Source organism: Novosphingobium mississippiense (genome assembly GCF_044029535.1).
In the GTDB taxonomy this organism is placed as follows: domain Bacteria; phylum Pseudomonadota; class Alphaproteobacteria; order Sphingomonadales; family Sphingomonadaceae; genus Novosphingobium.
Map to the genome: position 1 here is coordinate 1,365,942 of NZ_CP147001.1, position 56,189 is coordinate 1,422,130.

Annotated in this window: 55 protein-coding genes (2 of these 55 cut by a window edge); 32 read left to right on the plus strand and 23 right to left on the minus strand. The window is 64.1% G+C overall.

Annotated elements, in window-relative coordinates:
- The 11 genes in view from nuoH to WBP06_RS06460 are tightly spaced (at most 12 nt apart) and all read left to right on the plus strand, a layout consistent with a single transcriptional unit that may run on beyond the window.
- Nucleotides 1-402, plus strand: the 3' end of a protein-coding gene (gene nuoH, locus WBP06_RS06410; RefSeq protein ID WP_395332965.1) for an NADH-quinone oxidoreductase subunit NuoH. The gene continues 642 nt to the left of window position 1, outside the view; only the last 402 of its 1,044 coding nucleotides appear in the window; its start codon lies beyond the left edge, outside the window; its stop codon occupies nt 400-402.
- On the plus strand, nt 399-884 hold the full coding sequence (nuoI, locus tag WBP06_RS06415; protein ID WP_132262574.1) for an NADH-quinone oxidoreductase subunit NuoI: 486 nt from the start codon (nt 399-401) through the stop codon (nt 882-884). The genes nuoH and nuoI overlap by 4 nt, the downstream gene beginning before the upstream one ends.
- 12 nt (nt 885-896) lie before the next feature.
- Nucleotides 897-1,514: an NADH-quinone oxidoreductase subunit J gene (locus WBP06_RS06420; protein ID WP_395332968.1), complete on the plus strand. Its 618-nt coding sequence runs from the start codon at nt 897-899 to the stop codon at nt 1,512-1,514.
- Nucleotides 1,511-1,816 (plus strand): NADH-quinone oxidoreductase subunit NuoK, encoded by a 306-nt coding sequence (nuoK, locus tag WBP06_RS06425; protein WP_142633990.1) that lies wholly within the window; start codon nt 1,511-1,513, stop codon nt 1,814-1,816. Before WBP06_RS06420 ends, nuoK begins: the two co-directional genes overlap by 4 nt.
- A gap of 4 nt (nt 1,817-1,820) precedes the next feature.
- On the plus strand, nt 1,821-3,920 hold the full coding sequence (gene nuoL / locus WBP06_RS06430) for an NADH-quinone oxidoreductase subunit L (RefSeq protein ID WP_395332970.1): 2,100 nt from the start codon (nt 1,821-1,823) through the stop codon (nt 3,918-3,920).
- A gap of 4 nt (nt 3,921-3,924) precedes the next feature.
- Nucleotides 3,925-5,460, plus strand: coding sequence for an NADH-quinone oxidoreductase subunit M (locus WBP06_RS06435; RefSeq protein ID WP_395332972.1), 1,536 nt, complete (start codon nt 3,925-3,927; stop codon nt 5,458-5,460).
- Nucleotides 5,460-6,923 carry an NADH-quinone oxidoreductase subunit NuoN gene (nuoN, locus tag WBP06_RS06440; RefSeq protein ID WP_395332974.1) on the plus strand — a complete coding sequence of 488 codons (1,464 nt, stop codon included), beginning with the start codon at nt 5,460-5,462 and terminating at the stop codon, nt 6,921-6,923. Before WBP06_RS06435 ends, nuoN begins: the two co-directional genes overlap by 1 nt.
- On the plus strand, nt 6,920-7,633 hold the full coding sequence (locus tag WBP06_RS06445) for a biotin--[acetyl-CoA-carboxylase] ligase (protein WP_395332976.1): 714 nt from the start codon (nt 6,920-6,922) through the stop codon (nt 7,631-7,633). Before nuoN ends, WBP06_RS06445 begins: the two co-directional genes overlap by 4 nt.
- Before the next feature lie 10 nt (nt 7,634-7,643).
- A complete protein-coding gene (locus tag WBP06_RS06450; RefSeq protein WP_395332978.1) occupies nt 7,644-8,423 on the plus strand; it encodes a type III pantothenate kinase in 780 nt (259 codons plus the stop codon).
- Nucleotides 8,420-10,045, plus strand: a complete 1,626-nt coding sequence (locus WBP06_RS06455; RefSeq protein WP_395332980.1) for a ribonuclease J — start codon at nt 8,420-8,422, stop codon at nt 10,043-10,045. Before WBP06_RS06450 ends, WBP06_RS06455 begins: the two co-directional genes overlap by 4 nt.
- 9 nt (nt 10,046-10,054) lie before the next feature.
- A complete protein-coding gene (locus WBP06_RS06460) occupies nt 10,055-10,345 on the plus strand; it encodes a DUF1467 family protein (protein WP_395334059.1) in 291 nt (96 codons plus the stop codon).
- A gap of 64 nt (nt 10,346-10,409) precedes the next feature.
- On the opposite strand, the gene WBP06_RS06465 is transcribed toward WBP06_RS06460, so the two are convergent.
- Nucleotides 10,410-13,040 (minus strand): ATPase, encoded by a 2,631-nt coding sequence (locus WBP06_RS06465; RefSeq protein ID WP_395332982.1) that lies wholly within the window; start codon nt 13,038-13,040, stop codon nt 10,410-10,412.
- A 69-nt stretch (nt 13,041-13,109) separates the two neighbouring features.
- On the opposite strand from WBP06_RS06465, the gene WBP06_RS06470 reads away from it, so the two are divergent.
- The 4 genes from WBP06_RS06470 to WBP06_RS06485 all read left to right on the plus strand — a co-directional run bounded on the left by WBP06_RS06470 (nt 13,110) and on the right by WBP06_RS06485 (nt 17,066).
- A complete protein-coding gene (locus WBP06_RS06470) occupies nt 13,110-13,412 on the plus strand; it encodes an Hpt domain-containing protein (protein ID WP_395332984.1) in 303 nt (100 codons plus the stop codon).
- A 92-nt stretch (nt 13,413-13,504) separates the two neighbouring features.
- Nucleotides 13,505-14,686, plus strand: a complete 1,182-nt coding sequence (locus WBP06_RS06475; protein ID WP_395332986.1) for a hypothetical protein — start codon at nt 13,505-13,507, stop codon at nt 14,684-14,686.
- Between the two features lie 35 nt (nt 14,687-14,721).
- Complete coding sequence (locus WBP06_RS06480; protein ID WP_395332988.1) at nt 14,722-15,672, plus strand: hypothetical protein; 951 nt, start codon at nt 14,722-14,724, stop codon at nt 15,670-15,672.
- Nucleotides 15,672-17,066, plus strand: coding sequence for a sensor histidine kinase (locus WBP06_RS06485; protein ID WP_395332990.1), 1,395 nt, complete (start codon nt 15,672-15,674; stop codon nt 17,064-17,066). The genes WBP06_RS06480 and WBP06_RS06485 overlap by 1 nt, the downstream gene beginning before the upstream one ends.
- 60 nt (nt 17,067-17,126) lie before the next feature.
- On the opposite strand, the gene WBP06_RS06490 is transcribed toward WBP06_RS06485, so the two are convergent.
- The 3 genes from WBP06_RS06490 to gltX all read right to left on the minus strand — a co-directional run bounded on the left by WBP06_RS06490 (nt 17,127) and on the right by gltX (nt 20,273).
- A complete protein-coding gene (locus WBP06_RS06490; RefSeq protein WP_395332992.1) occupies nt 17,127-17,351 on the minus strand; it encodes a hypothetical protein in 225 nt (74 codons plus the stop codon).
- A gap of 170 nt (nt 17,352-17,521) precedes the next feature.
- Entirely contained in the window at nt 17,522-18,805 is a 1,284-nt protein-coding gene (locus WBP06_RS06495) for a citrate synthase (RefSeq protein WP_395332994.1), read from the minus strand.
- A gap of 13 nt (nt 18,806-18,818) precedes the next feature.
- Nucleotides 18,819-20,273 (minus strand): glutamate--tRNA ligase, encoded by a 1,455-nt coding sequence (gltX, locus tag WBP06_RS06500; protein ID WP_395332998.1) that lies wholly within the window; start codon nt 20,271-20,273, stop codon nt 18,819-18,821.
- 29 nt (nt 20,274-20,302) lie between these two features.
- Here gltX and WBP06_RS06505 point away from each other — a divergent pair, with 29 nt between their 5' ends.
- Entirely contained in the window at nt 20,303-22,486 is a 2,184-nt protein-coding gene (locus WBP06_RS06505; protein ID WP_395333001.1) for a ComEC/Rec2 family competence protein, read from the plus strand.
- Nucleotides 22,487-22,555: 69 nt separating this feature from the next.
- On the opposite strand, the gene lexA is transcribed toward WBP06_RS06505, so the two are convergent.
- The 3 genes from lexA to moaC all read right to left on the minus strand — a co-directional run bounded on the left by lexA (nt 22,556) and on the right by moaC (nt 25,057).
- Nucleotides 22,556-23,242 (minus strand): transcriptional repressor LexA, encoded by a 687-nt coding sequence (gene lexA / locus WBP06_RS06510; RefSeq protein WP_395333003.1) that lies wholly within the window; start codon nt 23,240-23,242, stop codon nt 22,556-22,558.
- A 112-nt stretch (nt 23,243-23,354) separates the two neighbouring features.
- Nucleotides 23,355-24,560, minus strand: coding sequence for a molybdopterin molybdotransferase MoeA (locus WBP06_RS06515; RefSeq protein ID WP_395333005.1), 1,206 nt, complete (start codon nt 24,558-24,560; stop codon nt 23,355-23,357).
- A gap of 14 nt (nt 24,561-24,574) precedes the next feature.
- Nucleotides 24,575-25,057: a cyclic pyranopterin monophosphate synthase MoaC gene (moaC, locus tag WBP06_RS06520; protein WP_395333007.1), complete on the minus strand. Its 483-nt coding sequence runs from the start codon at nt 25,055-25,057 to the stop codon at nt 24,575-24,577.
- 32 nt (nt 25,058-25,089) lie between these two features.
- Here moaC and WBP06_RS06525 point away from each other — a divergent pair, with 32 nt between their 5' ends.
- Both WBP06_RS06525 and WBP06_RS06530 read left to right on the plus strand, forming a co-directional pair.
- Complete coding sequence (locus WBP06_RS06525; RefSeq protein WP_395333009.1) at nt 25,090-25,311, plus strand: hypothetical protein; 222 nt, start codon at nt 25,090-25,092, stop codon at nt 25,309-25,311.
- Nucleotides 25,286-26,182 carry a GyrI-like domain-containing protein gene (locus tag WBP06_RS06530; RefSeq protein WP_395333011.1) on the plus strand — a complete coding sequence of 299 codons (897 nt, stop codon included), beginning with the start codon at nt 25,286-25,288 and terminating at the stop codon, nt 26,180-26,182. Before WBP06_RS06525 ends, WBP06_RS06530 begins: the two co-directional genes overlap by 26 nt.
- Nucleotides 26,183-26,185: 3 nt before the next feature.
- Here WBP06_RS06530 and trpC read toward each other — a convergent pair whose 3' ends face one another.
- From trpC to WBP06_RS06560, 6 genes are read right to left on the minus strand one after another with little or no spacing between them, the layout of a single operon-like run.
- Nucleotides 26,186-26,977, minus strand: coding sequence for an indole-3-glycerol phosphate synthase TrpC (gene trpC, locus WBP06_RS06535; protein ID WP_395333013.1), 792 nt, complete (start codon nt 26,975-26,977; stop codon nt 26,186-26,188).
- Between the two features lie 19 nt (nt 26,978-26,996).
- Entirely contained in the window at nt 26,997-27,989 is a 993-nt protein-coding gene (gene trpD / locus WBP06_RS06540) for an anthranilate phosphoribosyltransferase (protein ID WP_395334061.1), read from the minus strand.
- Nucleotides 27,990-27,994: 5 nt separating this feature from the next.
- Nucleotides 27,995-28,606, minus strand: a complete 612-nt coding sequence (locus WBP06_RS06545) for an anthranilate synthase component II (RefSeq protein WP_395333015.1) — start codon at nt 28,604-28,606, stop codon at nt 27,995-27,997.
- Nucleotides 28,603-29,403, minus strand: a complete 801-nt coding sequence (locus tag WBP06_RS06550; RefSeq protein ID WP_395333017.1) for a phosphodiester glycosidase family protein — start codon at nt 29,401-29,403, stop codon at nt 28,603-28,605. The genes WBP06_RS06545 and WBP06_RS06550 overlap by 4 nt, the downstream gene beginning before the upstream one ends.
- A gap of 25 nt (nt 29,404-29,428) precedes the next feature.
- Nucleotides 29,429-30,940 (minus strand): anthranilate synthase component I family protein, encoded by a 1,512-nt coding sequence (locus WBP06_RS06555; RefSeq protein ID WP_395333019.1) that lies wholly within the window; start codon nt 30,938-30,940, stop codon nt 29,429-29,431.
- Between the two features lie 31 nt (nt 30,941-30,971).
- On the minus strand, nt 30,972-32,948 hold the full coding sequence (locus WBP06_RS06560; RefSeq protein ID WP_395333021.1) for a SurA N-terminal domain-containing protein: 1,977 nt from the start codon (nt 32,946-32,948) through the stop codon (nt 30,972-30,974).
- A 383-nt stretch (nt 32,949-33,331) separates the two neighbouring features.
- Here WBP06_RS06560 and tpiA point away from each other — a divergent pair, with 383 nt between their 5' ends.
- From tpiA to WBP06_RS06575, 3 genes are all read left to right on the plus strand, one after another.
- Complete coding sequence (gene tpiA, locus WBP06_RS06565) at nt 33,332-34,090, plus strand: triose-phosphate isomerase (protein ID WP_395333023.1); 759 nt, start codon at nt 33,332-33,334, stop codon at nt 34,088-34,090.
- 152 nt (nt 34,091-34,242) lie between these two features.
- Entirely contained in the window at nt 34,243-34,674 is a 432-nt protein-coding gene (secG, locus tag WBP06_RS06570; RefSeq protein ID WP_395334063.1) for a preprotein translocase subunit SecG, read from the plus strand.
- Between the two features lie 142 nt (nt 34,675-34,816).
- Nucleotides 34,817-36,445: a CTP synthase gene (locus WBP06_RS06575; RefSeq protein WP_395333025.1), complete on the plus strand. Its 1,629-nt coding sequence runs from the start codon at nt 34,817-34,819 to the stop codon at nt 36,443-36,445.
- A gap of 60 nt (nt 36,446-36,505) precedes the next feature.
- Here the strand turns inward: WBP06_RS06575 and WBP06_RS06580 are convergent, their stop codons facing one another.
- Together WBP06_RS06580 and WBP06_RS06585 are read right to left on the minus strand one after the other, a co-directional pair.
- Nucleotides 36,506-37,441 (minus strand): AEC family transporter, encoded by a 936-nt coding sequence (locus tag WBP06_RS06580; RefSeq protein ID WP_395333027.1) that lies wholly within the window; start codon nt 37,439-37,441, stop codon nt 36,506-36,508.
- Nucleotides 37,442-37,597: 156 nt separating this feature from the next.
- Nucleotides 37,598-38,065, minus strand: a complete 468-nt coding sequence (locus WBP06_RS06585; protein WP_395333029.1) for an Hsp20 family protein — start codon at nt 38,063-38,065, stop codon at nt 37,598-37,600.
- Between the two features lie 160 nt (nt 38,066-38,225).
- Here WBP06_RS06585 and grxC point away from each other — a divergent pair, with 160 nt between their 5' ends.
- Genes grxC through WBP06_RS06600 form a run of 3 tightly spaced genes read left to right on the plus strand, consistent with a single transcriptional unit; the run spans nt 38,226 to nt 39,860 of the window.
- Nucleotides 38,226-38,489, plus strand: coding sequence for a glutaredoxin 3 (grxC, locus tag WBP06_RS06590; RefSeq protein WP_395333031.1), 264 nt, complete (start codon nt 38,226-38,228; stop codon nt 38,487-38,489).
- Between the two features lie 4 nt (nt 38,490-38,493).
- Entirely contained in the window at nt 38,494-39,315 is an 822-nt protein-coding gene (locus WBP06_RS06595; protein ID WP_395333033.1) for a carbon-nitrogen hydrolase family protein, read from the plus strand.
- 35 nt (nt 39,316-39,350) lie between these two features.
- Nucleotides 39,351-39,860: a DUF1178 family protein gene (locus WBP06_RS06600; protein ID WP_395333035.1), complete on the plus strand. Its 510-nt coding sequence runs from the start codon at nt 39,351-39,353 to the stop codon at nt 39,858-39,860.
- A gap of 72 nt (nt 39,861-39,932) precedes the next feature.
- On the opposite strand, the gene WBP06_RS06605 is transcribed toward WBP06_RS06600, so the two are convergent.
- From WBP06_RS06605 to WBP06_RS06615, 3 genes are all read right to left on the minus strand, one after another.
- Complete coding sequence (locus WBP06_RS06605; RefSeq protein ID WP_395333037.1) at nt 39,933-40,940, minus strand: aldo/keto reductase; 1,008 nt, start codon at nt 40,938-40,940, stop codon at nt 39,933-39,935.
- Nucleotides 40,941-40,956: 16 nt separating this feature from the next.
- On the minus strand, nt 40,957-41,250 hold the full coding sequence (locus WBP06_RS06610) for a putative quinol monooxygenase (protein ID WP_395333039.1): 294 nt from the start codon (nt 41,248-41,250) through the stop codon (nt 40,957-40,959).
- Between the two features lie 93 nt (nt 41,251-41,343).
- Entirely contained in the window at nt 41,344-42,135 is a 792-nt protein-coding gene (locus WBP06_RS06615) for a type 1 glutamine amidotransferase domain-containing protein (protein ID WP_395333041.1), read from the minus strand.
- A gap of 101 nt (nt 42,136-42,236) precedes the next feature.
- On the opposite strand from WBP06_RS06615, the gene WBP06_RS06620 reads away from it, so the two are divergent.
- Entirely contained in the window at nt 42,237-43,175 is a 939-nt protein-coding gene (locus WBP06_RS06620; protein ID WP_395333043.1) for a LysR family transcriptional regulator, read from the plus strand.
- A 7-nt stretch (nt 43,176-43,182) separates the two neighbouring features.
- Here WBP06_RS06620 and WBP06_RS06625 read toward each other — a convergent pair whose 3' ends face one another.
- From WBP06_RS06625 to hpnI, 5 genes are read right to left on the minus strand one after another with little or no spacing between them, the layout of a single operon-like run.
- Nucleotides 43,183-44,154, minus strand: a complete 972-nt coding sequence (locus tag WBP06_RS06625; RefSeq protein WP_395333045.1) for a lysylphosphatidylglycerol synthase domain-containing protein — start codon at nt 44,152-44,154, stop codon at nt 43,183-43,185.
- A 23-nt stretch (nt 44,155-44,177) separates the two neighbouring features.
- Nucleotides 44,178-45,086: a ferritin-like domain-containing protein gene (locus WBP06_RS06630; protein WP_395333047.1), complete on the minus strand. Its 909-nt coding sequence runs from the start codon at nt 45,084-45,086 to the stop codon at nt 44,178-44,180.
- Nucleotides 45,083-45,928 carry a hopanoid biosynthesis-associated protein HpnK gene (gene hpnK, locus WBP06_RS06635; protein ID WP_395333049.1) on the minus strand — a complete coding sequence of 282 codons (846 nt, stop codon included), beginning with the start codon at nt 45,926-45,928 and terminating at the stop codon, nt 45,083-45,085. Before hpnK ends, WBP06_RS06630 begins: the two co-directional genes overlap by 4 nt.
- A 37-nt stretch (nt 45,929-45,965) precedes the next feature.
- Complete coding sequence (gene hpnJ / locus WBP06_RS06640) at nt 45,966-47,411, minus strand: hopanoid biosynthesis associated radical SAM protein HpnJ (protein ID WP_395333051.1); 1,446 nt, start codon at nt 47,409-47,411, stop codon at nt 45,966-45,968.
- Nucleotides 47,408-48,568, minus strand: coding sequence for a bacteriohopanetetrol glucosamine biosynthesis glycosyltransferase HpnI (hpnI, locus tag WBP06_RS06645; protein ID WP_395333053.1), 1,161 nt, complete (start codon nt 48,566-48,568; stop codon nt 47,408-47,410). Before hpnI ends, hpnJ begins: the two co-directional genes overlap by 4 nt.
- A 128-nt stretch (nt 48,569-48,696) precedes the next feature.
- Between hpnI and hpnA the strand changes: the two genes are divergently transcribed.
- The 7 genes in view from hpnA to WBP06_RS06680 are tightly spaced (at most 14 nt apart) and all read left to right on the plus strand, a layout consistent with a single transcriptional unit that may run on beyond the window.
- Complete coding sequence (gene hpnA / locus WBP06_RS06650) at nt 48,697-49,701, plus strand: hopanoid-associated sugar epimerase (RefSeq protein WP_395333055.1); 1,005 nt, start codon at nt 48,697-48,699, stop codon at nt 49,699-49,701.
- Nucleotides 49,698-50,828, plus strand: a complete 1,131-nt coding sequence (locus WBP06_RS06655) for a glycosyltransferase (protein ID WP_395333057.1) — start codon at nt 49,698-49,700, stop codon at nt 50,826-50,828. The genes hpnA and WBP06_RS06655 overlap by 4 nt, the downstream gene beginning before the upstream one ends.
- Before the next feature lie 14 nt (nt 50,829-50,842).
- Entirely contained in the window at nt 50,843-51,664 is an 822-nt protein-coding gene (gene hpnC, locus WBP06_RS06660; RefSeq protein WP_395333059.1) for a squalene synthase HpnC, read from the plus strand.
- Entirely contained in the window at nt 51,661-52,488 is an 828-nt protein-coding gene (gene hpnD, locus WBP06_RS06665) for a presqualene diphosphate synthase HpnD (protein WP_395333061.1), read from the plus strand. Before hpnC ends, hpnD begins: the two co-directional genes overlap by 4 nt.
- Nucleotides 52,485-53,738 (plus strand): hydroxysqualene dehydroxylase HpnE, encoded by a 1,254-nt coding sequence (gene hpnE, locus WBP06_RS06670; protein WP_395333063.1) that lies wholly within the window; start codon nt 52,485-52,487, stop codon nt 53,736-53,738. Before hpnD ends, hpnE begins: the two co-directional genes overlap by 4 nt.
- A 9-nt stretch (nt 53,739-53,747) precedes the next feature.
- Nucleotides 53,748-55,685, plus strand: a complete 1,938-nt coding sequence (shc, locus tag WBP06_RS06675; protein WP_395333066.1) for a squalene--hopene cyclase — start codon at nt 53,748-53,750, stop codon at nt 55,683-55,685.
- Nucleotides 55,682-56,189, plus strand: the 5' portion of a protein-coding gene (locus WBP06_RS06680; RefSeq protein WP_395333068.1) for a phosphorylase. It continues 152 nt past the right edge of the window; the window shows 508 of its 660 coding nt (coding positions 1-508); it begins with the start codon at nt 55,682-55,684; the stop codon falls past the right edge of the window. The genes shc and WBP06_RS06680 overlap by 4 nt, the downstream gene beginning before the upstream one ends.

Consider the following 56,189-nt stretch of genomic DNA (forward strand, 5'->3'; position numbering starts at 1 on the left):
TCGAGCCTTGCGGAAACGCAGCGTGCTCCCTTCGATCTTGCCGAAGCGGAATCGGAACTCGTCGCCGGTTATCAGACCGAATATTCGTCGATGGCCTTCGCCGCCTATTGGCTGGGCGAATATGCCAACGTGCTCCTGATGTGCGCGCTCAACGCGACGCTGTTCTGGGGCGGATGGCTGCCGCCGCTCGACATTCCCATTCTGTACCTCGTGCCGGGCTTCATCTGGTTCCTGCTCAAGGTCTTCTTCTTCTTCTTCGTGTTCAGCTGGATCAAGGCCACCGTTCCCCGGTACCGCTATGACCAGTTGATGCGCCTGGGCTGGAAGGTCTTCCTGCCCGTATCGCTGCTGTTCGTTGTTCTCGTCAGCGGTTATCTCATGGCTATCGGACACTTCAAATGACCGTCGGACAACTCATAAAGAGCTTCACGCTCTGGGAGTTCGTGAAGGCGCACTGGCTGACCTTGAAGTATTTCTTCAAGCCCAAGGCGACGATCAACTACCCCTTCGAGAAGAACCCGCTTTCGCCGCGCTTCCGTGGTGAGCACGCCCTGCGCCGTTATCCCAACGGCGAGGAACGCTGCATCGCCTGCAAGCTGTGCGAGGCGATCTGCCCGGCGCAGGCGATCACCATCGAAGCCGCACCGCGTGTCGACGGTTCGCGTCGCACCACGCGCTACGACATCGACATGACGAAGTGCATCTACTGCGGCTTCTGCCAGGAAGCCTGCCCGGTGGACGCCATCGTCGAGGGGCCGAACTTCGAATACGCGACCGAAACGCGCGAAGAACTGCTCTATGACAAGGCCAAGCTATTGGCGAACGGGGACAAGTGGGAGCGTGCGATCGCCGCGAACCTTGAAGCCGATGCGCCGTATCGATAGGGGCCCGCGGACATGATCCAGACCATCGCCTTCTATCTGTTCGCCGTGCTGACGATCGCGTCGGCCGCTGCGACCATCCTCTCGCGCAACCCGGTCCACTCGGTGCTGTTCCTGATCCTGGCGTTCTTCAACGCTGCCGGGCTCATGGTGCTCACCGGTGCCGAGTTCATCGCCATGCTGCTCGTCATCGTCTACGTCGGTGCCGTCGCGGTCCTCTTCCTCTTCGTCGTCATGATGCTGGACATCGATTTCGCCGAACTGCGCGCCGGGTTCGTCAAGAACTTTCCGGTCGGGCTGCTGGTAGCGCTGATCCTGATTTCGGAACTGCTGTTCGGCATCGGAACGCTCAAGGCCGGCGGCCTTACGCTCGGCACGGCGGACGGCACCAACGCGGCGCCTGCCGGAACCTCGAACATCGAGGCGATCGGCGCGCTGATGTACAGCCGTTACCTGTTCCTGTTCGAAGCTGCGGGCCTGATCCTGCTCGTCGCGATGATCGGCGCCATCGTGCTGACCCATCGCCAGCGTACCGACACGCGCGGCCAGAAGATCAGCAAGCAGATCGCCCGTCGTCCCGACGAAGCGACCGTCAACGTCAAGCCGGAAGTCGGCAAGGGGGTCCAGCTGTGATCGGCGTCGAACATTACGTGGTCGTGAGCTCGATCCTCTTCGTGCTCGGCGTCCTCGGCATCTTCCTCAACCGCAAGAACGTCATCGTTCTGCTCATGGCGATCGAACTGATCCTGCTTGCGGTCAACCTTAACCTCGTCGCGTTCAGCGCGGCCCTGCACGATCTCACGGGTCAGATCTTCGCGATGTTCGTGCTTACGGTCGCCGCCGGCGAGGCTGCAGTGGGGCTTGCAATCCTCGTGATCTACTTCCGTGGCCGCGGCACCATTGCCGTCGACGACGTCAACCGGATGAAGGGATAAGGCCTTGCAGTCGATCCTGATCATCGTCTTCCTGCCGTTATTGGCAGCGATCATTGCCGGGCTGGGTAACAAGCAGCTCGGCAACTTCCCGGCCAAGATCCTCACGACCGGCGCGCTCTTCGCGTCGTGCGCTCTGTCGTGGCCGATCTTCCTTCAGTTCCTCGGCGGTCACGCCGAAGCCAGCGTCGTTCCGGTCCTCAAGTGGGTCCAGTCAGGCGCGATGACCTTCGACTGGGCGCTGCGTGTCGACACGCTGACCGCGGTCATGCTGGTGGTCATCACGTCGGTTTCCGCGCTCGTGCACCTCTATTCGTGGGGCTACATGAGCGAGGAACCGGATCAGCCGCGCTTCTTCGCGTACCTGTCGCTGTTCACCTTCGCCATGCTCATGCTGGTGACCGCGGACAACCTGGTGCAGATGTTCTTCGGTTGGGAAGGCGTGGGCCTTGCCTCGTACCTTCTGATCGGCTTCTGGTTCCGCAAGCCTTCGGCCGGCGCAGCCGCCATCAAGGCCTTCGTGGTCAACCGTGTTGGCGACCTTGGCTTCATGCTCGGCATCTTTGCCACCTACCTGGTGTTCGGCACGGTCTCGATCCCCGAGATCCTGCATGCGGCGCCCGGCATGGCCGGTGCGACGATCGGCTTCCTTGGCTATCGTTTCGACACCATGACGGTGATCTGCATCCTGCTGTTCATCGGCGCGATGGGTAAGTCGGCGCAGCTTGGTCTGCACACCTGGCTTCCCGACGCGATGGAAGGCCCGACCCCGGTGTCGGCACTGATCCACGCGGCCACCATGGTCACCGCCGGCGTTTTCATGGTCTGCCGTCTCTCGCCGATGTTCGAGACCAGCGAGACTGCGATGCACGTCGTGGCCTTCGTCGGCGCCTGCACCTGCTTCTTCGCCGCCACCGTCGGCTGCACGCAGTGGGATATCAAGCGCGTGATCGCGTATTCGACCTGCTCGCAGCTCGGCTACATGTTCTTCGCCGCTGGCGTCGGCGCCTATGGCGCGGCCATGTTCCACCTGTTCACGCACGCGTTCTTCAAGGCGCTGCTGTTCCTCGGTGCCGGCTCGGTCATCCATGCGATGCACCACGAGCAGGACATGCGTTACTATGGCGACCTCTGGAAGAAGATTCCGTTTACTTTCGCGGCCATGACGGCGGGTACGCTGGCTATCACCGGCGTTGGCATGTTCGGCGTAGGCTTTGCCGGCTTCCACTCGAAGGACGCGATCATCGAAGCTGCTTTCGCTAGCGGCACTTCGGTTGGCAGCTTCGCCTTCTGGATGGGTATCTTCGCAGCGCTCATGACGAGCTTCTATTCGTGGCGCCTGGTCTTCCTGACCTTCTTCGGCAAGCCGCGCTGGATCCAGTCTGAGCACATTCAGCACGCCGTTCACGATGCGCACGGCCACGGTCACGACGACCATGCTCACGATGCGCATGCTCATGACGATCACGCCGAAGACGAAGACTCGCACGCCAGCGAAGAACTCGGTTCGCGCGGACCCAACTACACGCTGCATGGCGATGGCACGGGTGGCTACCACCCGCACGAAAGCCCGCTGGTCATGCTGTTGCCGCTGATCATCCTTTCGATGGGTGCGATTTTCGCTGGCTTCATCTTCCAGCACTTCTTCATCTCCGAAGGTGAGGGTGAGTTCTGGAAGGGCGCTCTGGTCTTCCACGAACACCTGATCCACGCGATGCATGGCGTGCCGACCTGGGTGAAGTGGGCGCCGTTCACGGTGATGGCGCTGGGCCTGCTGACCGCATGGTACGGCTACATCAAGAACCTCTCGTTCCCCAAGGCAGTCGCCGAACAGCTCGGGCCGGTCTACACCTTCGTGTTCCGCAAGTGGATGTTCGACGAACTCTACCACACGATCTTTGTCCGTCCCGCTTTCTGGCTCGGCAATGTATTCTGGAAGGTCCTGGATATCGGCGTGATCGACAAGTTCGGTCCCGACGGTGCGGCCTGGGTCGTCGCCAGGGGTTCGACTTACGCGCAGAAGGTCCAGTCGGGCTATCTGTACAGCTACGCTCTTGTCATGCTGATCGGCGTCGTTGCCGCCATCAGCTGGGTGATCGCGGGATAAGATGATGAGTGGTTTTCCGATCCTCAGCCTGATGTTGCTGGTGCCGCTCGCGGCGGCGCTGGCTTGTCTCTACCTTGATGCCAAATCGGCCCGAGTGGTGGCGCTTGTCGCCACCCTCGTGGACCTTGCCCTTGGCATCGTCCTCTGGATGAACTTTGACGTCGGCGGCGCGCAGTGGCAGTTCACGGAACGGCATGAGCTGTTCTCGGGCTTCTCCTATGCCCTCGGCATCGATGGTATCGCACTTCTTCTGATCATGCTTTCCGTGTTCCTCATGCCGATCTGCATCGGTGCGAGCTGGAACTCGATCGAGAAGCGCGTCGGCGAATACATGGCCGCCTTCCTGCTCGTTGAAACGCTGATGATCGGCGTGTTCGTGGCTCAGGACATCTTCCTGTTCTACATGTTCTTCGAAGCAGGCCTGATCCCGATGTACCTGATCATCGGTATCTGGGGCGGCGCTGACCGTATCTACGCCTCGTATAAGTTCTTCCTCTATACGCTGCTCGGCTCGGTGCTGATGCTCGTGGCTATGCTGTGGATGGTCCACACCGCCGGCACGACCTCTGTCCCCGAACTGATGAACTACGACTTCGATCCGAAGGTCCAGACCTGGCTCTGGCTCGCCTTCTTCGCCAGCTTCGCGGTGAAGATGCCGATGTGGCCGGTCCACACCTGGCTTCCGGCAGCACACGTTCAGGCGCCGACCGCTGGTTCGGTTATCCTGGCAGGCGTGCTGCTGAAGATGGGTGGCTACGGCTTCATCCGCTTCTCGCTGCCGATGTTCCCCGAAGCCTCGGCCCACTTCGCGCCGCTGGTGTGGGGCCTGTCGATGGCTGCCGTCGTCATCACCTCGCTCATCGCGCTGGTGCAGGACGATATGAAGAAGCTGATCGCCTATTCGTCGGTCGCCCACATGGCGATCGTGACCATCGGCCTCTTCGCCTTCAATCCGCAGGGCCTCGAAGGCTCGATGCTGGTCATGCTCAGCCACGGCCTCGTCTCGGGCGCGCTGTTCCTTTGCGTCGGCATCATCTATGATCGCCTGCACACCCGTGAGATCGCCCGTTACGGCGGCCTTGCCATCAACATGCCGCGTTACGCGCTGTTCTTCCTGCTCTTCACGATGGCCTCGATCGGCCTTCCGGGCACCAGCGGTTTCGTCGGCGAATTCCTGAGCCTTGGCGGCATCTACCAGGCATCGAGCTGGACGGCGCTGATCTGCACCACCGGCATCATCCTGGGCGCTGCCTACATGCTCTACCTCTATCGCCGGGTTGCCTTTGGCGACCAGAAGAATGCCGATGCCGCCGCCATGGTCGACCTCGACGCTCGCGAACTGATCATGGTCGGTGCGCTGGGTCTCGCGGTGCTGTGGATGGGCGTCTACCCTGAGAGCTTCATCGCTCCGATGCGCGCAGACATTGCCGCGCTCGACGCCCGGCTCGCTCGCGCAAAGCCGGAAGGAGACGCCAAGTTGGCTATGGGCAAGGAAAAGCCTGCGCACGAAGAAGCCACTGCGCATGAGGGGGCACACTGATGGACTGGTCACAGTCGCTGCGCCTGATCGCGCCGGAAGAAACGCTTAGCATCGCAAGCCTGGTCTTGCTTCTTGTCGCCGCCTGGGGTGGCGACAAGGCTTCCAAGCTGATTTCCGTTCTCGCCGTGGCGGCGCTCATCGCCGCCGGCTTCCTGGTTGCCCCCGCGCTGTGCGGCGGTGCCATGGGGGCTGATACTTACGCCTTCTTCGGTCAGTTCAAGGCAGACGCCTTCGCATCGTTTGCCAAGGTGCTGATCTATATTTCGGCTGCCGTCGCCTTGGTGGTGGCGCCGAAGTTCTTCGATCGCTTCAACGCGATGCGCGCGGAATATCCGGTGCTCATCCTGCTGGCGACGATCGGCATGAGCATGATGGTTTCGGCGACGAACCTCATCACGCTCTATATCGGTCTCGAAATGAACTCGCTGGCCGCATATGTGCTGGCTGCGTTCCTGCGCACCGACGGCCGCTCGGCCGAAGCGGGCCTGAAGTACTTCGTACTGGGCGCGCTGGCTTCGGGCATCCTGCTCTTCGGCATGAGCCTGACCTACGGTTTCGCCGGTACCACCTCGTTCGACGGCATCAGCGCTTCGATGGCATCGGGCCTTTCGCGCGGTGCGCTGTTCGGTCTGGTGTTCGTCTTCGCCGGTCTTGCCTTCAAGATCAGCGCCGTGCCGTTCCACATGTGGACGCCCGACGTTTATGAAGGCGCGCCGACGCCGGTGACCACGCTGTTCGCCACGGCTCCCAAGGTTGCCGCGATGGCGCTGACCATGCGTGTCGCGATCGAGGCATTCGGCAACCAGGCCCACGCCTGGCAGCAGATCATCGTTTTCGCGGCACTCGCCTCGATCGTGATCGGTGCTCTTGGTGCGATCCGCCAGTCGAACATCAAGCGACTGATGGCCTATTCGTCGATCAACAACGTCGGCTTCATGCTGGTCGGTCTGGCCGTTGCCACGCCGCAGGGCATCTCGGCCATGCTGTTCTACCTCGCGGTTTATGTCGCGATGTCGATCGGTGGCTTCGCGATGATCCTCATGCTCACGGACGAGAACGGCAATCAGGTCGAGGACCTGAACAAGATGGCCGGCCTTTCGCGCACCCGTCCGGGGCTGGCGCTGGGCCTTGCCATGATCATGTTCAGCCTTGCCGGTATCCCGCCGATGTTCGGTTTCTGGGGCAAGTTCCTGGTCTTCAAGGCAGCCGTTTATGGTGGCATGGTCCCGCTCGCGGCGCTGGGCTTCGCAGCCTCGGTGATCGGCGCGTTCTACTACCTCAAGGTCGTCAAGATCATGTACTTCGACGAACCGGCCGACGTGGTGAAGGGTGAAAGCGACATCTGGCACAAGCTGATCCTGTTCGGCTCGTGCGTCGTGATCTCGCCGCTCGGTTTCCTGCTGACCAAGTGGCTGGGCCACCTGGCTGACACGGCCGCTGCGGCCCTCTTTGCCGGCCTTTGATAGAGGTCGTTGAAGAGACTGCTTCGACCAATGCAGATCTCGTCCGGCGCCTGGGCGCCGGCGAGAGCATTGGTGAAGGCTTCTGGCTGCGCGCGGTGCGACAGAGCGCCGGGCGTGGCCGCCGGGGCAAGGCGTGGTCCTCGCCCGCGGGCAATCTCTATGCCAGCACCGCTGTTGCGCTGCGTGCCAGCGATCCAGCCGTACACACGCTGGCCTTCGTGGCGGCGCTGGCCGTTCGTGATCTGGTCGTATCGCTACTACCTGCCGGAACGACGATCCAGCTCAAGTGGCCGAACGACGTTCTGGTTGAAGGCGCCAAGATCAGCGGCATCCTGCTTGAACGCTGTGGCGATCATGTGATCGTCGGGATCGGCGTCAACGTCGTATCCGCACCTGAACTGTCCGATCGGGCGACAACCTCCATGCTGGCTTCCGGCGCAGCCGATATCGATGCGCAGGGCGTGATCGAGGTGCTGGACGCCCGGTTTGCCGAGCGCCTTGCGCAATGGCGACGCGAAGGGCTGGCCAGTACGCTGGCCGCCTGGCAGCAGGGGGCTTATCCCTTGGGCACCGCATTGAACGTGATGCTGGACGGGGAAGGGCAGGTCACCGGAACCTTCGCCGGGCTTGACCCTGATGGCGCTCTGCGCTTGCGTCTTGCCGACGGTGGCCTACGTGTCATCCATGCGGGCGACGTCTCGCTGGTCTGAAGGAATTTCCATGCTGCTCGCGATCGATGCCGGCAATACCAATGTCGTTTTCGCGCTTTTCGAAGGTCGCACGCTGCGCGGACGCTGGCGCATCGCTACCGATGCGCGCCGTACCGGCGACGAATATGCGGTCTGGCTGATGCAGCTTCTGGCGATCCGCGGCGTCGATCCCAAGGCCGTGGAAAGCGTCATCATCTCCACCGTGGTGCCGCGCGCGTTGCATAACCTCGAAATCCTCTGTCGCCACTATTTCGAAGTGGAACCGTTGATCGCTGGGCAGGGCAAGGCGGAATACGGGATCGACATCGATGTGGATCAGCCCAGTTCGTTGGGCGCAGACCGAGCTGTCAACGCGATCGCCGCCCATGAACGTCACGGTGGTGATCTGATCGTGGTTGATTTCGGCACCGCGACGACGTTTGACGTGGTGGACTACCATGGTGCCTACAAGGGCGGGATCATCGCACCGGGCATCAACCTTTCGCTTGATGCGCTTGTGGGGAATACCGCGAAGTTGCCGCGCATCGCCATCGCCGTGCCGGAAACCAAGTCGGTGATCGGCCGCAATACGGAAGATCAGATGTTGATCGGGGTCTTCTGGGGCTATGTCGCGATGATGGAAGGCCTGATAGCGCGGATGCGCGCGGAGATTGGCCGCCCGGCCAAAGTCATTGCCACGGGCGGTCTTGCCGTGCTGTTCGATCAGGCGACTGATATTTTTGACGCCGTGGATGCCGACCTGACATTGGAAGGCCTTGTGATCTTAGCCGAAAGGGCTGCGAAGAAGTGATTCCGGGTAACGAACTGCTGTTTTGTGCGCTGGGCGGGTCCGGCGAGATTGGCATGAACGTCAATCTCTACGGCTGCCAGGGCAAGTGGCTCATGGTCGATCTTGGCATGACCTTCGGCATGAACGAGTATCCGGGCGTCGATCTGGTATTTGCCGACCTCGAATTTATCGAGGACGAGCGGGAGAACCTGCTCGGTATCGTGCTGACGCACGCCCATGAAGACCATATCGGCGCGGTACCCTATTTCGCGCAGGAACTCGGCGTGCCGATTTACGCCACCCCCTTCACCGCGCGCCTGGTCGCCGCGAAGCTGGAGGAGGCAGGGATTCTCGACGATGTTGAACTGATCGTCGTCGAAGACCTCGAACGGTTCGAGATTGGGCCTTTCGGCATTCGCTATGTGCCGCTGGCGCACTCGATTGCCGAGGGCAATGCGCTGTTGATCGACACGCCTTACGGCAAGATCTTCCATACCGGCGACTGGAAGCTGGACGATGAGCCGCAAGTCGGCACGCCAGCCACGTCGCAGGAATTGACCGCGATCGGCGATGAGGGCGTGCTCGCGCTCGTCTGCGATTCGACCAATGTATTCAATCCGCAGGCGTCCGGCTCGGAAGGCGAAGTCTATCGCGGGCTGCTGGATGAAGTGAAGAAGCATCGCGGCAAACGCGTGCTGGTCACGACATTCGCATCCAACGTGGCCCGTCTGCAGACTTTGGGCGATGTGGCACGCAAGACTAATCGCAAGCTTTGCGTTGCCGGTCGCTCGCTGGACCGCATCATCGAGACGGCGCAGGCCAGCGGCTATCTGGGCAAGCTGCCCGAACTGATCGACGTCGAAACCGCGATGGATCTGCCGCGCGGAGAGGTCCTGATCGTCGCCACCGGCGGGCAGGGAGAGCCGCGCGCGGCACTGGCCCGCATTTCCGAAGGCAATCACCCGATCAAGCTCGATTCGGGCGATGTGGTTCTGTTCTCCAGCCGCCAGATACCCGGTAACGAGATCCCCATCGGCCGTATCCAGAACAAGCTGTCCGATGCGGGCATCGTCATCGTTACCGACCGTCAAAGCCCGATCCATGTCTCCGGTCATCCGGGGAGGCCGGAGCTTGAGGCTCTCTATGGCTGGCTGCGGCCCGAAATTCTGGTGCCGGTCCATGGCGAGGTGCGCCATATGCGGGAACAGGCGCGGCTCGGGCTTGAATGTGGCATTCCCAAGGCGATTTTCCAGAAGAACGGCGATCTCGTCCGTCTTGCGCCCAGCCATCCGGGCAAGTTCGGCGAAGTGCGTGCCGGGCGCTTGATCCTTGACGGCGACATCATCGCGCCGGCCGATGGCGACGCCATGGTGATGCGCCGCCGGATTTCGTTCAACGGCGTCGTATCGGTCGCAGCCGACCGCAAGGGGCACGTGCAAGTCGCCGCCATCGGGCTTCCGCTTGACGAGGACTATGCGAAGTTCATCGAAGAGGCGCAGCGGGACGTGGCCGATGCGCTGGGCCGGGCGAAGAAGTCCGACCGTGAGGTCCGCGTTGAGGCTGCCCGCCTTGCGGCACGGCGTGCGGCGACGCGGTGGTCGGGTAAGAAGCCGCAAGTGCAGGTATTGCTGCTGGAGGATTGAGCGATGGCCATGCAATGGACTTCGATGGTGGCGATCTATGGCCTGTTCTGGGTTTTGAGCGCCTTCCTCGTCATGCCGTTCGGTTTGCGTACGCCGGACGAGGTGGAGGGCTATCGGGTGGAAAAGGGACATGCCACCAGCGCGCCGGTGAACTTCCGGCCCAAGCGTGTCGCAAAGCGGGCCACCATTCTGGCAGTCGTCCTGTTCGGGCTATATTACGTGAACTATGCTGAGCAGTGGGTGACCGTGGACGATCTGAACTTCTTCGGAAAGCCGCCGGTCGAAGATCTGGGCTACTAAGCAGCCGGTAAACCGGCATTTGAAAAGGCGACGGATCCCGGATCCGTCGCCTTTTTCCTTGCGGTCAGCTGCGCAGGCGTTCGATGCCTTGTGCGAGCGCCACGTAGAGCTTGCCCATGTCCGACGAAAGCAGCGTGACGCCCAAGGCGTTCCCATCGCGCGTAGAAAGTATCTGACGCAGGATCGCTTCGAAATCGTGGATGTAGCGGCTGACATGTTCACGGAACGCATCGTCCCGTTCGAACAGTTGCTGGATCGATTTGACTTCGCCGGCATCGAGCAGGGCCACTGCGCGGCGCGTGAAGATGCCGCGATCGCCGCGCAGGTAGGCGGCCCAAGACGTGTCCGAAACATCCGCCGAAAGCGAGGTTGCGATATCGATCGCGTTCGAGTTCAGCGATTCGGTTATGAGGGCCACGCGGCGCGCGAAATCGTTGTCGACCTGCTCCTCTGCCCGTTCGCGGGCGTGGGCAACGCGATTTTCCAGGTTGCCGACCAGTTCGTCGACCTTGCCCAATTGATCGCGAAGCTGGATCGTCGCCTCGCGCGTGGCGCCCGATGCGTGGGCCACGGCCTGATCGAGCTGGCCGGTCACTTCGGCCACCCGCTGGCGCATCGCCTTGTCGATGGCCTGGGCGCTTTCCGAACCAAGCGATTCGGCCACGCGGCCGATGCGTTCGGCGCTGTCCGTCTCGATGGCGCCAACGGCATTGGCCAACGTGGTTTGAAGCGTTGCCACCGCATCGCGCAACTCACCTTGCGCCTTGCCAGCCGCATCGCTGGTGGCGATCTCGATCGCCGAGACGGACTGGCGCAATTCGTCAAGCAGCCGAGCATGGGCCTGGCCACTTTGGGCGAGTTCGGTTTGCGCTTCGAGCAATTCGGTGGTCAGCACCTTGAGGTTGCTGCCCGTGCTTTCGACCGTCCCGGCAAGTTCCACGCTGTTGCCATTCGACGTTTGCAGGGCGTCGAGCAGAGTCGAAATCGCGGATTGCAGGCGATTGAGGCGATCTTCGGACACTGCCAGCGATTCGGGCAAATCATGATTGGCGTAGCGCGCACTACCCTGGATGAGCTCCAGCAGGCGCACGCTGGCCTCGGTCAAACGGTCCACCTCACCATCGGTGGCAGTGAGGGTCGCACGGGCGGCGGTAAGGCGTTCGGTCAGCGCGGTGAGGCTGGCGGCAAGCCGTCCTTCCACGCTTTCGCTGCTGGAAACGATGGCGTCGAGCCGGCCTTGGTACCGCTCCAGCTCGGCCGTGATTGCGCCGGCGCGTTCGCCCAGTGTTGCGGCTTGCAAGCGATGGCGTTCCAGCCTTTCGGCAATGCCCACGTCTAGATCGCCCAGCATGAGTTCGATCCGGGCTGCTGCCGAACGCTCGTATTCCGATTGGCGCGACTGACGTTCCTCCAGATCGGATGCGAAACGTTCGCGACGTGCGGCGATGGTGCCGTCGAGCTGCTCTGCGTCGGCAGCGATCGCCTCCAGGCAGCCGCGCAGCGCGCCGATTGCCGCATCCTGCGTTCTGGCGATGCCGCGGGCGACTTCACGCTGTTCGTCCTCGAGTTCTTCCAGTGCCTTGCGCCATGCTTCGGCAGCCCGCCCTTCGCTGTCGCGCAGCGCGCGCGACACGACATCGCTTTCCTCGCGCAGGGAACCAAGGCGCGCGCGCAGGGAGGTGAGGCTTTCCTCTTCGTGCCGGTCAAGTTGCGCGCGGGTATCGGCAATTTCGGTTTCGAGCGCGCTGGCGCGGGTGCGAATTCCGGCGAGCGCCTCTACCTCGTGACGCTCCAGATCGGTGCGGAAGGCCTCTCCACGCACTGCCAGTGCGGCAAAGCGCTCGTCGGCAAGGTCACCCATCTGGTCGCACCGGGCAGTGAATTCGTCCAGCGCAACGCCCACAGCTTCGCGCAGGCGAGAGACCTGACGTTCGCTGGCCGACCCGAATTCGTTGAGGCGGTTGAAGCCATTGATCATGTCCTCAAGCTGGACATGGGCCGCACGCCCGGCATTGCCGATATTGTTGGTAACGTCCTTGGCGGAACTGGCGATCACCGGAAGCTGGCTGCGCAGCTTCTCCATGTTGTCCAGCGCGGCCACGCTGACGTTGCTGATCGAATCAATCCGGCCGCCATTGTCACGGATAAGATCTTGAAGGCGATCGGCATTTTGCGACAGGCGTTCGGTGGCAATTCGGCCCAGCGTTTCGAGATCGCGGGACTGCGCAGCCACGAATTCGCGTGCCAGGCTCAATTCGCGGTTCACCGTGACAAGGCGGGCTTCAAGATTGGCGGATTCCCGCGAAAGGGCCTGCGCGACATTGCCGAACCGCTTGGACTCGCGGGTGCTGTGGCGCATGGCCAGCAGCCACGCCAGGCCGATCAGCAGCATGGGAACCGCCCAGGTCGTCAGCACGGCGGGGATGGCGCCGACCGGCAGCGATGCCAGCAGAGGCCATTGTGACCAGAGGAAGAAACCGGTCCAGGCCAGCGCCATGGCTCCGGCGAGAGCAGGGAGAATCCAGTCCCTTGTGCGCATGGTTTCCGGGGCATCGACAGGCATGAACGCCTGCTGCCATTCCTCCTGAGACGGCGTCATCGTGCCGTTTCCGATCTCCGTCATGACCGGCTGCGTTTCCGCGCCATTGTCTTCATGGTTCGCGCCGAACGCGATGATCCTGTTTTCCCCAGCCATGGCCGCAGGATACCATGTGCGCCGCGTCGATAAACCCTACTTTAACCCTTCCCGGATTAAGCTGGGGAAATGGCATATGAAGCAGGCGCACTCGAAGCGACGCTGGCCGCCGCGGCCGGAGGGGACGCTGACCTTTTTGCGGAACTGCGTGCCTCCTACATCGAAAGCGTGGCACGACAGGCCGACCTTCTCTCGCGATCGCGGTGCGACGGCAACTGGCACATGGCCGCGATGCGGCTGAAAGGCATCGCCGCCAGCTTCCACAGCGCGCCCCTGCTGGCTCTGGCTGAAGATGCGCTGGATGCGGCGCCGGGAGATCCGTCCATCGTCCGCCGCCTGCGAGGCTATTTGGAAGAGTTTTCCGACAGCTGATTGCAGGCCCATGCTTGGCACTCGCCCGTCCCATGTCTACATGGGCGGGGGGGCGCTGGAGGGTTTTCAAGCTGCGTATCGCATTGCTCGCCATGACGGAGCCCGCCGCAGCGGGGCAGGCGGTTCCGCGCGCGTTCCTGCGTGTGGGCGGGGCAACGCTTGCGCGCCATCAATTGGGCTTGGCACTGGCCATGGACTGCCAACGCGTGATCTGCATCGCGCGCGGCGCTTCACCCGAACTCATCGCCTTGCAGCACGCGGCAGAGGATGCGGGGCTGCAATTCTACATTTCCACCGGATCCCGACCGCTTTCCGGCCTGGTCACGGCCAATGACGAACTTGTTGTCGTAAACGAGGGGTTGTTCGTCGATCCCGCCCGCGCGATCGAGCTGTTCGACGGCGTGGCGCCTGCGGTGCTGGTGCAACCGGTGGAAAATGCGCTGGCGGAGGGGTTTGAGCGCATCGACCTCAATCGAGCCGGTACCGGCCTGATGCAGATCCCCGGTCGCCTGGTGGAACAGCTTCACGAATTGCCGGCTGATTGCGACGTGCCCTCGGCACTGATGCGCATCGCGCTCCAATCGGGCGTACCCATGCGCGAAATCCCGGCGGATGCGCGCACCGGCGCGAACTGGCGGATGATCCGGTCCGATTCCGAGGCCCATGGCGTAGAGACGGAATGGCTGCGCACCCGCTTCGGTGCGGGAGAGCCGATGCCGCCGGGCCGGGCGCTCGCGCGGCAGGGCGTGGTCATGTTCGGATCGTCGCTGCTCCACGCGGGCAATGCAAGCAATGCATTGAGTGCGGCCGTGCTTGTCGTTCTGGCGATCGCCGGTGGTTTTGCGTGGTTTGGCGTGCTTTCGGTAGCGTTCCTGTTCGCATCGCTGGGGGCGGTGCTGGTGGAGGCCAGCCGCCTTATCCGGTCGGCCGAGCGGCAGGCACTGGGCCAGCTCCCGCCGGCGATTCCCCGCGCGAATGTGCTGGGTTGGCTGATCGACGCGACGTTTGGCCTGTTGATCCTGACTTCGGTTACCCGATTGTTCGGCGAAAGCCTGCTTTCGTGGATGTTCCCCCCGGCGATGTTGATGATGTTGCTGGCACTGGTGCCGCGTGTGGTGGCCGGGCCGGCGACACGTTTGATGGGCGATCGCGCTTTGCTTGGCGTGGTACTGGCGCTTGCCGCCGGTTTCGGGCAGGTAGAGCCTGTGGTGGAAGTTCTGGCGATAGCGCTGGTCGTCCTCGGCATGGCTCTTCCGCTGCGCCGCAAAGGATAACCGAGGCTTAACCAAGTACGAGGTAGATGGGACGGATGATAGACAATGCTGTCCATCCGGCCGACGCTCAGACCGTGGAGGCCCTGTTGCGCGCCGAACTCGCGCGGGGCGATGCCCTCGCCGAGAGCGTGCAGCCGGTTTTGCGGCACCTGCTGTCTGCGCAGGACGGCGCCTTGTTCAGCGACGAGGTGCGCGCCCGCGTGCGTGGCATGCTGGGCGATCTTGCGCGCGGACTGCTGGAAACCGCAGGCGGACAGGGCAAGCCGACGCCCGGCGCGGAGGAATGCGAGGCGCTGGTTCAGGCATTCATGGATGATCGCGGGTTGCTGGGTCATGTCCATGCGCTGGCGCTCGAATGGCATCTGACGGATCGTCTACAGGCGCGCCTTGCGCTTGATCCGGTGGTTTCTCCCCTGGTGCAGTCGCTGGTCTCGTCCGAACAGGAAGACATGCAATCGCTGGCGATGACCTGGCTGGCAGCGCAGGCGCGGTGGTGCCAGATGCAACGCCGGATGGGGCTTCCCTTTACCGAACTGCCAGGCGAATTGCTCTATTCCGCGCTCCAGGCCATGCGCATTGCCTTGGCGGGGACGGCCAACGCGCCGGCATGGATTACCGCGACCGAAGCTGCCGTAAGGGCGCGTTATGAGGAAGGTGTCAGCCGCCTGGGCCTGGCAGCGCGGCTTGTCGTGGCATTGGGCACCAGCGGCGGCACCGCCCTCACGGTCAATTACGGGGGGCTGGCGCTGTTCCTTTCGGCGCTGGCGCAGCGTTCGGGCACGGAGCGCGACGCTCTGGCTCTGTCCACGCACGAGGCGCAGGCCACTCGCCTGGCGCTGTCCCTGCGCGCAGCAGGATTAGCGCCTGACGAGGTGAAGCGCCAGATGCTGGTGTTCCATCCGACGTACGATCTGCCCGAAGCGTTCGAGCAGATCGGGGTGGACATGGCCGCGTCCATCCTGACGTCCGGACACCGGGCCGGCTGATGCTTGCTGTCGGCAACATAGTGGCTCGGGCCGAATGCGACGGGCGGGACAGCCTGACGCGTGCCGACGAACCGCTTGCCGGGCTGCAGGAGCGTTGCGGCGGCACGGTTCCCGGCGGCATCGCCATTCCCGACCTGTTGGATTTGGTCCGCAAGGCACGCGGATATGGCTTCCGTCTGGCGCGGGCGATCACCGCGTTCGATGGTGCCGAATTCGTCACCGCCTGGGTGGAAGTTCAACCGCTCTACGGTGAAGAGAGCGACGGTGAGGCGGGCTGCTGCGAGATCGTGGTCCGCAACTGGCAGGTAGCGCCGGTGCCGACCGAAGACACCGCAACGGTCGACCGTCGACGCACGATGATCGATCGCCATCTTGCCGAATTGACGGCGCGACTGGATGGTGCCCAACGCGTGCTGTCGGTGGAGACCGATAGTGCCGAACTGGCTGACGTTGCGGCGGCGATGGCATGCGGACGAGGGCGCCCATGGACCGAATTCCTCCCACCCGAGAATGTGACGCACAAACAGCCGCTGCATTGGCGCCTGCTGGACGGCGTGTCGGTATGCGTCGCCGGATCGGAACGGCCGTGGCGAGTGGCCCTGGTGCCGCAGTTCCAGCCGGGATTCGATCCCAGCGGCTTCGAACTCCTGCTGGTGTCGGATGCGCCTGCCGCGGTTCCTGCAGCGTCACCCATGATGGCGGAGCCGCTGACGCAGCGTAGCCTGGTGGGGCAGGATCTGGCGCCGGTGCTGCGTCAGCCGATCGCTCGGATCATTGCCAATGCCGAAACGATTCGCACGCGACTGGCCGGCCCGCTTCCAGACGCCTATGCGGAGTATGCGGGAGAGATTGCGGGGGCCGGCAAGCTCTTGCTGGCGCTGCTGGAAGACCTTGCCGATCTGGAAGTCGTCGAATCGGAGAGCTTCAGCACGGTTTCCGATCATATCGACCTTTCGGACGTCGCACGTCAGGCCGCCGGGATCCTGAATGTCCGGGCGCGCGAAAAGGGCATTAGCGTCGAAGTTCCGCATCCCAGCGAAAGCCTGCCGGCTGTCGCCGAATTTCGCCGCGTACTGCAGATTCTGCTCAACCTGATCGGCAATGCGATCCGCTATTCGCCAGAAGGTTCGCAAATCTGGGTGAGGCTGGAGGCTTTGAACGGCCGGGCTTATGTGACCGTCGCCGATCAGGGCGGTGGCCTCGCGCTGGAAGATCAGGAGCGGGTGTTCGAAAAGTTCGAGCGTTTGGGCCGCAGCGGCGATGGCGGCTCAGGCCTTGGTCTCTATATCTCGCGCCGGCTTGCCCGGGCGATGGGTGGTAATTTGACCGTCGAAAGCGCACCGGGGCAGGGCGCGCGGTTCCTGCTTGAACTGCCGTGCGACTACGAGACCTGAAATTCTTCGGGTGACGCATGCAAAGCGTCCCGTATTCAGCTGATATAAAAACCGAAATTTTCAGAGACGGTTGCCGCTGCGGCCGTTGTTGTTCCGGCATGCCAGCCATAGCAGGATCACGCCGACGCTGGCCATCACCGCGCCGCGAACGGCCCAACCGCGATCGTCGATCATGAAACTGTTGGCCGGCCAGAGGATCAGTCCGGTTCCCTGACCGACCCAGAGCGCGCCCAGCGCGACGGCCAGCAATCCGATGATGAAGGCGAGAATTCGCAAAAACAGCATCTTAGTGCCCCCGTTATGGCCCATCGGCTGTGTAGGAACAACTTGCGGCCAATTTGTGGCTTGCGCAACCTTATCCGCAATAATCCCTGCAAATGCAAAAAGGCCCCCGCTTGCGCGAGGGCCTTCGAGGAGCCGACCGCGACTGGCGCGGTCTTGTCCGGATGTCGTGATCAGCGCTGCGCCATCGGCACATAGTCGCGCTGCGTCGGGCCCGTGTAGAGCTGACGCGGACGACCGATCTTCTGGCCTGGATCCGAGATCATTTCGTTCCACTGCGCCACCCAGCCCACGGTGCGAGCCAGCGCGAAGAGTGCCGTGAACATCGTGGTGGGGAAGCCGATGGCCGAAAGGATGATGCCGGAATAGAAGTCGACGTTCGGGAAGAGCTTCTTCTCGACGAAGTACGGATCGTTGAGGGCGATCTCTTCCAGACGCAGGGCGGTCTCGAACAGCGGGTCGTTGACCTTCAGCGCGTCGAACACTTCGCGGACGGTCTTCTGCATGACGGTCGCGCGCGGGTCGTAGTTCTTGTAGACGCGGTGACCGAAGCCCATCAGGCGGAACGGATCGTTCTTGTCCTTCGCACGCTCGATGTAGTGCGGGATCTTGTCCGGCGTGCCGATTTCCTTGAGCATGTTGAGCGCGGCTTCGTTCGCACCACCGTGCGCAGGGCCCCACAGGCAGGCGATGCCGGCCGCGATGCACGCGAACGGATTGGCGCCCGACGAACCGGCAAGGCGCACGGTCGAGGTCGAGGCGTTCTGCTCGTGGTCGGCGTGGAGGATGAAGATGCGGTCCATCGCCTTTTCAACGGCGGGGATCACTTCATATTCTTCCGCCGGCACGCCGAAGGTCATGCGCAGGAAGTTGCCGGTGTAGCTCAGCGAGTTATCCGGATAGACGAAAGGTTGGCCGACCGAGTACTTGTAAGCGGCGGCCGCGATCGTCGGCATCTTGGCGATCAGGCGGTGCGAGCTGATCTTGCGATGCTCGGGATCGGAGATGTCGGTCGAGTCGTGATAGAACGCCGAAAGCGCACCGACCACGCCGCACATGATGGCCATGGGGTGGGCGTCACGGCGGAAGCCGCGATAAAAGTTCGCCAGCTGCTCGTGGAGCATAGTGTGGCGCGTGATGGTGTTCTTGAAGGTCGCCAGTTCGTCCGCGCTCGGCAGTTCGCCGTTGAGCAGCAGGTAGCTGGTTTCCATGAACGAGGAGTTCTCGGCCAGCTGGCCGATCGGATAGCCGCGGTGCAGAAGGACGCCTTCGTCACCATCGATATAGGTGAGCGCGCTCTCGCAGCTGGCCGTCGACGTGAAGCCGGGGTCGTACGTGAACTTGCCCGTCTGGGCGTAGAGCTTCCGGATATCGATCACATCCGGGCCGACACTGCCCTTGAGCACGGGATAATCGAATTCCGTGCCACCAGCATTCAGTTTGACCTGATCACCCACCAGTTCTTACTCCTTATATGTGCGACCCGGTCGTGGCGTCCGCCTGCGCGCCAATGCGAGCAAGGCTTTCGTCCCGGCCGAGCAGAACCAATACGTCGAAAATGCCCGGAGAGGTCGTTTGACCAGTCAGGGCGGCGCGCAGCGGCTGCGCGAGCTTGCCGAGGCCCAATCCCAGTTCCTCGGCCATTGCCTTCAGTTGCGCTTCCAGTGCCTCCAGGGCCCATTCGGACTCTCCGGAAAGACGCTCTTGGATCGCGGCAAGGCGCGAACGCCCCTCGTCGGTCAAAAGCGCCTGCGCCTTCTCGCTCATGGCGAGCGGACGCTGGGCGAACAGGAAGGCGGCGCCTTCGGCAAGTTCGTTGAGGTCCTTTGCGCGGACCTTCAGGACAGGCATGGCCTGCGTAAGCAGGGTCATGTCGGGATCTGTGAAGCCGGCCGTCTCAAGGCGCGGCTGAACGAGGCCGGCAAGCCGGGCATCGTCCGCTTCGCGCAGATAGTGGCCGTTGAGATTCTGCAGCTTGGCCAGATCGAAGCGCGAGGGGGACTTGCCGACATCGGCCATGTCGAACCATTCGACAGCCTGTTCGCGGCTGATGAATTCCTCGTCACCATGGCCCCAGCCGAGCCGCAGTAGATAATTGAACAGCGCTTCGGGCAGAATGCCCATCTCGTCGCGATACGAATCGACGCCCAGCGCGCCGTGGCGCTTGGACAGTTTTGCACCGTCCGAACCGTGGATCAGCGGCACGTGGCCGTAGACCGGCACGTTCCAGCCCATGCCGTGGATGATCACCAGCTGGCGGAACGCGTTGTTGAGGTGGTCGTCACCGCGCAGCACATGCGTCACGCCCATATCGTTGTCGTCAACCACGACCGCCAGCATGTATGTGGGCGTGCCGTCCGAACGCAGGATGACGAAATCGTCGATTTCCTCGTTCTTCACGGTAACCTCACCCTGGACGAGGTCCTGGATGGTCGTCTCGCCTTCGCGCGGCGCCTTCACGCGCACGACGTAGGACCGGTCAGCGGGCCAGGTCGACGGATCGGCATCGCGCCATTCGCTGTCGATGCGGAACGGGCGGCGTTCTTCCTGTGCCTTCTGGCGACGCTCGGCCAGTTCCTCCGAAGTGAGATAGCAGCGATAGGCGTGGCCGTTGGCGATCAGTTCCGCTGCGACTTCGGCGTGGCGATCAGAACGCGCGAACTGGAAAACCGCCGGCTCGTCTCCGCCAAGGCCAAGCCAGTTCAACCCATCGAAAATGGCTTCGATCGCCGGCTCCGTCGAACGGGCGCGATCGGTGTCTTCGATGCGGAGCAGATACTTGCCGCCGAAGTGGCGGGCGTAGAGCCAGTTGAACAGCGCCGTGCGGGCGCCGCCGATATGGAGAAAACCCGTGGGCGAGGGGGCAAAGCGCGTGACGACGGTCTTTCCATCCGCCTGTCCGCTCGATGCGCTGCCGCTTGCCATTGCTCTTACCTTCCGTCCTTATGTCAGCCATGGCCAGCCTAGCCGCCACGACCGATGATCCCGATGTTCCGGCCCTCGCCGGAGCCGCTGCATTGCAGCATCGCCCATGGATCAGCCAGAGCCACATGTCGAGCAGTTTGGCTGGTGTCGAGTGTTTTCTTTCGAACTGCACTTTCGACCGTGGGCCATGGCTTGCGGTAGGCTTTGGGGCCGGAATTTCGGCGTGGTTTACCATGCCCGACCCACGTTGGTGGATTGCATTTTGCGCAATTTGTGCGGTGGCTGCAATCGGACTCGGCGTCTGGCGGCACAGTCGGGAGGATTTTCCGCTCCTGCGCCTCGCCATCATGTCGTTGATGGCTGTTCTGGCGCTTGGTTGCCTGGCCGCGTGGGGGCGTTCCGCGACGATCGGCACGGCCCCGATTCCACGCCCTCTGTCTGGCACGTTTGAGGCTCGGGTGCTCGCGATCGAGGAAATGCCGGCGTTTGGTCAGAACCGTCTGACCGTGGCTATGCGAGAGCCGAGCAGCGGCAGGGCGATCAAGGTGCGAGTCAGTCTGCCTGACGAGATCGGCGTCGCAAACGGTCGATCGTTGGAAACGGGCGCATTGATCCGGTTCCGCGGCAGGCTGGTTCCACCGGCGGCACCGATGTTGCCGGGCAGCTACGATTTCGCCCGTGCGGCATGGTTTGCGGGGCTTTCCGCTTCGGGGCGGGTACTCGCGCCGGTCGAAGAACTGGAGGCGGGTGATCGCGCCGATGTTCTGGCCGCTTGGCGCTCCGATCTTTCCGGGCACATCCGCTCCAGACTTGCGGGTAGCAAGGCGGGCATCGCCATAGCCTTCGCAACCGGGGACATGGGCGCGATCGCTTCAGATGACGCCCGTGCGATGCGTGACGCTGGGTTGGCGCACCTGCTTTCGATCAGCGGCCTTCATGTCAGCGCGGTGATAGGTGCCGTCTACTTTCTTGCCATTCGCCTGTTGGCGCCTTTTCCCGCGATTGCGTTGCGATGGCGCCTTCCGATCGTGGCTGCGGGATTGGGTGGCTTGGCGGGAATCGGCTACACCCTGTTGACGGGATCGCAGGTGCCCACCGTGCGATCGTGTGCGGGCGCATTGCTGGTGCTTGGGGCGTTGCTGCTGGGGCGGGAGGCTCTGTCGGTCCGTATGCTGGCGACGGGGGCATTCATCGTGATGCTGTTGTGGCCGGAGTCCATCGTCGGCCCCAGTTTCCAGATGAGTTTTGCCGCGGTGTTGACACTGATCGTGGTGGCGAAAGCCGGGCCGGTGCGCCGGTGGATGGCGCCGCGCGACGAAGGCGTGCCGATGCGAGTGCTGCGTTCTCTGGCGCTTATGCTGGTGACCGGCGTGGCTATCGACCTGGTGTTGATGCCGATCGCGCTCTATCACTTCCACCGGGCGGGCATGTACGGCGCGCTGGCCAATCTTGTCGCAATTCCCTTGACGACTTTCGCAGTGATGCCGCTGGTGGCGATGGCGCTCATTCTCGACATCGTCGGCCTTGGGGCGCCGTTGTGGTGGCTTGCCGATCACGCGATAGCGTTGCTTCTCGGCTTGGCTCATGTCGTCTCGGACCTTCCGGGGGCGGTTCGCCTGCTTCCGGTCATGGGGACGCCGCATTTCCTGCTTTTTGTGGCTGGCGGCCTATGGCTGGCCTTGTGGTCGGGAAAAGAGCGCTTCTTTGGCCTGATCCCGGCGATTGCAGGTGTCGTTGGATTGGCGTTTGTCGTTCCGCCCGACATTCTGGTGAGTAGCGATGGCCACTACATTGGCATGGCCGTTGATGGTAAACGTCTGGCCGTGCTGCGGGAAAGCAAGAGCGGCTACGCTCTCGATAATCTGATGGAGGCCGCCGGGCAGCATGAAGCTCCGCTTCCGCTCGCCGGGCAGCCTCAGGTGCGATGCAATCAGGACTTTTGTGCGGCGACCCTTCAGCGAGGTGGGAGGGCGTGGCATGTTCTGATCGCGCGGAGCGACGCCTATGTCCCGATCCCTTCGCTGGCCCGCGCCTGTGATCGCGCCGACATCGTCATTGCCGATCGTTCATTGCCGCAAGGCTGCAAGCCCCGATGGTTGAAGATTGATCGCCCGATGCTGAAGCAGACCGGTGGCATCGCCATAGATCTGAAGGGGCAGGTGTTGCGAACGGTTGCCCAGAGCCAAGGGGATCATGGCTGGTGGCATCCCTGAGAAATGCGACCAGCCTTGAGCCTGTAAGGAATTCCGGCGACAAATTCATGCCGCCAGAGTCGCTGTCTCTCAGTGATATCGGCGCAGAATACCTGCCAGCTTGCCCTGAACCTGCACTTCCTCGGCACCATAGATCTGCGCTTCATATGCGGCATTCGCCGGATCGAGCCGAACCTTGGGGCCGTCGCGGCGCAGATACTTCAGGGTGGCTTCCTCGCCACGGATTAGCGCGACCACGATTTCTCCATCACGCGCGGTATCGGTGCGCTTAACGAGCGCAAGGTCGCCATCGAGAATGCCCGCCTCGATCATCGAATCGCCAGATACTTCAAGCGCGTAATGGTCGCCGGAGCCCAGCAGCGCTGCCGGCACCGGCAGCATCGACTGGCCTTCGATAGCCTCGATCGGAACGCCAGCAGCAATGCGGCCGTGCAGCGGAATCTCGATCACGTCGTTGGCCGGCTCGGGCGCGCGCGGTGCTGGGCGCAGTGCGACGGGCGCTTCCCGCGGTGCCACAGGGGCAGGCGCCTTGTTGGTAACGTCGTCGGGTTGGCGAAGCACTTCGAGAGCGCGGGCCCGGTTGGGCAGGCGGCGGATGAAGCCACGCTCTTCCAGCGCCGAAATTAGACGATGCACGCCGGACTTCGACTTGAGGTCCAGTGCATCCTTCATTTCTTCGAAGCTGGGCGAGACGCCGCTCTCTTCCAGGCGCACTTGTATGAACCGGAGCAATTCGTGCTGCTTGCGCGTCAACATCTGGCTGCCTCACCTGCATGGCCGCGATCGGCGGCCTGTTCCTTTCGCGAGGAACACATGGAGGTTCGTTCGCGAACAATGAGGGAACAATTAAGCAACGAATCCGGTAACGTCAAGCAATACCGCCATTTTGGAGCAAGTATACCCAAACCGGATCGCCGGGCTGCGCTGCAGGTGCGTTGGCAGGGCGGTCGATAAGGATATTGCTTGTGGCCAAGGAGACCAGCGCGCCACTGTCCTGGAGGGTATGCACGGCCACGGTTTCTCCATCCCAAAGGCCGCGCAGAAATTCGCGCCGATTGCCACAGGGCGGCAGTTGTGTGGCCAGCCGGCTTAGCAACGGCATAGGCGCAGGCCGATTTGCGCCGAGCAATGCGCGAAGAGCAGGCAGCATGAAATGATATGCGGTGACGTGGCTGGAAACCGGATTTCCGGGCAATCCGATGACGATCTGTTGGCGGGCGCCATGTGTCTTGCGGGCGACGAGCAGCGGCTTGCCCGGCCGGATTGCCACGCGCCAGAAATCCAGATCCGCACCCCATGCTTCCAGTGCGGGGCGGACAAGATCGTGATCACCGACGGAAACACCGCCACTGGTGACGATGATGTCTGCATCGCCAGCGGATTCGAAGGCGTGGATCAAGGCGTCGAGATTGTCGCTCACCGGGCCGATTCGGTTGACTTCGACCGGAAGGCTCTGCGCCATTGCGGCGAGCATCGCGCCGTTGCTGGCGGGTATCTGGTGCGGTTCGCAGCATTCTGGATCAGCGGCCAGTTCGTCCCCGCTGTCGATCACAACGAGGCGGGGTATCCTGCGAACCGGCAGATGCCTGTGTCCCGCGGCGATCGCGAGTGCGGCCTGAGCTGCGCCGATGCGGGTGCCTGAGGGAAGGATTTCCTGGCCTTCGGGAAAGTCCATTCCCTGGCGGCGAACATGCTTATGCAGCGGAGAGGGGCCTTCGCCGGTGAGCGTGACGCGATGCTGATCGCGGCTGACGTCTTCCTGCAGGATGACGCCACCCGCTCCGACGGGGAGCAGGGCGCCGGTGGAAATGCGCACCGCCTGCCCCGGCGTTACGGCCGCATCGTAAGGGTGCCCGGCTGCGCTTTCACCCACGACATGCCACGGGCCGGAGATGTCGCCTTCGGACACCGCGTAGCCATCCATCGCCGAGACGTCATGTGCGGGTTGCGTCCGTCTTGCGAGCAAGGGTTCGGCCAGATAGCGGCCGAGGGCGCCGGGGACATCGACGCGCTCGATTGGTAGCGGTTCGATGAGCCGGAGCAATTGGGCCTGAGCTTCTTCGAGCGTGAGCATGGGATGTCCGGTCATCAGATCGTGCCGGCCGCCATCCACACGCCGGACTTTCCGCCGCGCTTTTCGATGAGGCGAATCTCGCCGATCACCATGCCCTTGTCGAGGGCCTTGGCCATGTCATAGATTGTCAGGAGCGATACGGAAGTGGCTGTAATCGCTTCCATTTCAACTCCTGTCTTGCCCGTGAGCGAGGCGGTGGCGATGGCGCGGATGCCATTGTTCTCGAAACGAAAATCGATGTTGACGGCATCAAGCGGCAGCGGGTGGCACATCGGGATCAGTTCGGATGTTTTCTTGGCCGCCATGATGCCGGCGATGCGTGCCGTTCCCAGTACGTCGCCCTTGGGGGCGTTGCCGGCGCGGATCGCTTCGAGCGCATCTGCGGTCATGGTGATGATCCCCGATGCGATGGCCAGGCGCTGGGTTTCTGCCTTGGCGCCGACGTCCACCATGCGGGCGGTGCCATCCGAATCGATGTGGGTGAGGCTCTTGGTCATTTCGGGAGGCTCGTTACAAGGTGACAGGTCGGTTGACACAGTTGACACGGTCCAGAAGTCAAAAGGCGATCGACGCCGAACTGGCGGATTTTCGCGCTTTCAATAAGGAACGGGCGACAGGTCATGGCATTGCGATGGCAGATTTCGCCACCGTAGGACAGGGACGGCAAGGCAAATTCCGCAAGATCGGTCAGGCTGGCCTGCTCCATTCGTGCCAATACGGTGGCCATGACGCAAACCTCGAAATCATCTGAGCTGTTCCAGCGCCGTTATCTCGAACGGATGGCGCGCGTGGTGGAGCGGATTGAAGCCGAACCGGATCCCGCACTCGATCTCGAAACGGTCTCAGCTTGGGCGGGGTTTTCTCCGTATCACTTTCATCGCCAGTTCCGCGCGCTGTGCGGGATGCCGCTTCAGCGCTTTGTGCAGCTTTCGCGGCTGCATCGCGCCGGGATGCAACTTGCCTTCAGGCCGGGCACGCGCGTGATCGATGCGGCATTGGATGCCGGATACGAAACGCCCGAAGCCTTCGCCCGGGCGTTTCGGGCAAAGTTCGGCCAGGCACCATCGGCATTTCGCTCCGCACCGGACTGGTCGGCGTGGGAGGCAGTGAGCGCCTCGCTTCAGACAGCAAGGAACAGGACCATGGTGGACACCATGACGGCAGAAATCGAAATCAGGGAATTCGCGCCCGTTCGCGTAGCGATAATGGAGCATCGCGGCGATCCCGAGCGCATCGGCGATACCATTCGCAGGTTTATCGACTGGCGGCGCGAGGCGGGGTTTACGCCCAATAAAAGCCGCACTTTCAACGTTTTTCCAACCGATCCGCGTACAACGCCTGAAGACGATCATCGCGTTTGGCTTTGCGCTTGCGTGCCATCGCGGTTTGTCGGAGACGGCCGGGTCCGGGTGGCGGAAATTCCCGGCGGGCGCTGCGCGGTTCTGGCCGTGAACGGCCCAGCGATGGACCTGGAAGAGCCAGCGATGCGCCTCTATCGCGATTGGCTGCCTTCCAGTGGAGAGGCCCTGCGCGATTTTCCGCTGTTCTGCGAGCGGGTGCGCCTCTATCCGCAGGTGTCTGCGGCAGAGGCGCTTACCGAATTGTTGTTGCCGTTGGCCTGAGGATCAGGCGCCGGTCAGCAGTGCGCGGGTCGCCGCCTCGACGTCAGCCTCACGCATCAGGCTCTCGCCGACGAGGAAAGTCCGCGCGCCGCAACCTGCGAGCCTTTCGAGATCCGCGTGAGTATTGATGCCGCTCTCGGCAACGAGCAGCGTGCCGGCGGGGGCCAGCGGAGCGAGCCGCTCGGTGGTGCCGATGTCGGTGACGAAACGCTTGAGGTCGCGATTGTTCACGCCGATCAGCCGCGATTTCAGGTGGCTTGCGCGGTCCATCTCAAATTCGTTGTGAACTTCGACGAGGCAATCCATGCCGCGTTCGTGCGCGGCAGCCTCGATCTCCGCCATCAGTACGTCGTCCAGTGCGGCAACGATGATCAGGATCGCATCGGCGCCGATCGCGCGGGCTTCGGCGACCTGCCAGGGATCGACCATGAAGTCCTTGCGGATTACCGGCAGCGCGCAGGCCGCGCGGGCGTCCATCAGAAAATCTTCGTGGCCCTGAAAGTATGGCGCGTCGGTCAGCACTGACAGGCATGCGGCGCCGCCGCGCTCGTAGGCGATGGCATGTTCGGCAGGACGGAAATCAGGCCGAATCAGTCCTTTGGACGGCGATGCTTTCTTGATTTCGGCGATCAGCGCGAAGCCGCTTTCCGCCTTGGCGCGCAAGGCCGCTTCGAAACCGCGCGGTGCGGTCTGGTGCGCGGCGTGCGCGTCGAGGTCGGCCATGGTGGCCACAGCCTTGCGCTCGGCAACTTCCTCGCGCTTGGTGTCGCAGATCTCGGTAAGCTTGTCGGACATTATAACCCTCTCGCGCGGCTCAAGCCTTGAGCGCGGAAATCCAGCAGTTGAGCAGAGCGTTGGCGAGGCCCTTGTCGATGGCCTCGGCCGCTTCCTCCACGCCTTCGCGCCAAGTTTCCACCTCGCCCGCGACGATCAGCGCGCCGGCGGCATTGAGCAGCACGGCATCGCGATAAGGCCCGTGCTCGCCAAGCAGCAGGCGACGGAGCGCATCGGCATTGTGGGCCGCATCGCCGCCCCGAATGGCGCCGACCGGCGAGACCGCCAAACCAACGTCTTCGGGCGAAATGCGGCGCATGGACAGTTCACCATGCCTGATTTCGGCCACTTCGTTGCCGCCCGCGAGGCTCAGCTCGTCGAGCCCTTCGTCGCCGGAGATGACGAAGGAGTGCTCGCTGCCCAGGCTCATCAGCGCTTCGGCATAGATCGGCACATAGGCGGGGCGGGCGATGCCGACGAGCTGACGGCGCACGTTCGCCGGGTTCGCCAGCGGGCCCATCAGGTTGAAGATGGTGCGGCGGCCGATCGCCTTGCGGATCGGCATGATGCGGCCCATCGACGGGTGATGGCGCGCGGCAAAAAGGAAGCAGATGCCGAGGTCGCCCAGCGTCTCTTCCGCCGTTTCCGCAGCGCGGTCGAGATTGAGGCCGAGCGCTTCGAGGGTGTCGGCCGCGCCGGCCTTCGAGCTGGCGGCGCGGTTGCCGTGCTTGGCCACCGGTACGCCGCAGGCGGCGACCACCAGCGATACCGCGGTCGAGACGTTGAGCGTATGATGTCCATCGCCGCCGGTGCCGCAGACGTCGATGGCATTGGCGGGGGCCTCGATCGGGATCATTCGGCTGCGCATGGCGCGCGCGGCGCCGGCGATTTCGCTCGCCGTCTCACCGCGTTCGGTGAGGGCGAGGAGGAAGCGGACCACGGCGTCGTCACCCACGCGTCCGTCGAGAATGGCGCCGAAAGCTTCTTCGGCCTCGGCTTCCTCGATGGGGTGGAGAGGATCGGGCAGGATCATCGTCGTCATGCTACTTTCAGGCCGGTGTCGAGACGAACAGGCAGTTTGGGCTCGATGCCGCAGGACCGCAGGAAGTTCGCCAGCATTTCGTGGCCGTGTTCGGTGGCGATGCTTTCCGGGTGGAACTGCACACCGTGGATCGGCAGCGTGGCGTGCCGGAAGCCCATGACGTGATTGTCGTCCGAACGCGCGTTGACCACCAGCGTCTCCGGAATGTCCTCGACGATCAGCGAGTGATAGCGCGTGGCGGTGAAGGGGGAGGGCAATCCGGCGAAGACGCCGGTGCCGTCATGCGTGACGGGCGAGGTCTTGCCGTGCATCAGCCCGCCCCGCACGACCTTGCCGCCGAAGTACTGGCCGATCGACTGGTGGCCCAGGCACACGCCCAGCAGCGGCTTTCCAGCATCTGCCGCCGCGCCCACAAGGTCCAGGCTGATGCCGGCTTCGTTCGGGGTGCAGGGGCCGGGCGAGATCAGGAAGCCCTGCGCGCCGCTGGAGATCGCCTGCCCGGCCGAAAGCGCATCGTTGCGCACCACTTCGACTTCGGCGCCCAGTTCCATCACGTAATGGACCAGGTTCCAGGTGAAGCTGTCATAGTTGTCGATGACGAGGATCATGGCCTGTCCTTTCCGTTAGAGCCCTTTGCGCTTTTCTCGACGACGATCAAGGGGCCGAGCGGCGGTCCGCCGTCCACGCGCCCATGTTCGGGGTCCCACAGCGAGGACACGCTGCCGTCGAGGAACAGCGCGTTGGGGCAATTCAGCTTGTCGCGGAACAACCGCGCCAGCTTGCCGAACGAGACAGGCTCGTCCGAGATGACGAAGTGGGCACGGCCTTGCCGGTCGACACCTACGGCATTGCGCAGTTTGAGAGACTGGCCATCGGTATCGATCTTCGGGTGCAGTTTACTGTCGATCACCAGCATCGGGCCCGACTGGGTGCCGAAGTCCGGCCGGTTGTCGACATGGGCGGCGAAGTCCTCGCTCGTGCGAATCTGCCAATGGCCGGTGGCATCGCCGAAGAACACGCCATTGGGCAGGAGGTGGAAATTGCCCCAGCCCTTGTTGGTGTTGATCGCGTGGACGCGCTGGCCGTCGATCACGGCATAGCCGATGGGTTTGCCGCCCCCATCGAACATGCCGCCATTCATCGCGAAGGCAACCGCCGGGTTGCCCGAGGGGCGGCTTACGGCCAGTTGCGACAGGCTGCGATAGGGCGCGCCATTCTTCGGCCCCAGAACGAGGTGGATCGTGTGGCGACCGGGCGTGGCGGTGCAATGCGTGAAACTCGCGCCTTCGAACGAAGCGCCTTCGCAGGGCGGCGGAGGCGGGGCTTCCGCCTGCTTTTGCGGCTGCTGGGCGCCTGACGAACAGGCAACGAGGGTGAACGCAGCCGCCAGAGCGGCGCGTCTCACTGTCCGGAACCCGTTACTGGCCCCGTCACTGGCCGAAACCCGGTTCTCCGGCGACGCGGATCGCTTCGCGGGCGGCGGCGAACAGGGCGCCCGACTTGGCTTCGCACTCGCGCTGTTCGTAGTCGGGATCGCTGTCGGCAACGATGCCGGCGCCGGCCTGCACGTGCAGTACGCCGTCCTTCAGCACGCCGGTGCGCAGGACGATGCACGAATCGACCGAGCCGTCCGGTGCGAAGTAACCGACGCCGCCGGCATAGGCACCGCGCGTTTCGGGTTCGAGGCTGGCGATGATCTCGCAGGCGCGGACCTTCGGTGCGCCCGAGACGGTGCCTGCCGGGAAGCCGGCGAAGACTGCGTCGATGGCGTCGTGCCTCTTCGTGTCGAGCCGGCCGATCACGTTCGAGACGATGTGCATCACGTGGCTGTAGCGCTCGATCGTGTAGCTGTCGGTCACTTCGACGGTGCCGGCGGCGGAGACGCGGCCCACGTCGTTGCGGCCGAGGTCGAGCAGCATCAGATGCTCGGCGCGTTCCTTGGGATCGGCCAGCAGGCTGACTTCGTTGGCCTTGTCCTCGGCCACCGTCTTGCCGCGCGGGCGGGTACCGGCGATCGGACGGATCGTGACTTCGCCTTCCCGCACGCGGACCAGGATTTCCGGGCTCGAACCGATCAGCGCGAAGCCGGGCAGGTCGAGGAAATAGAGGAACGGCGAAGGATTGATGCGGCGCAGGGCGCGATAGAGCGCGACCGGCGGCAGCGGGAATTCGCAGGTGAAACGCTGGGCCAGCACGATCTGGAAGATATCGCCCGCTTCGATGTAGTCCTTCGCGCGGGTGACCATCGCCTTGTAGTCGTCGGCCGCCATGACCGGCGTGCGCTCCGGCTCCGGCAGGTCCGCGATCGCGGGCGAGGCGGGGAAGGGGGCTGCCAGCTTGCGCAGGGCTTCATCGATCCGCTCGGCGGCGGTGTCGACAAGGCTCTCGGGCGCGCCGTTTTCCGGCCAGAGCGGGGTGACGCAGAACAGTTCGTCACTCAGCCGGTCGAACACGAGGATCACCGAGGGGCGCACGAACAGCATGTCGGGCAGTTCGAGCGCACTCTGCGGCGCGCGCGGTAGCTTTTCGACCAGACCGATCGTCTCGTATCCGAAGTAGCCGACCAGGCAGGCCAGCGCCTTGGGCAGTTCGGCGGGAACGTCGAACCGGCATGATTCGACCAGGCCGCGCAGTTCGGCAAGGGCATCGCCGGGCAAAGGCTCGAACGCCTCACGATCATGCTGCCAATTGCGGTTGATCGCGCAGGCGTGGCCTTCGGCGCGGAACACCAGGTCCGGATCGAGGCCGAGCAGGCTGTAGCGGCCGCGCACGGCGCCGCCTTCCACCAATTCGAGCAGGAAGTCGCCGCGCCCTTCGGTGAAGAGCTTGAGCGCGGCGCCAACGGGCGTTTCGGTATCGGCGACGAGGCTGCGCCAGAGCAGCGCGGGCTTACCCTCGCGCAGCCGTGACAATGCCTCTTCGCGATCCGATTCGCGCTTCATGCCGATGGGTGTCCTTCTTTTCTCGGGAGTATCAGTTGGCGGGGGCGGCCGTGCCGGCAAGCTGGTTGTGCACCGTCTTGATGGCCGCGTCGTGCTTCTGGAAGCCGACTTGCTTCTTGATCGCGTTGGCAAGCGCCTCGGTATAGGCCGTGCCGAGCTGGCTGGAGAGTTCGCGCTGGGTGCCCTTCACCACGACGTCGTTCTCTGCCTTGGGTGCGATCACGTCATTCAACGCGACCACGAACCAGCCGCGACCGGCACCGGCCGACTGCACCTTCACGGTACCCTTGGCCATATGGAACAGGAGCGAGACCGGCGGAGGAACCTGGCGGCCCTGGCGCATGGCCTCGGTCAGCATCGGGCGGCTCATCGTCACGTCCTGCACGGCGGGCAACGTCTTGCCGAGCGCGGCAACGGCCTGGTTCAGCGGCTTGCCGCCACGGATGGCAGCCATGAGCTTGAGTGCGGCGGCCTTGGCGTCGACCGAACCCTTGTCCAGCTTCCATGCTTCGGTCACGTCGGCGGTGATTTCCTTGAGCGGCGCCGGGGCGGAGGGGGTGATCTGCGTCACGTCATAGAGGACGTAGCCAGCGGTGGCCGGAGTGGCGGTCGTACCAGGGGTGAGCTGGCCCAGCTGCGGCTTTTCCTGATCCATCGAGAATGCGGTCGACAGGATCGGCTGCAGTTCGGTGGGAACCGTTTCGCCCGGCTTTCCGTAGACGGCACCCGTAGCGGTGACAGGCTGCGTGGTCGTGACCGTGGCGCCGATCGCCTTGGCGACTTCGACCAGGCTTGCGCCCTTCGTGAACTCGTCATCGATGCGCGACAGCAGGTCGGTGAAGGCGGTGCGGCGCTTCTCGGCGGTCAGCTTGGTGACGATCTCTTCGCGAACGGCGGCAAGCGGGCGCTCGGCGGTCTTCTGTTCCTGCTCCACGCGGATCAGGTGCCAGCCCAGCGCGCTCTTCTGCGGCGCGGCCAGCTTGCCCACGGGGGTGGCGAACACGGCGTCGGCAAGGGCCGGCGAGAACTGGCTGGCCAGTTCGTCATGGCTGAAGAATTCAAGCTTGGCAGCCGACAGGCCCTTTTCGGTGGCGGCCAGTTCCAGCGACTTGCCGCCCGCGACTTCGGCGGCGACGGCCTTGGCGGCGGCTTCGGTCGGCACGATCAACTGGGTGATCTTGCGGGCATCGCGCGCAGCATACAGCGCGGGCTTATCCGCTTCATAGCGCTTGGCGATTTCGGCATCGGTCGGCGCAGCGACGTTCTGCAGCGTGTTCTCGCCGAAGGTGGCGTAGCGGATCACGCGGCGTTCCGGGCGCACGAACATGTTGGTGTGGCTCTTGTAGAAGCCTTCCAGATCGGCCTGCGACGGCGCCTGCGTGGGGGCGAAGGCGATCGAGGGCAGAGTGACGACCTGGCCCTTGCGGTTTTCGTCGAGCAGGGTGGCATAGCGCTGTGCCAGCGAAAGCGGCATCGTCGCACCGAACTGCGCCGGCACCATCACCTGCTGGGCGATCAGGCCCTGCGAGAAATCGTCGCGCAGCGCCTGTTCGGAAATGCCCTTCTGCGCCAGCAACTGGCGGAAGGTGTCCTGGCTGAACTTTCCGTCTACGCCCTGGAACGCGGGAATGCGGCTGATTTCGCTGTCGACCAGGCGCTTGCTGGCAACGACGCCCACGTCCTTGCCGAACACGCCGATGGCGGTACGGGCGATCAGCTCGTCAAGAATATGGTCCAGGCCGCCTTCGGCGACGAGCATCTTCATCGTCGCGGTGGGGTTCTGCTGCTTGATCTGTTCAAGCTGCGAGTTTGCGGCGGTCGACAGTTCGGTCGCCTCGATATTCTTGCCGCCCACCGTCGCTATCGCCGTGGCGCTGCCAAGGCCGGCGGAATCGCGCATGCCGTTGATGTCGCCACCCGCGAAGGCAAGCGTGATGAGCACGAGCACTGCCAGCGCAATGCCGGCACCGATCTTGGACTTCAGGAAGTTACGGAAGAATGAGAGCATGGACCGGCCGATCAGCGTGAAACGAATGTGCGGACAAGCGCAAAGGCATAACCGATGCGGGCGCAGGCTTTAGGGGGCGCAATGCAATCCTGCAATGGCTGACGTCGCGCCTGATGCCGGCATGGGCTTTCTGTCCCGCGGTGGCGGCAGGCAACCGGTCGGCGCAGCGGATAACCGGACCGGCGGCAACGCGCCGGCCAATGCGCCGAGTTGCATTCCGTGCGGGCGGTTTTGCCTTGTTCGGGGGTGTCCGGATTTTGACAATTCGGGCCCGGCTGCCTAGCAGCGCCTCGCAAGCGTTCGGCCGATTCCCGCTCTCGTGGTAGACGAAGCGGTAGATGGGCAGCCGGATGCAGATAAATGAATCAGGGTTTTAGTTGAAAATGGCTGCACTGCCTTACATCGTCGGAAACTGGAAAATGCACGGCACGCGCGCGATGCTTGCCGAGGCACGGGCGGTCGACCGAACCGCTGCACGCTTTCCGAAGGTGCAGGTCGCCCTCGCGCCGCCCGCCACGCTGATTTTCCGGATGCGTGACACGGTGGAGCTGATCGGCGTTGGCGGTCAGGACTGCCGGGCTGAGGAAAGCGGCGCTTTCACCGGCGACATCTCCGCCCCGATGCTGAAGGATGCCGGTGCGGACTTCACCATTCTCGGCCACTCGGAGCGGCGCACGCTCCACGGCGAGAGCGACGCGGACGTCAACGCCAAGGCGCAGGCTGCGCTTGGTGCGGGCCTTGCCGTGATTCTCTGCGTGGGTGAAACCGAAGCCCAGCGTGATGCCGGTGACGCCGTTGCCGTAGTCGCCGGGCAGCTTGAGGGTTCGTGCCCGCGTGCCGATGGGGCGCCGGACAAGCTCTCGATCGCTTATGAGCCGGTCTGGGCGATCGGCACCGGCCGCGTGCCTTCGATCGAGGACGTGGCGGAAATGCATGCGGCGATCCGTGCAAAGCTTGTCGCGCTTTATGGCGAAGGCGGTGCGGACGTGCGCATTCTCTACGGCGGCTCGGTAAAGGCCGAGAACGCGGCCGAACTGCTCTCCGTGCCCGAAGTGGGCGGGGCACTGGTCGGCGGTGCCAGCCTGAGCGCCGAAAGCTTCACGGCCATCATCGGTGCGGCGGCGCTGCTGACCGCCGACTGAAGCCGTTTTTGGGTTCTGCCGGGTCGGGCGGGCAAGGATTGTCGCCCGAATCCGGCTGATGGCTTGCGCAGGGGCGCTGCAGCGCCTATCTGCGCGGCTTGAATCGCGGGACGATAATTCGCCCCCTTCGAAAGATTGAGATTTACACGATGCTGTTCACTTTCCTGACCGTTGTCCAGGCGATCGTCGCTCTTCTGCTGGTGCTCGTGATTCTGGTGCAGAAGTCGGAAGGTGGCGGCCTTGGCGTCGGCGGCAGCCCTTCGGGGATGCTTTCGGCCCGCGGCGCGGCAAACTTCCTGACGCGTGCGACCGGCGGCCTTGCCGCGGTCTTCGTGATTCTCTCGATCGTCCTTGCGGCGCTGGCCGTCGGCAAGACCGGCGACGACGTTGACACCTCGCTTCAGCGTGACGCGATCCCCGCTGCCCAGGCGCCTGCCGCGCCCGCGCAGTCCGATCCGCTCGCCGGCGCGGCCAATCCGGCCGCCGCCCCGGCCGGTGGTGCCCCTGCAAGCCCGGCTGCCAGCCCGGCGGCAGGTCAGCAGGCGCCGGCCAACGATCCGCTTTCGGGTGCTGCCGGTCACTGATCTGACCCGGTAACTTCCGGCGTATCACTGTAACGCGAATGCCGTCTGGCGTTGTCAGGCGGCATTTGATCTGTTTTGTTTTGTGGATTGCGGCACAGGGCTCTTGCCCTCGTGCCCCCATGCAATTTAAGGGCCGACTCCCATGGCGCGGCATATTTTTATCACCGGCGGCGTGGTTTCCTCGCTCGGCAAAGGTCTCATGGCGGCGAGCCTCGCGGCTCTCCTGCAGGCACGCGGTTATCGCGTCCGCATCCGCAAGTTCGATCCCTATCTGAACGTCGATCCGGGCACGATGAGCCCGTATCAGCACGGCGAAGTCTTCGTGACCGACGATGGCGCCGAAACCGATCTCGACCTTGGTCATTATGAGCGCTTCACCGGCGTCTCGGCCCACCAGGGCGACAACATCACGTCCGGCCGCATCTATCGCGACATCATCGCCAAGGAGCGCCGCGGCGACTACCTGGGCGCCACCGTGCAGGTGATCCCGCACGTGACCGACGCGATCAAGGATTTCGCGCTGGCCGATACCGACGACCTCGATTTCGTGCTCTGCGAGATCGGCGGCACCGTCGGTGATATCGAGGGCCTGCCCTTCGTCGAGGCGCTGCGCCAGATGCGCAACGAACTGGGCCGTGAACAGACCTGCTTCGTCCACGTCACCCTGGTGCCCTACATTGCGGCAGCGGGTGAGCTGAAGACCAAGCCGACGCAACACTCGGTGCGCGAACTGACCGGCCTTGGCATCCAGCCCGACATCCTGCTGTGCCGCTGCGACCGCGAACTGCCGGAGAGCGAGCGCCGCAAGATCGCACTGTTCTGCAACGTGCGCCCGCAGGCGGTGATCCCCGCGCTCGACGCGCCGAACATCTACGCCGTTCCGCTGCAGTACCACATGGAAGGGCTGGATGCGGAAGTGCTGCACCACTTCGGCATGTCCTCGCCCGCGCCGGAACTGACGCGCTGGAACGACATCACCGACCGTTTCGAACACCCCGAAGGCGAAGTGACCATCGGTGTCGTCGGCAAGTACGTCGGCCTGCCCGATGCCTACAAGTCGCTGAACGAGGCGCTGGTTCACGGCGGCATGGCCAACCGCGTGAAGGTCAACGTCCAGTGGATCGATGCCGAAATCTTCGAGAAGGAAGATTCGGAAATCGCCGCCGCTCTCGAACCGATGCACGGCATCCTGGTGCCCGGCGGCTTCGGTGAGCGTGGTTCGGAAGGCAAGATCGCTTCGGTCCGCTTCGCGCGTGAACGGGAAGTGCCGTTCTTCGGAATCTGCCTTGGGATGCAGATGGCCTGCATCGAGGGCGCGCGTGCGTCCGGCATCGAGAAGGCCAGCTCGACCGAATTCGGCCCGACTGATGAGCCGGTCGTCGGCATCATCACCGAGTGGATGACCGAGGACGGCCTGCAGACCCGGGCCGAAGGCGGCGATCTGGGCGGCACCATGCGCCTTGGTGCCTATCCGGCGATGCTCTCGGCCAACAGTCACGTTGCCTCGATCTACGATTCGACCGAGATTTCGGAGCGCCACCGTCATCGCTACGAGGTGAACGCGAAGTATCGTGATGCGCTGGAAAGCAACGGCCTGATCTTCTCGGGCATGTCGCCCGACGGCTTGCTGCCGGAGATTGTCGAGCGTCCGGAGCATCCGTTCTTCGTGGGCGTGCAGTTCCACCCCGAACTGAAGTCGCGGCCCTTTGAGCCGCACCCGCTGTTCAAGGGCTTCATCGCCGCGGCGCTGCGTCAGGCGCGCCTCGTTTGATCAGGCAGGCGGTTTGAAATGCGAAGGGCCGGTTCCCCAGTGGGACCGGCCCTTTTCGTATCAGCCCAGCAGCGAGAGCAGCAGCGTCACGGTGCCGACCGAAAGCACCGTGGAGGCCAGGATGACTTTGGCCGTCAGCGCGCCTTCGCGGCGGTGGAATTCGGCCAGCATGAATGGGCCGGTCCCGGTGGGGAGCGCGGCCAGCAGGACAGCGGCATTGCGCAGCGGTACGGGCAGGGGGAATACCCATAGCGCCAGCGCCAACGTCAGGGCGGGGTAGACGAAGAGCTTGAGCGCCACGAGTACGGCCGTTTCGCCCAGCGAGCCCTCGCCCTTATCGCGCGGTTCGGCCAGGAACATGCCCAGGCAGACGAGTGCGCAAGGGCTGGCGGCAGAACCCAGCAGCTTCAGGAACGCATCGAGCGGCGTGGCGACGCCAAGGCCGCTGGCCATGACCACGGCGCCCGCCAGCGGCGCCAGCACCAGCGGATTGCGGAACAGCGCCTGAAGCACGCGCAGGGCGATCACCGCCGGGTTGCCGCCCTTCTGGTTGCCGAATTCAATGAGCACGATGGCCAGCGCGAACAGCACGCATACCGTGTTGATCGTAGCGATGAGAGTAAGCGTCTGCGAGGCCGGGCCCAAGGTTGCCAGCAGCAACGGGAAGCCGAGGAAGGCCGTGTTCGAATAGCTGGAATTCAGCCCGAGGATCGCCGCATTGCCGATATTGCGGCCCATCCAACGGCTGACAGCCACGGTCAGCACGAAGAACAGGAAAGTGCCGATCGCGAAGACGGCAACGAAACCGGGTTGCCAGAGTTGGCCGAGCTTAGCCTTGGCGACGATGTCGAACAGCAGCGCAGGCAGCGCCAGATAGACGACGAAACGGTTGAGTTCGGTGGTCGATTGTGGGCCGAAAATGCCGACGCGGCGGGTCAGCCAGCCGACGAAAGTCAGCGCGAAGATCGGCAGGACGACCGAGAGGATCGAAAGCATGGGAGGATTGCGGCCCGCGTTTTGTGCAAAGCGTGGGGATTATCGGCTGCGGGCCGCGGATTCCAGCGCGGAAAAGGCGCTCATGCGTGCGGCCCATGCAAAAAGGGCGGCCCGGATGCCCGGACCGCCCCCAATCCTGTTAGTGCCGTGAGGCGATCAGGCCGCCGCGGTTTCGTCCGAGCCGCCTTCGACCACGGACAGCGTATTGCCGCCGATCGCGATCTTCTTGGGTTTCATCGCTTCGGGCACTTCGCGCACGAGGTCGATCACCAGCAGGCCATCGGCCAGATCGGCGCCGTCGACGCGGACGTAATCCGCCAGTTCGAAGCGGCGCTCGAAGCCGCGCTGGGCGATGCCGACATGCAGCATTTCGCCTTCGGGGCTCTCCTCGGGCTTGTAGCCCTTGACGACAAGGAGGTTGGCTTGTGCGGTGATGTCGATATCGGCCGGCTTGAAGCCCGCCAGCGCCAGCGTGATGCGATAGGCATCGGCGCCGCGGCGTTCGATGTTGAAGGGCGGATACTTGTCGCCCGCGTTCGCCCGGGCCTGGTTTTCGATCATGTCGAACAGGCGGTCGAACCCGACCATGGTGCGGCGATAGGGGGTAAAGTCGATACGGTTCATGACAAAAATCCTCTTATGAGCAATCTTCGTTGAAGGAGGCCCGGATCGCCGGCGCCTCTTGTTCGAGCCATCCCCATGGCGGGCCATGACTCGCATCCCTAGATATGGTAGCGCCCCCGGCTTTCAAGGGGACGCTACCCCTTTTGGAGGATACCGTTTGATGAGCCAGCCGAAGGTCGAAATCTACACCAAGTGGGGCTGCCCCTATTGCGTCATGGCGAAGTCGCTGCTGGACGGCAAAGGCGTGGCCTATGAGGAATACGACGTGACCATGGGCGGCGAGAAGCGCGCCGAAATGGAAGCGCGTGTTCCGGGCGCACGTACCGTGCCGCAGGTTCTGGTGGACGGTAAGCCCTATGGCGGGTTCGACGATATCAACGCGCTCGACCGTGCGGGCGAACTCGATCCCGTGCTGGGGCTCTGATCCGATGACGCGCGCCGCGCTGTTCCAGATGACCACCGGCATCGATCCCGAGGCCAATGCCGAAGCGATCGTTGCTGCGGTGGCAGAGGCCCGTGCAGGCGGCGCGGCGATGCTGTTCACGCCGGAGATGTCCGGCCTGCTGGACCGCAAGCGTGATCGCGCTGCTGCAAACATCGTTGCCGAGGGCGAGGATCGCGTGCTGGCCTCCGTTCGCGAGGCGGCGGCGAGTGAGGGCGTGTGGGTCCACATCGGCTCTTTGGCGGTGCGGCCTGACGGTGGCGACGGACGCTATGCCAACCGCGCCTTCGTGATCGACGACAAGGGCGAAATCCGCGCCCGGTACGACAAGATGCACATGTTCGACGTGGACCTGTCGACGGGCGAATCGTGGCGTGAATCCAATGCCTATGCGCCGGGTGACAAGGTGGTGACGGTGGAGACCCCACTCGGCCGCCTGGGGCTGGCGATCTGCTACGACGTGCGGTTTCCCGCGCTGTTCGAAGCGCTGGGCCGTGAAAAGTGCGATGTGATCGCGACCCCCGCCGCTTTCACCGTGCCTACCGGCAAGGCGCATTGGCATCTGATGCAGCGCGCCCGCGCGGTGGAGGCCAGCGCCTTCGTGCTCAGTGCGGCACAAGTCGGTCATCACGAGGATGGGCGCGACACTTACGGGCACAGCCTGGCGATCGATCCCTGGGGTGATATCCTGCTGGACATGGGCGGAGAAAAGGCGGGGCTGGGCTTCGTCGATCTCGATCCCGCGCGCATTGCCGAAGTTCGGGCCCAGTTGCCGAGCCTTGCCAATCGCCGCGCGATCGCCAAATAGCCCATAAGCTAACGGGTTCGCGAAGAAGTGCCTCAATGATTGTCTACGATCTGGAATGTCGTGCCGAGCGTCATCGCTTCGAGGGCTGGTTCAAGTCCTCGGACGATTTTGCGCGCCAGCAGGAGTGCGGGCTGCTGTGCTGCCCGCAGTGCGGCACGGCGGATGTCGGCAAGGCGCTGCAGGCCCCACGGTTGACGCGCAAGGGCAACCAGCGGAACGAGGTGGTACCCACGCGCGCCGCCCAGCCGATGCCATCGCCCGGCGATCCGTCCGCGCCGTCGGTGCCCGTTGCCGCTGCGCCGTTGCCACCACAGGCGGTCGAAATGATCCAGGCGCTGGCAAAGATGCAGGCCCAGGCGCTGAAGGACAGCCGTTACGTGGGCAAGAGCTTTGCGGAAGACGCCCGCGCCATGCACTATGGCGAGCGTGAGCAGGAAATGATCCACGGCGAGGCGAGCGTGGAGCAGGCGAAGGAACTGCTGGAGGAGGGCATTACCGTCGCGGCTTTGCCGTTCGCCGTGGTTCCGCCGGAACGCGCCAACTGATCCTTGGCCGATAATGAGAACATGCAGAAACGCCGCCCTATGCAGGGCGGCGTTTCTGCATGGGATCAAGGATCAGGCCGGAAGCGGGGCAGCCGGATCGACCAGCCCTGCCTTGCGAATTTCCGCCCAGAACGCCGCCGGAATGATCTCGGCAAACGCGGCGCTGTCCTCGGCAATGCGTTCCGGGCGGCTCGCGCCGGGGATGACGGCAGCCACAGCCGGGTTCGCCAGCGAGAACTGGATGCCGGCCGCCTTCATAGAGACGCCATGGCGGTCTGCAATTGCCTTGATCGCGGCGACCCTGGAGAGGATTTCCGGCGTGGCGGGTGCATATTCGAAATTCGGCCCGCCGACGAGCGCGCCCGAACTGTATGGCCCGCCGACGACGACCCCCAATCCGAGTTCGGTGACCTTGGGCATCACCCGCTGAAGCGCGCGTCCGTGGTCCAGCAGGGTGTAGCGGCCGGCCAGCAGAAAGGCGTCCGGACGCGGCCCCTGAAGGTCCAGCAGGATCTCGATCGGCTCCACCTTGTTGACGCCAAGGCCCCAGGCCTTGATCACCCCTTCGTCGCGCAGGCGATCGAGTGCCTTGAACGCACCGTTGCGGGCTTCCTCGAACCGGGCGATCCATTCGTCACCCCAGAAATCCTGGGCGAGATCGTGGACGAAGACGATCTCGACATGATCGGTGTGTAGCCGCTTCAGGCTGTCTTCGATCGATTTCAGCGTGGCGTCGTAGCTATAGTCGTTCACGACCTTGTTCGGGCGACCGTGGGCGAAGACATCGCCCTTTTCGCCATTATCACGCAGCGAAACGTCCTCGACCTCATCCAGGATGATGCGGCCGACCTTGGTGCTGATCACATATTCGTCGCGCGGCTTGCCCTTCAGCGCCTCTCCCATGCGGATCTCGGCAAGGCCGGCGCCGTAGAAGGGGGCGTTGTCGTAATAGCGGATGCCGTCGTTCCAGGCGGTCTCTACCGTGGCCAGCGCTTCCTCTTCCGGGATCGCGCGGAACATATTGCCAAGCGGCGCGGCGCCGAAGCCCAGCTTGCTGGGAAGGATATCCTTGAGTGCCATCGTCTGCATCCTTTCGTCAGGCGACCACCAGCGGGTCGAGTGTCAGCGCCGTGCGTTCGGCCAGGTCGTTGATGGTTGCCAGGTAGGTCTGGAAATGAGGTGAGGCGCGATGCGCGGATACGGCATCGCCGTCGACATAGAGTTCATCGAGCACGAGGCGGGCCGGGTTGGAGCCATCGGTCCAGAGATCGTATCGCAGATTTCCCGTTTCCGCGCGACTTTGTGCGACCATCGTGTCCAGCAATTCGCGCAATTCTGCCTCCTTGCCGGCGCGCGCGGTGAGAATGGCCATGATCTTCACGTTCGTCATCGGATGTCCCTTGTTCTGGAGAGGGGCGTTCTGGAGAGCGGGGCGCCGAAGCGCCCCGCCGGTCATGCGCGTTCGCATTTGCTCGCCGGGCGATCAGTGCCGGCGCGCATCGAGTGCTTCGACCAGAGCCGCGGCGATGGGGTGATCGGAACGCGGGTTCTGGCCAGTGATGAGTTCGCGGTCGATCACGACGTTCGGCGCGAAGTCGGTTGCCGTCGTTTCCACCGTACCGCCCGCTGCAGTCAACGCCTGCGGCATGTCGAAATACATCTTTGCGTGGAGGATGTTATCCTCGACCACCTTTTCCTCGGATGCCGAGAAGACGGTCATCCGATAGCCCGCATAAGCCCAGCCATGCGCAAGTTCGGCGGCCTTGGACGTATCGCCGGCGATCAGCGCGGCGCGGAAGGCCGGGGCCTGCTCCATCGCGGCCGTCAGTGCGATCGGGCCATGGCAGAGAAGCGCGGTCGGCTTGGCCTGTGCATGGAAATGCCTGAGGATTTCGCCGAGTTCTGCGCTCTGCATCAGGTCGACCACCGGGGCCTGACCGCCGGGTACGAAGACGGCGGCGTAGCGGTCCAGCCCCTCGTAGATCACCTGGCGCAAGGTGCGCACGGCGGTCATCGCGGGATCGTGGAAGAAGAAATCCCGGGCCCGGGCGTAGGCAGCCTCGTCCCCACCGAAGTGATCGGCCGAATCCGATGCCTCATCGATATGCGGCTGGGTGCCGTCGGGCGTGGCGAGGACCACGTCATATCCCGCAGCGACCAGCGCCATCGCCGGCACTACCGTTTCGTTGAGATACTGTCCGGTTGCTGCCCATCCGCCCTGAATTTCGATCCGGGTGGCGTTGGAGCCGATCACGAGCACTGTACCCTTGGTCATTTTGAGTCTCCATCAAGTTGGTGTGGTCCCTTGCGGGCACCGCTTGAATGCGCCTCGATCAGGCATTTCAGAACTTTATTTCTTGGATATTAGATATATCGGTGAGAATATATCTCATGCGCTATGACCTCAATCTCCTGCCGATCTTCGTCGCCTTGATGGAAGAACGCAACGTCACCCGCGCCGCCGAACGACTGGGCATGACACAGCCGGCCATGTCCAACGCACTCTCCAGATTGCGAGCCATGTTGCAGGACCAGCTTTTCATCCGCGAACGCTATGGCATCCAGCCTACCCCAGTTGCGCTGGAACTGGCGCCCGGCATTGCCGACGCGCTGGCGCGGCTGGACGATGCGATACTGGGGCAGCAGGATTTCGATCCCGCCACCGCCGAACGCCAGTTCACCATCGCGCCCAACGGCTATGTCGAATTCGCGCTCGTGCCCGCGATCGTCGCGCGGCTGGCGGAGGTGGCGCCCGGCATCAAGCTGCGGTTGACGCCGTACAGCAACGACCTGGTCGAAACGGGCGTGGTATCGGGCATGACGGCGATGGTGCTGGGCCGGATAACCGACCCCGCCGACAATCTGGTGGTTCAGCACCTGATGGACGAAGGGCTGGAATGCGTCGTCCGCTCTGGCCATCCCGAGATTGGAGACGCCATCACGCGGGATCAGTTCGAGCGGCTGCGCCATGTCAACGTGATGCCGCCCGGCCGCATCCGTGCCGGCCTGCATCAGGCGCTGGCTTCGCAGGATTTGCGGCGCGCTGTCGCGCTGTCGGTCACCAATTTCTTCGCGGTGGCGGAGATGGTTGCGGTTACCGACTATTGCACCACTTTGCCGCATCTGATCTGCCGGCGTCTGCGGCACGATCCGCGGTTGAAGGTGCTGGCGGCGCCGGTCGACCTTGGCACCTTCCCGGTCGAGATGGGTTGGCATGTCCGCTATCGCCACGATCCGGCCCATCGCTGGCTGCGCGGGCTGGTGGCCGACGTCGTGCGCGGGATCGGCAGGGGGAATGGAGCGGGCGTAGCGTAGAGGCGCGCTACTTCCCGCGCCCGGTCGCCACGCCGCGTATCTCGTTCGCCTGCCAGATCAGCAGGGTTGGCAGGCCGATCGCGAGATCGCGCGCCCGCTTGGCGAGCGACAGGGCCAGGGCGGTTTCCGGCGGCAGGCCGAACAGCGGACCGGCGAAGGCATAGCCAGCCTCCTGCACGCCCAGCGCGCCGGGAATGATGAAGGCCACGCTGCGCAGGGTGAAGATCAGGCTTTCAAGGGCCAAGATGTCCCATACGGATGCATGGGCGCCCATCCATCGCAGGGCCAGCCACGCACCGATGCCGCTGGCGACCCATGCCGCCAGATTGGCCCCGAAGGCCAGCGCCACGCGGTCGCGCTGCGCATAGATGCGGGACAGTTCGGCACGGATGCCGGCCATCGCGATAGACCCGGGGACGAGGCGGGCGGCAAGGCGGCTGGTGACGTCCAGTGCGGTTCGCTGCATCGCGAAGAACAGTAGGATGATCGCGACCATGACGAACGTGCCGCCCAGGATGGCGGGGCGCAGTTGCGCCGCCGCGCCGTCCCCGATCAGCAGTGAACCCATCAGTGCCAGCCCGAACAGCGTGTAGACGAGTTGGCTGGCCATCTCCGTCGTCATGTCGACGACCAGAGATCCATGCACGCGGCTGGAAGGCAGCGCGGCCGCCGTCAGCATTCGGACGCTGACGATGATGCCACCCAACTGCGAAAACGGCAGCAGATCGGATACCGCCTCCCGCACCATCCGCGCCCATGAGAACAGCGGCCAGGTAGAGAGCGGCAGGGATCGGCCCTTTTCGTCAGGCGCCGCCGCAAACCACGCGGCGCCCAGCAGGAAGAAGACGCCCAGCGACCACAGGCAGTACAGCAGGAACCCGGCCGCACCCATGCGTCCGGCGATACCGAGCACATCCTTCAGGCCGGCCGCGCCAATCGTCCAGACGGCGATACCCAGGCCTGCCAGTGTCGCCAGCAAGATGCCGATGCGCGTCCAATGGTTCAGGCGACGTCTCCCGCCTTCGGCCCTTTCACGAACCGCAGGACGAAGCGGATCGCGCCCGGCACGAAGCGGGGACGCAGCAGGCGCCGGTCATAGGCGGACAGCCGCCGGTCGTTCTCTGCAAGGCACAGCCGCGCCAGTTCAGGGAACGTGATTTCCACGCCCAGTTCCTTCGACCCGTTCAGGGTGAAGTTGTTCTCCTGCGCGCGCGTATTGTCCTTGCCCATGCCCTTGGCCATGTCGATCCGTTCCCAGATCAGGAACATCCAGACCGCGATCACCTTCAGTTCGAACCACGGCCGCCGCCACAGCGGCATATTGCGCCGCCACCAAGCCACCCAGTTCACGAAGAACAGGATGTGCCGCCCTTCCTCGCGCATCACGGGTTCGAAGGTGTCCACCAGTTCGGGCGGAAAGAAGCCCGAATCCTTGGCAATCTTGAACAGGCCGAAGCCGAAGAAGCTGTCTATGCATTCCGAATAGCCAGTGCGCATGAACGCGAATTCGGGGTCTGCAGGGCGTTTGTATTCGGGTTCCGGCACCAGTTCGATGCCATAGGCCCGCACCATGTCGGACAATACCAGCTTGTGGCGCGATTCCTCGAAGGCGTTCATTTCGATGGCGGATTTCAGCAGCGGATCGTCCACCCCTTCGGAAAAGGTGCGCACGTTCATGCCCGCGCGGCCCTCGGTGGCGACGGCGATGTCCCAGATCGGCAGCGACACGATCTTGTTCCGCGTATCGTCGTCCAGCTTCGGCCAGTCGATCAGCGCCGGGCGATAGGGATCGTGCGTATCCAGCAGCGTCCGGCTCATCAGCAGGAGGTGATCGGGACTACCGTACTTCAGCCGACCGGTGGGTAGAGGGACCGTCTGGTCATAGTCGCCCCAGGAGCGAGCCAGTGTCATGAGCGCTCTCCTTCGATAAAATCCGCAAAGCGTCCGAGAGTGATGGCATTGCGCGCGATCACCCGTTTGGCAAGCGCGTCAGTCAATGCCGCGAGTTCTTCTGCATAGCGGTAGCCGGGCGCCGATCCGGGATAGGGTCCGGTGGCGGGGTGGGCATAGATCTCGCTCAAGCCGTTGGGCAGATGTTCCAGCAATCCGTAGACGCGCGCCGGAGTCATCGCGCCGGACCATGCCAGCCCGAAAACATGATCCGGCGTGGCCAGGCTGGCACGGCGCATCAACCGCTGCACCTGACGTGCCCAGATTCCTTCGACGCCGGAAGGCGTGCCCTGATCCTCCACCGCGCGAAGTACGGCGCGCGGCTCCACCGGGGCGCGAACCGTACGCATACCGTGCGCCTTGCCCACTTTGACCAGCGTGGCTGCAATGGTGGGATGCAGGTGGAAGTGCTTGTGCGCGTTCACATGATCGAGCGGCAGGCCCGTTGCGGCAAAGGCATCGAACTGCGCCTCCACTTCGGCAGCAAGTTGGCGGCGTGCGGCGGGGGACGCGAAGATGCGCATCGCGGCGCGCACCATATCGGTGCGGAAATGGCCCTGCGCATCGACCAGCGCGGGAATGCGGTCCGGCGGCAACACCGGCCGCCCGTCCACCAGCACGACATGGAGGCCCACTCCCAGCGCCGGCAGGCGTTTGGCCCGCTCGACCGCGTCGGCCACCGCCGCGCCGTTCACCATCAGGCTGGCGGCGGTCAATATGCCATCGCTGTGCGCGCGCTCGACCGCCTCGTTCACTTCCAGGGAAGCCCCGAAATCGTCCGCGGTGACGACAAGGCGCTTCACGGCCCGGATCAGCGCCGGTTGGCAAAGGGAAGGCGCATCAGGCGGTAACCTTGCGTCGACGCAGGAAGTCGAAGAATTCCACGCCTTCGCGCAGACGGCGCTTCATCATGTCCCAGTCGCGCACCATTTCCCAGACGATCGATCCGATCTTGGATGGGCGGAAGTAGAAGCGCTTATAGAACTCCTCCACCTTGTCGAAGATCACCGGCGCGGGGAGATGTTCGTAACTCAGCTGCGCGATCTGGTTGCCGCCGTCTGTCAGCAGATGGTCGGTTCCGTCGAACCAGCCATTGTCCATCGCCTGCTTGTAGAGGAACGTGCCGGGATAGGGCGCCGCCAGCGAGACCTGGATCGTGTGCGGATCGATCTCCTTGGCGTAGTTGATCGTCTCCTCGATCGTCTCCTCGGTCTCTCCGGGAAGACCCAGGATGAAGGTGCCGTGGATGACGATGCCCAGCTCGTGGCAATCCTTGGTGAACTGCCGCGCGACATCGACGCGCAGGCCCTTCTTGATGTTGTGCAGGATCTGCTGGTTGCCGCTTTCGTAACCGACCAGCAGGAGACGTAGCCCATTGGCTTTCAAGACTTCCAGAGTCTTGCGCGGGACGTTGGCCTTGGCGTTGCAGCTCCAGCTCATCGGGAAGCCCGGTTTGCCGAAACCCAGCTTGCCCAGAGCGATGGCTAATTCCTCAACCCGCGGGCCATTGTCGGTCAGCGTATCGTCGTCGAAGAAGATTTCCTTGGTCTGGGGGATGTTCTCCATCACGTACTTCACTTCCTCGATCACGTGCGCGATCGAGCGGGTGCGGTAATTGTGCCCGCCCACGGTCTGCGGCCAGAGGCAGAAGGTGCAGCGGCTCTTGCAGCCGCGCCCGGTGTAGAAGCTGACGTAGGGGTGCTTCAGATAACCGCCGAAGTACTTTTCTATCGTCAGGTCACGTTTGTAGATCGGCGACACGAACGGCAACGAATCCATGTCCTCCAGCACCCTGCGGTCCCGGTTGTGGATGATCGCGCCGTCGGAATCGCGCCATGAGATGCCGTCGACCTCGCGCAGCGGAATGCCGTTGGCGACATCGACGATCGTGAAATCGAATTCGTTGCGGCAGACGAAATCGATCGCCGCACTCGCGGCGAGTGCCTTTTCGCTTTCTACCGCCACTTTCGCGCCGATCATGCCGATCAGGGCCTCGGGGTTGCGCGCCTTGATCAGTTCGGCGGTGCGTACGTCCTGATTGAAGCTGGGAGTGGAGGTATGAAGGATCACCAGATCCCTGCCGTCCACCTCATGCGCGATGTCGTCCCAGGAAAGGTCGTGCGCGGGGGCATCGATCAGTTTCGATCCCTCTACCATCGCGGCGGGCTGGGCCAGCCAGGTGGGGTACCAGAAGGACTTCACCTCGCGCTTCATCTGATAACGCGCGCCGGCGCCGCCGTCGTACCCATCGAAGGAGGGGGCCTGAAGGAAAAGCGTAGACATCATGTCCCGGCAGTCTCCGAAGCTTGGACTCGACCGTCACTCAGCATAGTAAGCGCGCTTCCGCGCCAATCAATCGACCGGACGAAGAAGCTGGCAAAGAAAATCGCGAAATTCAATGTATCGCGTAACGGCAGCATCCAAAAAGGTGCGGAAGCAGCCCCGGCGTGACGGTCCGCTACGCGTTTCGTGCAGAGCCGGACGATGACGGACGCGATGACGGTCGCCAAGGCCGGCGCCGGATGGAACGGCAGCGCCAGCAGGGCCAGCGGCAAGGGCAGCGTGACGATTGACCCGGCATAGCCGGCCGGGGCCAGGCCGCGCACCGTGGCAGCCCAGCGCAGTTCGTGCCGCCACAAATCGCCAAAACCGGCGTCCGTGAAGGCATGGGTCAGCAGTATGGGCGGCATCGCCACCGAAAGGCCCAGTCGCTCAACCGCCTGCCCGATGGCGTGATCGTCGGCCAGCACGTCCGCGAAACGGCCGAAACCGCCGATCGCATCCAGCGTCTCGCGCCGCAGCGCGATGGTCGATCCCATGCAGGGAGCCGCCATGCCATGGGCTTTCGCGAAGGCCAGATTGGGGAGGAATTGGTAACTGCTGCCGGTGGCGGCCAGACGCGACCAGAAGCCTGCATCGCCCCGGCCGCGATAGAGGCAGGTGACGGCGCCGGTTCCCGGTTGGCCCAGCGGGGCCAATACGCCTGACAGATAGTTGCGGCCCACCGCCATGTCGCTGTCGCTGAGGATCAGTGTGTCATGTGCAGCCTCCGTCATCATATTGACGAGGTTCGATATCTTGCCGTTCGCGCCGTGGCGCGCGGCGCCGATGACAAGGTCTATGCGGAGGGTAGGGTGACGGGCCTGAAGCGTCCTGACCGCCGTGATGGCTGGGTCGTCGGACCGCTGCACGCCGCACAGGAGCTGTATCGGGCCGGCATGGTCCTGCGCGATGAAGCTTTCCAGATTGTCGATCAGGCGCGGTTCCCAGCCGTGCAGGGGTTTCAGGATGGTGACCCCTTCGTTGCCGGGGTACGCATCCGCCTTCCCGTGCAGGAACCGGTTCAGCGCCACCGTCGCGGCTGCCAAGTAAAGCACGCCTATCGCCGCCAACAGCAGCAGGGCCCAACCGACAGCGGAGGTCACGATGGTCAATTCCGCCATGCTTTCCTTTCACCACGGGATGCGGCGACCTGAAAACGTCTGAAACTCAAGAAATATACTTGCCAGTTCCTGTCACGGGAATAGGAATAGCACAGTCTGTCGGCAACCATTCGGATGTTCGGTCAGAAATGCCTGAATCCAATCGATTGATCCTCGTCACCGGCGTTTCGGGTTTTGTGGGTTCGGCGGTCGCCCGGGCGCTGGACGGCCGTGGCTACAGCCTGCGCGGGCTGGTCCGTTCCGGCAGTTCGCCTGTGAACCTCCTCGATTTTCCCGGCGATCTGGTTGAGGGTGACTTGCGCGACCCATCGGCGATGGCAGGTGCGATGCGCGGCGTCGACACCTTGTTCCATGTCGCGGCCGACTATCGGCTCTGGGCGCGGGATCCCGAAGATATCGTCCGCAACAACCTTTCCGGCACGCAATGCGTGATGGAGGCGGCGCTGAAGGCGGGTGTCGGGCGGATCGTCTACACCAGCAGCGTCGCTACCCTGAAGCCCTCCGACGCCGGTGCGGTGGACGAGAGGGCCTCGGCCGCTCCGTCGGAAGCGATCGGCGCCTACAAGCGCAGCAAGGTGGTGGCGGAACGATTGGTGGAACGGCTGGTGGCGCAGCAGGGCCTGCCTGCAGTGATCGTCCAGCCGTCGACGCCGATCGGCCCACGAGATGTGAAGCCGACACCTACCGGACGGATCATCGTCGAGGCGGCAAGGGGCAGGATGCCGGCCTTTATCGATTCCGGCCTCAACCTTGCCCATGTCGACGATGTTGCACACGGTCATGTGCTGGCGATGGAGAAGGGCACGGTCGGCGAACGCTACATCCTTGGCGGGCAGGACGTGATGCTGGGCGAGATGCTGGGCGCGATCGCAACCCATGTGGGCCGCAAGCCGCCCCGGGTGCGCTTGCCGCGCAGGCCGCTGATGCCGTTGGCCTGGATGAACGAGGGGTTGGCTCGACTGTCCGGCGGCGGCGATCCTTTCCTCACGCTCGATTCTCTGCGTATGGCGCGCCACCGGATGTTCTTCAGTTCTGCCAAGGCGGAGCGCGAACTGGGATATGCCGCGCGGCCGTGGCAAGCCGCGATCGGCGATGCGGTGGACTGGTTCCGACAGATGGGAACGATCCAGTGATCGTGCAGGGGCTGAGCCTTGGCGTTCTTGCCATATGGCTGGGCCTGATCCTGGGGCGCGACGGGTTCTGGATGGCGCGGGAGCGCGATGACCGGAACCTCCCCGCCGCCCCGCCCCGCTGGCCGGATGTGACGGCAATCGTGCCTGCGCGCGATGAGGCCGATGTCGTCGCGCGCTCCATCGGCAGCCTTATCGCGCAGGATTATCCGGGGCGATTTCGCATCGTTCTGGTCGACGATTCCAGCAGCGACGGCACCGGAGCGATCGTCCGCGCCCTGGGATCGAATCGGGTGGATGTGCTGGCGGGGATGCTTCTTCCCCATGGTTGGACAGGCAAGCTCTGGGCGATGGAACAGGGGATCGAAAGCGCGGGCAGCGCACCCGTCTGGCTGTGGCTGACCGATGCCGACATTGCCCATGCGCCAGATACGCTGCGGGCGCTGGTTGCACGGGGGGAGACGGGGGGCTTCACGCTGGTCAGCCTGATGGCGCGACTTCGCTGCGAAACCTTTGCAGAGCGGATGCTGGTGCCGGCGTTCGTGTTCTTTTTCCAGATGCTCTATCCGTTTGCCCGGGTGAACCGGCCGGGAACTGCGGGTGCGGCAGCGGGCGGCTGCATGCTGGTCCGGCGGACGGCGCTGGAGCGGGCTGGTGGCATCGACGCGATCAGGGGGGCGCTGATCGACGATTGCACGCTGGGGGCGCTGCTGAAGCGGCAGGGCCCGGTGTGGCTGGGGCTGACCGATCGATCGCTGAGCATCCGGCCCTACGATGATTTTGCGTCGGTGGCGGCGATGATCTCGCGTTCGGCCTATGCCCAGCTTCGCTATTCGCCGTGGCTGCTGACGGGCACGCTGCTTGGACTGTTGCTGGTCTACGTCGCACCGCCCTTGCTCGCGCTGTTCGGGCAAGGTTTGACCCGCTGGTTCGGCCTGATCGCGTGGCTGGCGATGGCGCTGTCGTTCCAGCCGATCCTGCGCTTCTATCGCCGCAGTCCGCTGTGGGGACTGGCTTTGCCGGGCATTGCGGCGTTCTATGCCGGATGCACGCTGCTTTCGGCATGGCAGCATGCACGCGGCCGGGGTGGCATGTGGAAGGGGCGGGCACAGGCGGGGGCGGAAAGCTGATGGACGCGGCGGTAATGGCATCACGCGATCTGGCCTCAGGCAAAGGCCATCGGGACGAGAATTTTCCCGTCGCCAGCCTGCTGATCAAGGCGGACTGCCGCCCGCCGATCATGGCCTTCTATCGCTTTGCGCGGGCTGCCGACGATATCGCCGACCACCCTAACGCCACGTCGGAGGAGAAGCTGGCGCAACTCGCCCGAATGCGGAGGGGGCTGGACGGGGACGGCACGGCGGAGGCAGTGGCGCTGCGCGATGCCATGACCGCGCGCGGAATCGATCCGGTCCACGCGCATGATCTGCTGGACGCCTTCGTGCGCGACGTCAGCGTGACGCGCTACGCCACCTGGGACGATCTGATGGGTTATTGCCGCCTTTCGGCAATGCCCGTCGGGCGCTTTGTCCTTGACGTGCACGGAGAGGACCGGGCGCTCTGGCCCGCGAATGACGCACTGTGTGCGGCGTTGCAGATCGTCAATCACCTTCAGGACTGCGGCAAGGACTATCGTATGCTCGATCGCGTCTACATTCCGCTGGATACCGGGGTGAATATCGCCGACCTGCCGAAGGATCGGGCAAGCGAGGCGTTGCGCGCGATCATAGCCGATCTGGCGCGGCGGACACGCGGCTTGCTTGACCAGTCAGTGGTGTTTTCCGCACGCATTCGCGACCGGCGTTTGGCGGCGGAAGTCGCCGTGATCCACCGGCTGGCCCGCAGCCTGACGTATCGGCTGGAGCAGCGCGACCCGCTCAGCCAGCACGTCCATCACGGCAAGGCGGAAACGCTGTTCCTCGCTGCCACCGCTGCCCTGCCCGTGCTGCTCCGGCGGGCGGCATGAGCGAGGCCGTCGCCGCCAGCGGGGCAGCCCGCAGCTCGTTCTACGCGGGGATGCGCGTGCTGCCCAAGGTAGAGCGAAGCGCCATTTTCGCGGTCTACGATTTCTGCCGTATCGTCGACGATATCGCCGACGACCAGCAGGGCGATCGCGCATCGCGGGCTGGCCAGCTCGATCGGTGGCGCTGCGATCTCGACGCACTCTACGCCGGGCGCGATGCCGGGCAGGCAAATTTCCTGCGCGCCGGTGTCGAGCGTTTCGGGCTAGAGCGGCGCGATTTCGAAGCGGTGATCGACGGCATGGCGATGGATGTGGAGCGGGACATCTGCTGGCCCGGCGAGGCGGAGCTGGACCTCTATTGCGATCGCGTCGCTTCTGCGGTGGGGCGGCTTTCCGTGCGCATCTTCGGGATGGATCGGGAGCCTGGGCTTGACCTTGCCCATCATCTGGGCCGGGCGCTGCAATTGACCAATATCCTGCGCGACATAGACGAGGATGCCGCCATCGGCCGCGTCTATATCCCGGCCGAGGCATTGGCGGTGGCCGGGATTGTCCCGTCGACGGCCCAGCAGGTGGCGGCCCATCCGGGCATGGATCCCGCCGGGCGCTGGCTGGCCGCGCGGGCAGAGCGGCATTTCGAGGAGGCCGGCAGGTTGCTTGCCTCTCGCCCACGTGGGCTGCTGCTGGCGCCTAGACTGATGGAAAGCGCCTATGCCCGGTTGCTGCGGCAGATGATCCGTGCCGGTTGGGCGCCCCCGCGCAAGCGGGTACGTACCAACAAGGTGCGGCTAATTCTGACCGTGGGGCGATTGTTGGTGACCGGGTGAGGGCTGGCCGGGCCATTGTCGTCGGCGCGGGGCTGGCTGGCCTGTCGGCGGCGGTCCGCCTGACCGAGGCGGGCATGGCGGTTCAGGTGATGGAGTCCGCCGCGCAGGCTGGTGGGCGTTGTCGTTCCTATCACGATCCGCAGATCGGCCTGACCATCGACAACGGCAATCACCTGGTGCTTGCCGGTAATCTCGCCGTGCGTCGTTTTCGTGAGAGAATAGGCGTGCCCGAACCTTTGGCGGGGCCGGAGCATGCCGATTTCTCCTTCGTGGACCTTGCCGATGGGCGGCGATGGACGGTGCGCATCAACGATGGCGCGGTGCCTTGGTGGGTGCTGGCGCGAAATCGCCGCGTGCCGGGAACAAGCGCCAGGGACTACCTATCGCTGGGCAGGTTGCTCTTCGGCAAGGCGAACGAAACCGTGGCGGACCGGATCGGTACCGAAGGCGCGCTGTGGTCGCGTCTGATCGATCCGGTGCTGCTTGCCATTCTCAACACCCCGCCCGAGATGGGCTCCGCCCGGCTGACGGCGGCGGTCATGCGTGAATCCCTGTTGCGCGGCGGGCGGGCGAGCCTTCCGCGCCTTGCCCATCCCAGTCTGGCCGCAGCCTTCATCGATCCGGCGCTCGTCTGGCTGGAAGAGCGCGGCATGGCGATAACGACGGGGCGTCGGCTTCGGGCCATGGGCACCGAGGGCGACCGGGTGGTCACGCTGGACTGGGGGCAGGGGCCGGAAGCCGTGGGGAAGGACGACGTGGTCGTTCTGGCGGTTCCGCCCACCGTTGCGGGCGCACTCGTTCCCGGCCTGACCGTGCCGGATGCTTTCCATGCCATCGTCAACGCCCATTTCGCCATTGTTCCGCCCGCCGCTACGCCGCCGATGCTGGGTGTGCTGGGCGGTGCGGCGCAATGGCTGTTTGCCTTTCCCGACCGCATTTCGGTGACGGTGTCCGCAGCAGACGGCATGGTGGAGATGGATCGGGAGGCATTGGCGCAGCGGTTCTGGGACGATATTCAACGAGCCTATGGCTTTTCCGCACCGCTGCCGCCCTGGCAGATCGTGAAGGAAAAGCGGGCGACTTTCGCCGCCACGCCCGTACAAGACGCCCGGCGGCCCGGCGCGCGGACGGCCTGGCGGAACCTGTTCCTGGCGGGAGACTGGACGCAAACGGGCCTGCCCGCGACCATGGAGGGTGCCATTCGCTCCGGCGAGCGGGCCGCGCGTCTTGCTCAGCAGGCCGTGGGATAGGAGAGGATCTTGGCGGCGCTATCGGCTTCTCCCCCCTCTCTTGCGGCGATCGATGCTGTGGTTGACCGTGCCGCTGCCGCTCTTGCCCGGGCGCAGCGGCCCGATGGTCACTGGGTCTTCGAACTGGAGGCCGATTGCACGATCCCGGCTGAATATGTGTTGCTGCGGCACTATCTGGGCGAGCCGGTCGATGGTGAACTGGAAGCGAAGATCGGGCGCTATCTGCGCCGGATCCAGTCCGCTGATCATCATGGCTGGGGCCTGTTCCACGCCGGATCCTTCGACGTCAGCGCCAGTATCAAGGCCTATTACGCGCTGAGGATGATCGGCGATCCCGTGGATGCGCCACACATGGCACGCGCGCGCTCCGCCATTCTGGCTGCAGGCGGGGCGGAGGCGGCCAATGTCTTCACGCGGATCCAACTGGCGCTGTTCGGCGCCGGCCCATGGTCTGCGGTGCCGACGATGCCACCCGAAGTGATCTTGTTGCCGCGCTGGTTTCCCATCCATCTGTCCCGCATGTCCTACTGGGCACGGACGGTGGTGGTTCCCCTGCTGGTGCTCTGCGCGAAACGACCGCTGGCGCGTAATGCCAAGGGGATCAGGGTCGACGAACTCTACACGGGCAAGGCCGTGCGGCACGGCACCCAGGCCGCCGATCCCAAGTGGCTGTGGACGCTGGGCTTCAACGTGCTGGACCGCGTGTTGAAGCTGGGTGACGGGCTATGGCCGGAAAAGCTGCGACAGCGCAGTATCGACACCTGCGTCGCTTGGGTGACGGAGCGGTTGAACGGCGAAGACGGCCTTGGCGCCATCTACCCAGCGATGGCCAACAGCGTGATGATGTTCGACCTGCTGGGCTATCCAGAAGACCATCCGCATCGTGCGATCGCGCGCCAGTCGGTCGAAAACCTGCTCGTGGTGCAGGAGGATGAGGCGTATTGCCAGCCCTGCGTCTCTCCCGTGTGGGATACCGCACTGGCCAGCCATGCGATGATGGAGGCGGGCGGAGCGGAGAATTCGGCCCTCGCGATGGCTGCGCTCGATTGGCTGAAGCCGCGCCAGATCCTCGACCTGGAGGGGGACTGGGCAGAGGAACGGCCCGGCGTGCGCCCCGGCGGATGGGCGTTCCAGTACAATAACGATCACTATCCCGATCTGGATGATACGGCGGTGGTGGTCATGGCGATGGACCGTGCGCAAGTCACCGATCGCGCGCCGATTGATCGCGGCGTGGAATGGACCGTGGGGCTTCAGTCCCGGAACGGTGGCTGGGGGGCGTTCGATGCGGACAACGACCATGACTATTTGAACAACCTGCCGTTTGCGGACCATGGCGCGCTGCTCGATCCGCCGACCGCCGATGTCTCGGCACGTTGCGTGTCGATGCTGGCGCAACTCGGCGAATCGGCGGACAGCCCGCGAATGGCGGCCGCCATCGACTATCTCCGCCGCGAACAGGAAGCGGAGGGCAGTTGGTTCGGTCGTTGGGGGGTGAACCATATCTATGGCACCTGGTCGGTGCTTTGCGCTTTCAACGCGGCAGGGTTGGACGCCGGCGATGCGGCGGTGGCCCGGGCAGTCGACTGGCTCAAGCAGATCCAGAACGAAGACGGCGGCTGGGGCGAGGATTGCGATAGCTATGCGCTCGATCGCAAGGGGCATTGTCCGGCACCGTCCACGGCATCGCAGACGGCCTGGGCCATGCTGGGTCTGATGGCGGCGGGCGAGGTCGACTGCGAAGCGGTGGAACGCGGCGCGATCTGGCTGGCGGACCATCAGGACGGGGAAGGGCTCTGGGGGCAGGAACACTACACCGGCGGTGGTTTTCCGCGCGTTTTCTACCTCCGCTATCACGGCTATCCCAAGTACTTCCCGCTCTGGGCGATGGCCCGTTACCGCAATCTCAGGCAGTCGAACGCGCGACGCGTCACGGTTGGCATGTGACGCTGCTGATCGCCTGCGGGTTGAAGCGAGAGGCGCAACGGCTGCATCGGACGGGGCGCGATCTGTTCGTGGTGGCAGGCGGGGGCGATTCCGCACGGCTGGAGAGGGAGCTTGACCGTTTGGCCTCCATCCAGCCCGGCGTCGTCTTGTCTTGCGGCGTGGCGGGTGGGCTGGCGCGGTCATTACGGCCCGGGAATCTGGTGATCGATGGCGATGCGGCAGCTGTCGCCCGTTTGCGGAGCCATTTGCCGGAAGCGATTGTAGGCAGGGTCGTCGGCAGCGACACCATCGTTGCAACGGCTGCCGAAAAAAGAGATCTCGCCAGGCAGAGCGGCGCTCTTGCCGCTGACATGGAAAGCCATATCGCCCGACGGGTAGCCACCCGCCGGCGCCTGCCTTTCGCGGCGATCCGGGCTATAGCGGATGTTGCCGAGGACGATCTGCCGCCCGCTGCGCTGGTGGGGATGCGCGCCGATGGCGGTTTGGCGCTGGGCGCCGTCTTAT

Excerpts from the sequence above, each read along its gene's own strand:
- nuoI (WP_132262574.1), top strand. The coding sequence starts at position 399 with ATGACCGTCGGACAACTCATAAAGAGCTTCACGCTCTGGGAGTTCGTG.
- WBP06_RS06420 (WP_395332968.1), top strand. The coding sequence starts at position 897 with ATGATCCAGACCATCGCCTTCTATCTGTTCGCCGTGCTGACGATCGCG.
- WBP06_RS06435 (WP_395332972.1), top strand. The coding sequence starts at position 3,925 with ATGAGTGGTTTTCCGATCCTCAGCCTGATGTTGCTGGTGCCGCTCGCG.
- nuoN (WP_395332974.1), top strand. The coding sequence starts at position 5,460 with ATGGACTGGTCACAGTCGCTGCGCCTGATCGCGCCGGAAGAAACGCTT.
- WBP06_RS06450 (WP_395332978.1), top strand. The coding sequence starts at position 7,644 with ATGCTGCTCGCGATCGATGCCGGCAATACCAATGTCGTTTTCGCGCTT.
- WBP06_RS06460 (WP_395334059.1), top strand. The coding sequence starts at position 10,055 with ATGCAATGGACTTCGATGGTGGCGATCTATGGCCTGTTCTGGGTTTTG.
- WBP06_RS06465 (WP_395332982.1), bottom strand. The coding sequence starts at position 13,040 with ATGGCTGGGGAAAACAGGATCATCGCGTTCGGCGCGAACCATGAAGAC.
- WBP06_RS06470 (WP_395332984.1), top strand. The coding sequence starts at position 13,110 with ATGGCATATGAAGCAGGCGCACTCGAAGCGACGCTGGCCGCCGCGGCC.
- WBP06_RS06475 (WP_395332986.1), top strand. The coding sequence starts at position 13,505 with ATGACGGAGCCCGCCGCAGCGGGGCAGGCGGTTCCGCGCGCGTTCCTG.
- WBP06_RS06480 (WP_395332988.1), top strand. The coding sequence starts at position 14,722 with ATGATAGACAATGCTGTCCATCCGGCCGACGCTCAGACCGTGGAGGCC.
- WBP06_RS06485 (WP_395332990.1), top strand. The coding sequence starts at position 15,672 with ATGCTTGCTGTCGGCAACATAGTGGCTCGGGCCGAATGCGACGGGCGG.
- WBP06_RS06490 (WP_395332992.1), bottom strand. The coding sequence starts at position 17,351 with ATGCTGTTTTTGCGAATTCTCGCCTTCATCATCGGATTGCTGGCCGTC.
- gltX (WP_395332998.1), bottom strand. The coding sequence starts at position 20,273 with ATGGCAAGCGGCAGCGCATCGAGCGGACAGGCGGATGGAAAGACCGTC.
- WBP06_RS06505 (WP_395333001.1), top strand. The coding sequence starts at position 20,303 with ATGGCCAGCCTAGCCGCCACGACCGATGATCCCGATGTTCCGGCCCTC.
- lexA (WP_395333003.1), bottom strand. The coding sequence starts at position 23,242 with ATGTTGACGCGCAAGCAGCACGAATTGCTCCGGTTCATACAAGTGCGC.
- WBP06_RS06515 (WP_395333005.1), bottom strand. The coding sequence starts at position 24,560 with ATGCTCACGCTCGAAGAAGCTCAGGCCCAATTGCTCCGGCTCATCGAA.
- moaC (WP_395333007.1), bottom strand. The coding sequence starts at position 25,057 with ATGACCAAGAGCCTCACCCACATCGATTCGGATGGCACCGCCCGCATG.
- WBP06_RS06530 (WP_395333011.1), top strand. The coding sequence starts at position 25,286 with ATGACGCAAACCTCGAAATCATCTGAGCTGTTCCAGCGCCGTTATCTC.
- trpC (WP_395333013.1), bottom strand. The coding sequence starts at position 26,977 with ATGTCCGACAAGCTTACCGAGATCTGCGACACCAAGCGCGAGGAAGTT.
- trpD (WP_395334061.1), bottom strand. The coding sequence starts at position 27,989 with ATGATCCTGCCCGATCCTCTCCACCCCATCGAGGAAGCCGAGGCCGAA.
- WBP06_RS06545 (WP_395333015.1), bottom strand. The coding sequence starts at position 28,606 with ATGATCCTCGTCATCGACAACTATGACAGCTTCACCTGGAACCTGGTC.
- WBP06_RS06555 (WP_395333019.1), bottom strand. The coding sequence starts at position 30,940 with ATGAAGCGCGAATCGGATCGCGAAGAGGCATTGTCACGGCTGCGCGAG.
- WBP06_RS06560 (WP_395333021.1), bottom strand. The coding sequence starts at position 32,948 with ATGCTCTCATTCTTCCGTAACTTCCTGAAGTCCAAGATCGGTGCCGGC.
- tpiA (WP_395333023.1), top strand. The coding sequence starts at position 33,332 with ATGGCTGCACTGCCTTACATCGTCGGAAACTGGAAAATGCACGGCACG.
- WBP06_RS06575 (WP_395333025.1), top strand. The coding sequence starts at position 34,817 with ATGGCGCGGCATATTTTTATCACCGGCGGCGTGGTTTCCTCGCTCGGC.
- WBP06_RS06580 (WP_395333027.1), bottom strand. The coding sequence starts at position 37,441 with ATGCTTTCGATCCTCTCGGTCGTCCTGCCGATCTTCGCGCTGACTTTC.
- WBP06_RS06585 (WP_395333029.1), bottom strand. The coding sequence starts at position 38,065 with ATGAACCGTATCGACTTTACCCCCTATCGCCGCACCATGGTCGGGTTC.
- grxC (WP_395333031.1), top strand. The coding sequence starts at position 38,226 with ATGAGCCAGCCGAAGGTCGAAATCTACACCAAGTGGGGCTGCCCCTAT.
- WBP06_RS06595 (WP_395333033.1), top strand. The coding sequence starts at position 38,494 with ATGACGCGCGCCGCGCTGTTCCAGATGACCACCGGCATCGATCCCGAG.
- WBP06_RS06600 (WP_395333035.1), top strand. The coding sequence starts at position 39,351 with ATGATTGTCTACGATCTGGAATGTCGTGCCGAGCGTCATCGCTTCGAG.
- WBP06_RS06605 (WP_395333037.1), bottom strand. The coding sequence starts at position 40,940 with ATGGCACTCAAGGATATCCTTCCCAGCAAGCTGGGCTTCGGCGCCGCG.
- WBP06_RS06610 (WP_395333039.1), bottom strand. The coding sequence starts at position 41,250 with ATGACGAACGTGAAGATCATGGCCATTCTCACCGCGCGCGCCGGCAAG.
- WBP06_RS06615 (WP_395333041.1), bottom strand. The coding sequence starts at position 42,135 with ATGACCAAGGGTACAGTGCTCGTGATCGGCTCCAACGCCACCCGGATC.
- WBP06_RS06630 (WP_395333047.1), bottom strand. The coding sequence starts at position 45,086 with ATGACACTGGCTCGCTCCTGGGGCGACTATGACCAGACGGTCCCTCTA.
- hpnJ (WP_395333051.1), bottom strand. The coding sequence starts at position 47,411 with ATGATGTCTACGCTTTTCCTTCAGGCCCCCTCCTTCGATGGGTACGAC.
- hpnI (WP_395333053.1), bottom strand. The coding sequence starts at position 48,568 with ATGGCGGAATTGACCATCGTGACCTCCGCTGTCGGTTGGGCCCTGCTG.
- hpnA (WP_395333055.1), top strand. The coding sequence starts at position 48,697 with ATGCCTGAATCCAATCGATTGATCCTCGTCACCGGCGTTTCGGGTTTT.
- hpnC (WP_395333059.1), top strand. The coding sequence starts at position 50,843 with ATGGCATCACGCGATCTGGCCTCAGGCAAAGGCCATCGGGACGAGAAT.
- hpnD (WP_395333061.1), top strand. The coding sequence starts at position 51,661 with ATGAGCGAGGCCGTCGCCGCCAGCGGGGCAGCCCGCAGCTCGTTCTAC.